Source organism: Psychrobacter sp. 1044 (assembly GCF_904846525.1).
In the GTDB taxonomy this organism is placed as follows: domain Bacteria; phylum Pseudomonadota; class Gammaproteobacteria; order Pseudomonadales; family Moraxellaceae; genus Psychrobacter.
Map to the genome: position 1 here is coordinate 57,672 of NZ_CAJHAZ010000001.1, position 57,671 is coordinate 115,342.

At 42.8% G+C, this 57,671-nt stretch carries 43 protein-coding genes, 2 tRNA genes and 1 other RNA gene (2 of these 46 cut by a window edge); 27 read left to right on the top strand and 19 right to left on the bottom strand.

The window, feature by feature from the left end; all coding sequences use genetic code 11:
• Positions 1-1,629: the 5' portion of a two-component system sensor histidine kinase CreC gene (gene creC / locus JMX82_RS00235; RefSeq protein WP_201538880.1), read on the bottom strand. The gene continues 162 nt to the left of window position 1, outside the view; the window shows 1,629 of its 1,791 coding nt (coding positions 1-1,629); its start codon is at positions 1,627-1,629; the stop codon falls past the left edge of the window.
• A 69-nt stretch (positions 1,630-1,698) separates the two neighbouring features.
• Positions 1,699-2,493, bottom strand: coding sequence for a response regulator (locus JMX82_RS00240; RefSeq protein ID WP_201538881.1), 795 nt, complete (start codon positions 2,491-2,493; stop codon positions 1,699-1,701).
• Positions 2,494-2,856: 363 nt separating this feature from the next.
• Between JMX82_RS00240 and JMX82_RS00245 the strand changes: the two genes are divergently transcribed.
• From JMX82_RS00245 to JMX82_RS00265, 5 genes are all read left to right on the top strand, one after another.
• On the top strand, positions 2,857-3,528 hold the full coding sequence (locus JMX82_RS00245; RefSeq protein WP_201538882.1) for an alpha/beta hydrolase: 672 nt from the start codon (positions 2,857-2,859) through the stop codon (positions 3,526-3,528).
• An 85-nt stretch (positions 3,529-3,613) separates the two neighbouring features.
• Positions 3,614-3,991, top strand: a transfer-messenger RNA (tmRNA) gene (gene ssrA / locus JMX82_RS00250).
• Between the two features lie 151 nt (positions 3,992-4,142).
• The gene (locus tag JMX82_RS00255; RefSeq protein ID WP_227676235.1) at positions 4,143-4,799 is read left to right on the top strand and encodes a tyrosine-type recombinase/integrase; all 657 of its coding nucleotides are present in this window, start codon (positions 4,143-4,145) and stop codon (positions 4,797-4,799) included.
• Positions 4,796-5,077: an IS3 family transposase gene (locus JMX82_RS14435; protein WP_201538883.1), complete on the top strand. Its 282-nt coding sequence runs from the start codon at positions 4,796-4,798 to the stop codon at positions 5,075-5,077. Before JMX82_RS00255 ends, JMX82_RS14435 begins: the two co-directional genes overlap by 4 nt.
• A 98-nt stretch (positions 5,078-5,175) precedes the next feature.
• Complete coding sequence (locus JMX82_RS00265; protein WP_201538884.1) at positions 5,176-5,538, top strand: integrase core domain-containing protein; 363 nt, start codon at positions 5,176-5,178, stop codon at positions 5,536-5,538.
• A gap of 7 nt (positions 5,539-5,545) precedes the next feature.
• Here JMX82_RS00265 and JMX82_RS00270 read toward each other — a convergent pair whose 3' ends face one another.
• From JMX82_RS00270 to JMX82_RS00290, 5 genes are all read right to left on the bottom strand, one after another.
• On the bottom strand, positions 5,546-6,154 hold the full coding sequence (locus tag JMX82_RS00270) for a hypothetical protein (RefSeq protein WP_201538885.1): 609 nt from the start codon (positions 6,152-6,154) through the stop codon (positions 5,546-5,548).
• 89 nt (positions 6,155-6,243) lie between these two features.
• A complete protein-coding gene (locus JMX82_RS00275) occupies positions 6,244-6,654 on the bottom strand; it encodes a hypothetical protein (protein WP_201538886.1) in 411 nt (136 codons plus the stop codon).
• Positions 6,655-6,656: 2 nt separating this feature from the next.
• Positions 6,657-8,960 carry a M23 family metallopeptidase gene (locus JMX82_RS00280; protein ID WP_201538887.1) on the bottom strand — a complete coding sequence of 768 codons (2,304 nt, stop codon included), beginning with the start codon at positions 8,958-8,960 and terminating at the stop codon, positions 6,657-6,659.
• Between the two features lies 1 nt (position 8,961).
• Positions 8,962-9,549: a hypothetical protein gene (locus JMX82_RS00285; RefSeq protein ID WP_201538888.1), complete on the bottom strand. Its 588-nt coding sequence runs from the start codon at positions 9,547-9,549 to the stop codon at positions 8,962-8,964.
• A gap of 51 nt (positions 9,550-9,600) precedes the next feature.
• On the bottom strand, positions 9,601-12,600 hold the full coding sequence (locus tag JMX82_RS00290; RefSeq protein WP_201538889.1) for a contractile injection system protein, VgrG/Pvc8 family: 3,000 nt from the start codon (positions 12,598-12,600) through the stop codon (positions 9,601-9,603).
• Between the two features lie 215 nt (positions 12,601-12,815).
• Between JMX82_RS00290 and JMX82_RS00295 the strand changes: the two genes are divergently transcribed.
• The 15 genes from JMX82_RS00295 (at position 12,816) to JMX82_RS00365 (ending at position 33,791) form a co-directional block, all read left to right on the top strand.
• Positions 12,816-13,262 (top strand): hypothetical protein, encoded by a 447-nt coding sequence (locus JMX82_RS00295; RefSeq protein WP_201538890.1) that lies wholly within the window; start codon positions 12,816-12,818, stop codon positions 13,260-13,262.
• Between the two features lie 19 nt (positions 13,263-13,281).
• Positions 13,282-14,064: a hypothetical protein gene (locus JMX82_RS00300; protein WP_201538891.1), complete on the top strand. Its 783-nt coding sequence runs from the start codon at positions 13,282-13,284 to the stop codon at positions 14,062-14,064.
• A gap of 21 nt (positions 14,065-14,085) precedes the next feature.
• Positions 14,086-14,598 carry a type VI secretion system contractile sheath small subunit gene (tssB, locus tag JMX82_RS00305; RefSeq protein WP_201538892.1) on the top strand — a complete coding sequence of 171 codons (513 nt, stop codon included), beginning with the start codon at positions 14,086-14,088 and terminating at the stop codon, positions 14,596-14,598.
• A gap of 3 nt (positions 14,599-14,601) precedes the next feature.
• Positions 14,602-16,092, top strand: coding sequence for a type VI secretion system contractile sheath large subunit (tssC, locus tag JMX82_RS00310; RefSeq protein ID WP_201538893.1), 1,491 nt, complete (start codon positions 14,602-14,604; stop codon positions 16,090-16,092).
• 50 nt (positions 16,093-16,142) lie between these two features.
• Complete coding sequence (locus JMX82_RS00315; RefSeq protein ID WP_025651832.1) at positions 16,143-16,646, top strand: Hcp family type VI secretion system effector; 504 nt, start codon at positions 16,143-16,145, stop codon at positions 16,644-16,646.
• Positions 16,647-16,746: 100 nt separating this feature from the next.
• A complete protein-coding gene (tssE, locus tag JMX82_RS00320) occupies positions 16,747-17,238 on the top strand; it encodes a type VI secretion system baseplate subunit TssE (protein ID WP_045451932.1) in 492 nt (163 codons plus the stop codon).
• 77 nt (positions 17,239-17,315) lie between these two features.
• Positions 17,316-19,139 carry a type VI secretion system baseplate subunit TssF gene (tssF, locus tag JMX82_RS00325; protein WP_201538894.1) on the top strand — a complete coding sequence of 608 codons (1,824 nt, stop codon included), beginning with the start codon at positions 17,316-17,318 and terminating at the stop codon, positions 19,137-19,139.
• Complete coding sequence (gene tssG / locus JMX82_RS00330; RefSeq protein WP_201538895.1) at positions 19,103-20,143, top strand: type VI secretion system baseplate subunit TssG; 1,041 nt, start codon at positions 19,103-19,105, stop codon at positions 20,141-20,143. The genes tssF and tssG overlap by 37 nt, the downstream gene beginning before the upstream one ends.
• Positions 20,144-20,430: 287 nt before the next feature.
• Positions 20,431-23,385, top strand: a complete 2,955-nt coding sequence (gene tssH / locus JMX82_RS00335) for a type VI secretion system ATPase TssH (RefSeq protein WP_201538896.1) — start codon at positions 20,431-20,433, stop codon at positions 23,383-23,385.
• Positions 23,385-24,542: a type VI secretion system protein TssA gene (gene tssA / locus JMX82_RS00340; protein WP_201538897.1), complete on the top strand. Its 1,158-nt coding sequence runs from the start codon at positions 23,385-23,387 to the stop codon at positions 24,540-24,542. Before tssH ends, tssA begins: the two co-directional genes overlap by 1 nt.
• 106 nt (positions 24,543-24,648) lie before the next feature.
• Positions 24,649-27,351, top strand: coding sequence for a type VI secretion system Vgr family protein (locus JMX82_RS00345; RefSeq protein ID WP_201538898.1), 2,703 nt, complete (start codon positions 24,649-24,651; stop codon positions 27,349-27,351).
• Between the two features lie 2 nt (positions 27,352-27,353).
• A complete protein-coding gene (locus JMX82_RS00350) occupies positions 27,354-28,226 on the top strand; it encodes a hypothetical protein (RefSeq protein WP_201538899.1) in 873 nt (290 codons plus the stop codon).
• Positions 28,223-31,660, top strand: a complete 3,438-nt coding sequence (locus JMX82_RS00355) for a toxin VasX (protein ID WP_201538900.1) — start codon at positions 28,223-28,225, stop codon at positions 31,658-31,660. Before JMX82_RS00350 ends, JMX82_RS00355 begins: the two co-directional genes overlap by 4 nt.
• Positions 31,661-31,941: 281 nt before the next feature.
• On the top strand, positions 31,942-32,760 hold the full coding sequence (locus tag JMX82_RS14405; RefSeq protein ID WP_320158771.1) for a DUF6708 domain-containing protein: 819 nt from the start codon (positions 31,942-31,944) through the stop codon (positions 32,758-32,760).
• A gap of 50 nt (positions 32,761-32,810) precedes the next feature.
• The gene (locus tag JMX82_RS00365; protein WP_201538902.1) at positions 32,811-33,791 is read left to right on the top strand and encodes a hypothetical protein; all 981 of its coding nucleotides are present in this window, start codon (positions 32,811-32,813) and stop codon (positions 33,789-33,791) included.
• A gap of 502 nt (positions 33,792-34,293) precedes the next feature.
• Here the strand turns inward: JMX82_RS00365 and JMX82_RS00370 are convergent.
• The 6 genes from JMX82_RS00370 to JMX82_RS00395 all read right to left on the bottom strand — a co-directional run bounded on the left by JMX82_RS00370 (position 34,294) and on the right by JMX82_RS00395 (position 41,081).
• Positions 34,294-34,380, bottom strand: a tRNA-Leu gene (locus tag JMX82_RS00370).
• Positions 34,381-34,504: 124 nt separating this feature from the next.
• Positions 34,505-34,578: transfer RNA gene (locus JMX82_RS00375), tRNA-Cys, on the bottom strand.
• A gap of 399 nt (positions 34,579-34,977) precedes the next feature.
• Complete coding sequence (locus tag JMX82_RS00380; protein ID WP_201538903.1) at positions 34,978-36,075, bottom strand: formate dehydrogenase accessory sulfurtransferase FdhD; 1,098 nt, start codon at positions 36,073-36,075, stop codon at positions 34,978-34,980.
• A gap of 85 nt (positions 36,076-36,160) precedes the next feature.
• The gene (locus tag JMX82_RS00385; RefSeq protein WP_201538904.1) at positions 36,161-38,533 is read right to left on the bottom strand and encodes an FdhF/YdeP family oxidoreductase; all 2,373 of its coding nucleotides are present in this window, start codon (positions 38,531-38,533) and stop codon (positions 36,161-36,163) included.
• 203 nt (positions 38,534-38,736) lie between these two features.
• Positions 38,737-39,705: a c-type cytochrome gene (locus JMX82_RS00390; protein WP_201538905.1), complete on the bottom strand. Its 969-nt coding sequence runs from the start codon at positions 39,703-39,705 to the stop codon at positions 38,737-38,739.
• Positions 39,705-41,081 (bottom strand): cytochrome c, encoded by a 1,377-nt coding sequence (locus tag JMX82_RS00395; protein ID WP_227676236.1) that lies wholly within the window; start codon positions 41,079-41,081, stop codon positions 39,705-39,707. Before JMX82_RS00395 ends, JMX82_RS00390 begins: the two co-directional genes overlap by 1 nt.
• Before the next feature lie 254 nt (positions 41,082-41,335).
• On the opposite strand from JMX82_RS00395, the gene JMX82_RS00400 reads away from it, so the two are divergent.
• The 3 genes from JMX82_RS00400 (at position 41,336) to JMX82_RS00410 (ending at position 44,926) form a co-directional block, all read left to right on the top strand.
• Complete coding sequence (locus tag JMX82_RS00400; protein ID WP_201538907.1) at positions 41,336-43,441, top strand: PhnD/SsuA/transferrin family substrate-binding protein; 2,106 nt, start codon at positions 41,336-41,338, stop codon at positions 43,439-43,441.
• A gap of 36 nt (positions 43,442-43,477) precedes the next feature.
• Positions 43,478-44,155, top strand: a complete 678-nt coding sequence (locus tag JMX82_RS00405; RefSeq protein WP_201538908.1) for a response regulator transcription factor — start codon at positions 43,478-43,480, stop codon at positions 44,153-44,155.
• A gap of 93 nt (positions 44,156-44,248) precedes the next feature.
• Positions 44,249-44,926, top strand: coding sequence for a hypothetical protein (locus JMX82_RS00410; protein WP_201538909.1), 678 nt, complete (start codon positions 44,249-44,251; stop codon positions 44,924-44,926).
• 120 nt (positions 44,927-45,046) lie between these two features.
• On the opposite strand, the gene JMX82_RS00415 is transcribed toward JMX82_RS00410, so the two are convergent.
• The 6 genes from JMX82_RS00415 to JMX82_RS00440 all read right to left on the bottom strand — a co-directional run bounded on the left by JMX82_RS00415 (position 45,047) and on the right by JMX82_RS00440 (position 53,681).
• Positions 45,047-45,841, bottom strand: a complete 795-nt coding sequence (locus JMX82_RS00415; RefSeq protein ID WP_045446787.1) for an ABC transporter ATP-binding protein — start codon at positions 45,839-45,841, stop codon at positions 45,047-45,049.
• Positions 45,842-45,872: 31 nt separating this feature from the next.
• Positions 45,873-46,772 (bottom strand): ABC transporter permease, encoded by a 900-nt coding sequence (locus JMX82_RS00420; RefSeq protein WP_201538910.1) that lies wholly within the window; start codon positions 46,770-46,772, stop codon positions 45,873-45,875.
• A 430-nt stretch (positions 46,773-47,202) separates the two neighbouring features.
• Positions 47,203-48,243 carry an ABC transporter substrate-binding protein gene (locus JMX82_RS00425; RefSeq protein WP_109590281.1) on the bottom strand — a complete coding sequence of 347 codons (1,041 nt, stop codon included), beginning with the start codon at positions 48,241-48,243 and terminating at the stop codon, positions 47,203-47,205.
• Positions 48,244-48,389: 146 nt separating this feature from the next.
• Positions 48,390-49,442 carry an ABC transporter substrate-binding protein gene (locus tag JMX82_RS00430; protein WP_060490786.1) on the bottom strand — a complete coding sequence of 351 codons (1,053 nt, stop codon included), beginning with the start codon at positions 49,440-49,442 and terminating at the stop codon, positions 48,390-48,392.
• A 313-nt stretch (positions 49,443-49,755) separates the two neighbouring features.
• Positions 49,756-51,867: a methionine--tRNA ligase gene (metG, locus tag JMX82_RS00435; RefSeq protein WP_201538911.1), complete on the bottom strand. Its 2,112-nt coding sequence runs from the start codon at positions 51,865-51,867 to the stop codon at positions 49,756-49,758.
• Between the two features lie 398 nt (positions 51,868-52,265).
• Positions 52,266-53,681: a GntP family permease gene (locus JMX82_RS00440; RefSeq protein WP_201538912.1), complete on the bottom strand. Its 1,416-nt coding sequence runs from the start codon at positions 53,679-53,681 to the stop codon at positions 52,266-52,268.
• 347 nt (positions 53,682-54,028) lie between these two features.
• Here JMX82_RS00440 and JMX82_RS00445 point away from each other — a divergent pair, with 347 nt between their 5' ends.
• The 4 genes from JMX82_RS00445 to mgtE all read left to right on the top strand — a co-directional run.
• Positions 54,029-54,742 (top strand): CoA transferase subunit A, encoded by a 714-nt coding sequence (locus JMX82_RS00445; RefSeq protein ID WP_055124355.1) that lies wholly within the window; start codon positions 54,029-54,031, stop codon positions 54,740-54,742.
• 176 nt (positions 54,743-54,918) lie between these two features.
• The gene (locus JMX82_RS00450) at positions 54,919-55,548 is read left to right on the top strand and encodes a CoA transferase subunit B (RefSeq protein WP_045455208.1); all 630 of its coding nucleotides are present in this window, start codon (positions 54,919-54,921) and stop codon (positions 55,546-55,548) included.
• 110 nt (positions 55,549-55,658) lie between these two features.
• Positions 55,659-56,459, top strand: a complete 801-nt coding sequence (locus JMX82_RS00455) for a 3-hydroxybutyrate dehydrogenase (RefSeq protein ID WP_087815038.1) — start codon at positions 55,659-55,661, stop codon at positions 56,457-56,459.
• Between the two features lie 171 nt (positions 56,460-56,630).
• Positions 56,631-57,671, top strand: partial view of a magnesium transporter gene (mgtE, locus tag JMX82_RS00460; protein WP_201538913.1) — the 5' portion only. 312 nt of this gene lie beyond the right edge of the window; the window shows 1,041 of its 1,353 coding nt (coding positions 1-1,041); the start codon lies at positions 56,631-56,633; the stop codon falls past the right edge of the window.

Consider the following 57,671-nt stretch of genomic DNA (forward strand, 5'->3'; position numbering starts at 1 on the left):
TAAGGTATTACTTGTGACATTGGGCTGCTGTGCTTGTTTGATTTCTAACTTGGAAGATTTATCTGGTGCATGCTCTGAGGCTTTTTCAGCAGCTTGGCTCTGATGCGATAAGCTAAAATAACGGTCAAACGCTTTATCAACGGCATACTCAGGGAGCAATTTACCATTATTAAAGATGTCAATAGTCACAGTTTGCGCTGAACCATGTTGCGCGATGCTGTGCAGATAAATGGAAACTGTGCTATCGGCAAAATGAATGGCATTGTCCAATACATTTTGCAGCACTTGTACCAACCAAAACTGGTCAGCGAAAACGCTGGTATTTGCCAAGGCATTTGGTGATAAAGTCGCTGTTTCAGTCACCCGTTTATTATCAAGATAGATGTCGATAGGCGCTAGGTGCTGCTGTTGCAATTTAGCGCTATTGTCTTTTGCAAGGGTTTGCAACAACGGTAGTAGAGGGGTCAGCTGGCGATTCAGCTTAAAAGTCGGTTGCTCAACTTTGGCAAGTAATAGCAGCCGATCAATCAATTGTTGCATTTTGATACTTTGTTCACCAATGGACTGGATGAGCATCTGTTGATCTTCTTTATCAAGCCCGTCGTCTTCTAGCAACTCACTACTGGCACGAATGGCGGTCAAAGGACTTTTGAGCTCATGGGTCAGAGTATGAACATAGTCAGTAACATAGGCGCGATTTTCCAATCGATGTTTCATAGACTCAATGGTATCTGTGAGGCTATTAAGTTCATGACCTAAGTAAAAATAGGGCTTTTTGGTGTCTTCTGCCAGCGCACTGGTATATTGGGTCACAAGGCTGATACTTTGCTTGAGCCACCATGCGACCAGTCCTGCTAATATAAGGGCAGCAATACTCATGAGCAGTGCTGTGATAAGCATGCGATTGCGCGTATCGTCCAAATAAGGCAACACGCTAGCGACAGGTTTGCCAACGCTGATGATACCAATCAAGTTGCCAGTTTCATCCTTTACCGGCTGTGCCACATACATCACCGTACCATCTCGCTGATTATGATCTAGCGTTGTACTTCTCGCGCCATACTGACCATTTAACGTTAGATAGACATCATTCCAGCGGCTGTAATCTTGTCCTTCATCATTGTCAGGTTCGGGTAGTGAGTCGTATATGACAACGCCTTTATCATCGGTGACATATATCCGAAAGCTGCTAGGGCTTTTATTTTTATATTCTGGATCTGTTGTTTTACTTATCGTGGGCGCACCGATAAATGCCGCATCGAGTTTCGTTTGATACTGCTCATCGTATAGCTGTCCTGAAGATAACGGCATCTGCAAACTTGCTGCCAGCAATTTGCTGGTATCTAACAACGTATCTTCGATGACTTGCTGCGCCGTCGGTTTGACATAACCAAACAGCTCAGTAAATGCGACCACACCGCAGATAATCAGCACTAACGCCAACGCGAGCCAAATCCTAAAAAATATACTTAAATTCAGTAGTCGTTTTGGTTTAGTTGTTTGCTGCGCGGTGCCGATAGGATGCAGTTTTGCATACCAGTTGCTTTGGCTGGCATGCGCGCTGTTATCAGCCTTATTAATATGAGTATTAGGATGGCTGTTAGCACTATCGTTGGTTTTATGATTCATATTTTTAGGTGTATTATTTGACGTTATAGAAGGTCGGTTTTAATCAAAATATGGCTATGGGTAGTGCAGCTAGGCGGGACACAAGGCGTAACCCAAGCCGCGATGGGTATGGATAACATCAATGCTCGCGTCGACGGTCGCTAGTTGCTTACGAATGGACTTGATATGACTGTCTATAGTTCTCGCCAAGCGATGATCGGGATAGTCGCTCACAGCGCCGAGCAGTTGCTCACGGCTAAAGACTTGATTGGGTGCTTTTAACAAGGTCAATAAGATTTTGCGTTCGGTGTTACTCAGCTCAAGCTTCTGCTCTTGCCACATTAACGAATAATTAAGTGGTTGGTAGTACCAGATGCCAGACTGACATTCAAACGTTAACGCTTGTCCTGACATAGTATTTGAAGAGGCAGGATTGGTTGTATCGCTGGCTTCTGTTGTATGGGAGGTGGAGGACTGAGACAATAATTGCTCACGTCGCCAAATGGCTTTTAGGCGAGCAACCAACTCGCGCGGGCTAAATGGCTTGGCACAATAGTCATCGCCGCCCATCTCTAAACCCAAAATACGATCGACCTCATCGCTACGCGCCGTCAAGAAGATGATAGGAATGTCTTTTAAGCCGTTAATATCAGGGGTGTGGCGTATCTGTTGACAGAGACTGAGACCATCGCCATCTGGCAGCCCAACATCTAAAATAATCGCCGATAGATCTTGCGCTTCAGCACTATTATGTAAATTGCGCAGAAAAGGCAACACGCTACTGGCGTTATCAAGCCAAGTGATTTGCCAGCCTTCACGCTTGCAAGTGACTTTCAGTGACATCGCGATAGCAGGATCGTCTTCTACCAGTAAAATATGGGTCATAAGCTCTATATCGCTATATAAAGAAAAACTATTTAAGATGAAGGGGTTATTAATATCTAATGAGATACGAACATTGAAAAATGAGTGTAGGGCATCATACAGTAGTAGCTAGAGTGCTATCTAAGTTGACGAATTTATCGTAGCACAAAAGTCACATTCACTTTTGCTATCAGGCCTTAAAAGATGTGAAAAGTTAATGGAAATTGGCATTGTTAGCGAAGACTTTTTTGACTAGCGGTTTTGGTGAAAGGCTGTAAAATAATCTGTATTATTATAAAAAATATTGAAATATAGTACGAATGTCAGTTTTACTAAAAATAAGTTTGATGTACCTACCATTTTTATTTAAAGGAATTTAAAAATATGAGTGACTATTTAGATGCGGTCATCGTTGAGCATAATCCAACGCAAAAAAAGATAGATAGAGCCGTTATTTGGCTACATGGTTTGGGCGCGAGTGGTCATGATTTTGAGCCAATGGTACCACAGCTCGGTTTAGCGGATAATATGGCAGTGCGTTTTATTTTCCCGCATGCACCAAAGCGCCCAGTGACGGTGAATGGTGGTATAGTAATGCCAGCATGGTACGACATCTTAGAGATGAGCCTAGAGCGTAAAGTCGATGTCGCTCAGATTGAAGAGTCTGCGCAGCAAATCCGTGATTTGATCAGCCGTGAGATAGAGCGTGGTGTTAAGCCTGAACACATTGTAATCGCAGGATTTTCGCAAGGTGGGGCAGTGGCATATCATGTGGCACTTGGCTACCCGCAGCGTTTAGCTGGCTTGATGACACTCTCTACTTATCTAGCGACTAATGATAATATTAGCTATAGCGCTGCTAATAAAGACATGCCAGTATTGATTGAGCATGGTACGCATGATCCAGTTGTTCCTGTAATTTTGGGCGAGCAGGCACAGCAGTTATTATCCGCTAAAGGCTATAATGTTGCTTATCATACTTATCCGATGGCACATCAAGTTTGCATGCCGCAGATTCAAAATATCGGTAAATGGCTAAATAAAGTACTGGCTTAGAGAGTGCAGCTGTAACGTAATGTAATATAGATATTATATATGTTGAAAGTCGACCTATAAGTCCTATATAATAGATAACCTTATTGGGGATGTTCTGGCTTCGACGCTGGTAATGAAACTCAATGATGCATGTCGAGAGTATATGTCCTCTCGTTAATCAAACATATATTGTTATAGTCGCAAACGACGAAAATTACGCTCTAGCAGCTTAAACCCTGTTTACATGGTTTAAACCTGTTTACTTAGTTGCTGATCACCTACAGTTGGTCAACTAAGTTGAAGCGTCCGCATGTAGGCTCGCCACAAGTGATTGTCTCAATTGCTTGGGTTCAAAAGTAGAGAATCGTCCAATCCATCCTGACTGCCGGATCGGTGCGGATTAAATTTAAAGACAGAAACTAAACATGTAGATTCATGAGCGTAATGCTGGCGGACGCGGGTTCAACTCCCGCCATCTCCACCAAACAACGATAATGGGCTGACCGTCATAGACGGTTAGCCCTTTATTTTGGGCGTTTTCTGGGTTTTCATTACCTCGTAGGGGTATGGCGAACCATATAGAATGTTGGTATTAGAGTTTATACATACTCTCAATACCAACAAAGGATAGCCCAATGCCCTTAACTCATACCGTCATCAATAAGCTACAGCCCAGTAGCACCTCGATTGATACAAAGCGACCTGACAAACATAGTGACGGTAACGGGCTGCAATTATGGGTGCGTTACACTGGCGTTAAGTCATGGATCAGCGCATACCGTTGGCAAGGTAAACAGCAAACCCTCACTATTGGAACTTATCCAGTAATGAGCCTTCAAAATGCACGCCAGCGCAATATTGAGATCAAACGCTTAATAGCTGATGGTGTGAACCCCAAAGATCATAAAAAAGAGCAGCAAGCCATCCAAGACGGTTCAAATATTTTCGATAACATAGCCCAGTCATGGTATGCAGAACGCAAAACCTACCTAGCAGAAAGCACCTTTACCCGTAACTATTCCGCCTACATGCGTGATGTTAAGCCCTCTATTGGTCAAAAGAACATCAATGATATAACCGCGCCTGATATATTAGCCATTGGCAAAGCAGTAGAAAGCCGTGGCGCTAATGAAATGGCAAGGCGTACTATTAGAGAAGTAGGGCAGATATTCAAACATGCGATACGCAATGGACTAGCCACACATAACCCAGCCACAGACCTAGCCGAAGCCATCAAGCCACACAAAACCGTCAATCATAGTGCTTATCTACTACAGCCCCCAAGGCCTTGATACGTCAGATATTTAATGACTCAAAGCAATCAGCTGGTGCTCGCACCATTGCCGCTATTCTATGGTATCAGCACAGCGTCAGAATGACCCGCTATCTGGCAGGTAAGCTTATGAGAAGCATGGGACTGAAAAGCTGTCAGCAAAAGATGCACAAATATAAGCATGCGGATCAGATGCATAGAACCTATGAAAATATCCTAAGGCACAATTTCAGTCCAAGCATGCCTAATCAAGTCTGGACAGGAGACGTGACTTACGTTAGAGTTAAAGGTGGCTGATGCTATTTAGCGGTAGTGTTAGATTTGTTTGCACGTCGTGTCGCGGGCTTTGCTGTCTCAGACTCACCCGAAGCATACTTACCAGTAAAGCACTACAGATGGCGTATCACACGAGACTCAAACCAAATGGTGTGCTGTTTCACTCTGATCAAGGCACGCATTACACTATCAAGGCATTTGCCGAATCCATTGCTAATTGTGATGATATGAAGCAAAGTATGAGTCGAAAAGGAAACTGCTGGGACAATGCGCCTACTGAACGCTTCTTTAGAAGCTTTAAAACCGAGTGGATACCAAAGGGTTGCTATGAGAATATCTTTGAAGCTAAAAGTGCCATCACTGACTATATTTGGGGCTATTATCAAACGGTGAGACCGCACAGCTTCAATAATTGTTTAACACCAATAGAACAAGAGAGACGCTACTTTAATCAAAACCTCTTATCAGATGTCCTAAATTAGTTGACCACTACACTCCCTGCGCTTTGTTCTTTGCTGCCTCGTTAATGTTAATAGTCTGGGTCTGTGCTCCCTTGATGCAGCGTAGTGTCGCTAATGGTTTACCACCCACTAGTCCAAACTTATAGACAAAACCAACGAGCATTTTTACATTAATCAAACCTTGACTATTGGTCTGTTTGACAATTTCTCGTCCTCTATAATAAATGATAAACCTAGTATTTTTAACAGGCTGTTTATTATGATCTTTTATTTCTATATTGAATGCTTCTACAGGCAGTAAAGCCCTTATTGTTTTACCTTGATGACTGCTATTTACTTTGAAATGTGTTACTGCTTGCAATTTGCCATTGCCAGCCACACAGACTTCTATATCTTGACCGACTTCTGCTGTGATATTAGATTCTATACCATTATTACCGGTACGATGCTCTTTGGGTTTGCTTTTGTAAATAAGGTAGTAGCGCAAATTAGTAATAGGCTTTTGGGTATCACCTTCAACGATTTTAATAGTGAAGGTGACATTTTTTAGTGCCTCAGGAGATGAGGGTTGTTGTGCTTGTTGCTGTTTGTTTTGTTTGTTACGTTGATCTTGAGAAGATTGGTCTGGTACAGGCATAGGCTTGGGTGAGCTAGGCTTACTAAGGGTATCCGTTGCCTTGATGCTGCCTGTTATATCTATAGTAGAAAATTTTTAAAGATAACTATTTAAAATTCTTCACTTTGAGCTGCATATGTTTTCAAGGAATTTATGCATATATCAGAAGTTTCGTATACAAATTTAAACCAACCCTCTGAATCTTTATAAAGGTGAATACCGGGATTTTGTATTAAATTTTCATCATATTTACAGTTCATTGTCGAGAATTCTTCAAGATTAAGTTTGTCACATTTTCGCTCTTTATCAGATAGTAATGGATCAAAGCCCCAAACTGTTAAACTATTACTAATGTTCATAGGCTTCACTTCGTCGTGTGAGCATACTGATGTAAAGTTAGAAACGGATAGTTTTGATATTACTTCGGTTTCATTTATTTTTGCACTTGATGTAGTTGTACTACTGTTGTAGCAAGAAGACAGTACAAACATAGAAAAAAGAACAAAAGAAAGGTTTTTCATAATTATTTATCCGCATTGTCTAAAAAAGAATTAGGGTTAATTAAGTCGCTTCTACGTTTGAATTTGCCACCCGCTGCTCCTTTGATTGTAAGATTAGAGGTATCGCTAGTATTTGAATACATTTCAAGATGTAACATGTTGCTTGGAACATTAATACCCTTAAGTTTTCCAACAGCTCCAATAGGCTGGCCTCTGATTACTTCATCTTCTGCTTTGACTTTTATAGAACCAGGTGCTAACTCTCCATATCTGATAATATGGTTTTGATGTTTAATGGTCACAAAATCAGTGCCTGCATAAAAGCCACCAGTACTTAACACAATACCTGATTCCATTGCTCTTACAGTCGTTCCAGTCGGCGCATATAGATCTGCTCCTGCATGTTTGCGTTTACCACTTGAACGATTGCTTCCAAAAGATCTCATACCTGATTTGTAATCTGCAGTTGCATTTATTGGCAACGGGTATAAGTAGTTTTTAGGCTTCTTAGCCTTATAAACATAAGCAGTACCGTTTTTATCACTATTAGCGACGATAGTACCTTTCTTAATTTCCTTACCATTCTCGTTAACTATCACCGCAATGCTGATACCCACATCTGAATCATGTGTACGACCTCTTGTGCCATCACTGCCAGTAGTAGATGGGTTTTTGCCATATTTAGTGGATTGAGTCCAATAGGTTAATCCTGATAAAGGCTTATTGGTAGCTTCATCTAAAAACTTAATCGTGATCTTTGCTTGATCTGTCTTAACTTCATGAGTAGGGCCTTGTTGTGTTACTTTGTCATTGCGTATGACAGTGCCTTTACTAACATCGCTTGAAGTACTAGGTTTCGTAGGGGTTGGTTTTTGAGAGGACGGCGTAGTGGAGGGTGCATTACTAGAGGTAGTAGAGCCTGCTGAACTGCTATTATTTTCAATCAGTTTATCAGTGCTGTATATCCATTCAGTTGAGCCATTAGTGACAATATTACTGGTAAATCTATTTGCTGCTACATGAATGACTTTTAGTTGCTGACCTGCTAGTGCTTTGACAGTGGCTATGCCTCTTGCATTCGCTTTTCTAATCCCAGAGGTGCGACCGCGATAGACGGTTTTAAATTGATAGTTAGGAACAGGCTTTTTGTTCTTATCAATGAATATAAGTTGTAGGGTTACCACAGGAACTTTGAGTACTTTGGTCTGTCCGTTCAAGTCGCCTGTCACTGGAAATGCCATACTGTAGATGGATTGCTTTTTACCGCCATCATCATCAAGGTAGACGCCAATAGATTGGCTAACATCAGCTTTTATACCTGATTCAAGACCTGAGCTATCCGTTTTATGGGGTTTAATGTTGTTCTTGTACTCAAGATGGTAGGTTGTATTGGATAGGGGCTTACCTGTGTCGCCTTCTACTAGTTTTATGTTGAAAGTAACTTCACTTAATATATCATCGTCTTTTTCAGAAGTTGCGACTGATACTTCATTGCTTGTAGTATCATGTTGATTTTGACTATCTCTTATATCTGTTTCATGTTTTTCTAAACTAGACTTAAAGCCATTGCCTGTATCTACTATTATTGTTGCCACAATGTCTTTGCCAGTAGGTAGAATTTTTAGATTACTACCTTTTTTATCCTTTAGATAAGTTCCATTAACTATAAATCTAACACCCATCTCTATTCGAGCAAAAAAGACGGGTAATTGTCCTTTACTGTTTGTTTTTAAGTTAGATAAGACAGGGATCTTTTTGCCAGAAGCGAATCTTATGTCAACGCTTAATCCATCCATTGACAAACCTTTATTGTCATGCAAAGTAACAAATATTTTTGAACGTTTAAATCGTAACCATTGAAAATCATCCTTTTCAGTTCCACTAATTGAAACAATTTCTTTTTTATTATCATTTACCCAAACAGGTATTTCAGTAGTATAAAGACTTGGTTGATCTCTATGGAGTTGTTTCTGAGCCTTTGGACTCCAATAAAATACAACGCCATTAGTATCATCTTTAACTTTACCTTCATAAATTGGCTGAACAGTATTAATAATATTCTTGACAATTCGACCAACTTTATCTGAGTTAAAATTGTTGGCATTAAGTTTAGTCATTGCGTTACGGTAAGGTTTGGTGTTGTGTGTGTAGGCATCAAAACCTGTTGTAGTAACGATACCATTAATAGTACTGTAATCTGTCCAATTCCCAAATCCAATTCTATTTCTTATAGAGTGGGCGATTACTTCCCAACTACGCGTGCTACTAGCACCAGCTTCACCATAAATAGTAGCTACAAAAACTTTAAACTCTTTACTATAGCTCATATTAACTCTCGCAAGCGTTTTCAATTTCGAGTGTGATTAAATTAGATTGCTTTCCGAAAGCATATAGATGTAGAGTTCCTTTATTATCAATAAATGCATCTTCTTTAAATATCTGGTGTAATGGTTCTGTATTCAGAAGTTCTTGATAATCCTCATTATCCTTATACATTGCCATATTTGAAAAATCATAGAGTAATTTATTGAAGGGTTTTTTATCACTTAAAATTCGAGAGAATACTTTATGTTCATTCCAGTCTGCATAAATGATACATTTCCTATTTTTATCGAATAAAATTTCATTGTCTTTTGTTAAGAATAAATCTTTACTTGTGATGTAATGTCCATATCCACAAGGGCTACCACAGGATATATGAAAATAATAGAGATTATCATCAATTTTTTTTATATCACTGATTTTATTAGTATCAAATTTGACTATCTCTTTACTCTTACCTTCAAGTATACGATATACAGAACATATATCTTGTGAACAAGTCTTTATAACTGAAAAATTCTCAGCATCTTGCGCTAAGCAAAATTGTGTTATCAAACAAGTTGATAATACAGCTATTTTTGCAATATTTTTCATTTTAGCTCCATTTTCTAGCTTACTAAGAATGTTTCTTGAAAATAAAAATATTTAACAGCAGAAATCGTCATCATCGTCTTCAATATCAGAATTAGATTGTTCTCCATCAAAAGGATTAAATGAACCAATGATATCTTCCTCGTTATGTGCGTTCTCACATTGTTTAGAGAAGTAAGCGCCCTGTTCAAACACAAACTCAACCTTATCAGCCTTATCCCCAAACACTCTTAAAGTCTGACCATCTTCATCAAGCTTACCCTCAAACTCTGTTCCTTTAGAGTGATTTATCAGTTTGTAGCTAATACCTTGATCTATAAAATCTTGCGGTAACAGCTTTTTAAGATCAAATGCCTTGCTAAACAATCCCGAGGTCGGTAAAGCAACCACTGGCGCATTCACTTTAGCCCCACCCACCAAACCCTTCTTCACCGCTTTGATCTTAACCACCCCCGGACACACCAGTTTAATCCCACTATCATCAATCGTAATCGATGCTCCTGCTGACGTTTGCAGCTTGATCCGCTTAGGACTCGACACATTCACCTGTCCCGACTCACTACCAATCGTCATACCTTGCTGACTGTGCAATTGCATCTCACCGCCTTGTGCCTGAATACCAAGTGGCTCTCTATTGGCACTGATATGTAGACCTGACCGATCGGCTTGACTACCAACCCCAGAGAGCGAATCAATCGTATTTGCCGTCAGCGTATAATTGCCTGCCACCACATCCGACTGGGTACTGCCTGATTGTCTGACTATTGTTTTCGCCGTCCATAGGGTATTACTTGCTGACGCTAAGATACTGTCTTTACTGACCAGCATCACATCAGCAGCGCCCAATACTTCCGTATTTAGCGTCTCATCGATGATTTGTGCGCTGGTTTTAAACGCTTTTATCGATTGATTGGCGGTCTGCATGGCTGCCGTGGATTGCAAATGTGCCTGCTTGGTCTCTTGAAAGGTCTCGCTCAGCTCAGTGCCCAGTTTTAGTTGACGTTGTCCTGCATCATTGACCCAAGCAGACTCGTGCTCGCTTTGACTATGTCTGATATCAAAGGTGGAGAGCAGTACTCCAGACTCACCTGTAATTTGCAAACCATGGTCGGTTGCTAGATTAATACCTTGTCCACTGATTGATGATTGATGATTGCTATAACGATGACGTAGCACGCCAAGCTCAAGTACGTGCTCATCAGGGGCAAAGGTGGTGCTAGAAGTGATGGTTGGTGTTTCAGCATTGGCACGTGATCCTGTATTCACCGACCACTGCATTCCTATCTGGTTGGGCGTATCATCAAAGCTTAGGGTCACTTCAGAATCAGACGTCAGCCCATATTGAGCAATACCAGAGATCCAACCACTGTGAGTATCATCTTCACTAATTTGCGAATGACCCAAACCACCACCATGCCAACGAGGAGAAGATCCGCCTTGCAAGTTGTGCCTATTCGATAAGCCTGCGTCACGAGTGGTGATGTCTTTGTCATCGATATCGCCCATACCGATACCGTCATAAAGCGACCTGCTAATCACAGGACTGTCGATATCGCCATACCAATGGTTAAGCAGCACCGACTGTCCCAGCCTTGGCGCAAACTGCCAACCATGCGTGCTACCAGATGAAAGTTGCAATGAGCGCAGGGGCGGGGTAGTGCCATCATCATGAGGGCTGATACCTGACCAGACAGGCGTAGTAATAGTTTGCTGTAGATTGTCAGTACTGACACTTGAGTCATAGCTGGGGGAGGCTGATAAACCTGTGTCACCAGTACGTGCTTGGGTGAGACCCGTGTAAGTGCTACTGGCAAAGGATAAAGAACTGGGATAAGGGCAATAAGGAATAGCTGCGTCAAGTAACGTCGCTGATACCCAAATCCCAGTATTGCGGGCGATGTCAAAGCCATGTTCAGGTATTGAAAAGTGACTGTGATTCATTGCATGACAGTGCATATGCTGAGCAGTGCGCTGTAACCACTGTTTGATAAATATTTGATGATGGTATGAAACGCTATCGTTGTCAGGCTCAATACCGATTAAGGTAACCGCGATACAATGCGTCGATAAGCTTCCAATAGAGGGTAGGTTATTGATACTCACTGGGCTACCGACACTTAGACCACGCATGGCTCCAGTCGCTTGATAAGTTTCGCGCTGACAGTGATTGGCAGATATCCATTGCTGTGCAAGATGAGCGGCGGCATCATCGCTGTGCACGCGAGACGGCGCACCAATTAATACCGTCGTGTCATCTATCGCAAGCAGTGACTCATCTACTGCTTGACCTTCATAAATAGTATCTGCCGCCAACCCATCTGCTCGTACTATTACCCTATCACTGCCAAGTTGCTGCGACCTCATTTGTAGCGTATTGACACTATCTTGACCTGATTGTACGGATGATTGGGCATAACTATAGGTCAGCGGTATGAGCTCGCCTGTGTCTAAACCATCAACCAACCACCACGTGCCAAGCTCATCAACGCAATTCCCTGACACCCATAAAGTCGATATACCAATATCAGCGAGCAGTCCAGTGATGAATTCATAGTCGCTGACATCCGACTGGGTGCGCATTGATAAAGGTGCCGATAAACGTGCGGATGATTCATCATCGGATGACAAAAGAGACTCAGATATTTGCCAATTTAAATCGTAATCACTAAGGATGAGGGTAACAATATCGAGCGTCGATTGATTGATAAAACTGCGGGTATGTATCGACTGTGCCAACTGCCAATCGGGGCTAACAACTTCTAAAGTATAAAAGTGCATCGCGCCATCAGATTGCTGATAACGGATGCCACGTATCAGCCCAGTACGACAGCTAGCGGTACGATCAGCGGAAAACGTGGTTAAGCATATCGGAGCATTGATTAATGATAAACAAGCGTTCGATTCGATAAAATTATAACTAAACACTAGTATGTCAATATTATCAGATTGATTAATGCCGCTTGCACCGCAAAATGCAACAGGGTAAAAGGTGTTTATCGTTGAATTATCAGTATGAACGGTAATATTATGTAGACGATTGGTCTTAGAAGGCATAAGAAGGGTACCGTTACTGCTTATTTTATACCAAGAAAATGGCTTGAATGGGTGACTTACTAAATTATTTATTAAGAAAAGTATAGAGTTTATTGAAATATTGTCAAGTATATGTATAATCAACCTCATTGATTTTTTATAATTAATGAACTTTAGTTGTATTTATTTCTTTTAAAAATCTATCCTTTTATATTTTTAGTGATGATACTGTTGTTATGAATCCTATTTATCGTACTAAACTTGCCACCGCAGGTCTGCTATCAGTCTTACTTAGCGCGTCTTTATTGACAGCGGGTTGTGGCACCACTGCTCAGAAAAATGTACAAACCACGGTCAGCAAACCAATAGTGAAGCAGTTGAGTGAGCCTTCGCTTGCCTATTTGTCAAACGGCAATCAACTTAGCAGTGAAGCGTGGATGACTATTGCCAAAAATAACTATGAAAAAAAACGCTATGCACGGGCATTGAGAGCAGCTAATGAAGCTCTAAGCGTTGATAGTGAAAGGCTTGATGCACGTCAGCTTGCCATGCTTTCAGCAGTTAAAGTGATGGAAAGTAATATTGATGCTTATCACGATAATAGTTTGATGAATAGTGGTGATAAGGCGACACTGAATGAAACGCTCACCAATATCACCACTTTAGTTAACGCGTCTAATTAAAATAATGTTGAGCAGGCGCATGTATTTATCTCACACCAATAATGGCGAGCACCGACTTACAATGACCAGTATCAGAAGCAATATTAGAGTCAGTTTTACGCTATCCAAAGCGTTTTTGGCAGGTCTATTCATCATGGGTTCAGCAATGACTACCGCCCATAGTGAGCTTGTCATACAAGAAAAAGACCCCGGTTCTAGCATCATAAATCAATTTTCGGCACTCAAAAATGCTGATGCAAAATCACCGCAACTGCATCAACTGGTCACGGATTTGAATCAAAGAGTATCTCGTAATCCTAATGACTCGCTAGCATGGGAGATTTTGGCGCAGATTTATTCTAACAATGGCTATCATGCTTATGCTGTTTACGCAGCCAGTGAAGCCATTGATCTGGGTCAAAGCACTGCTAAGCTAAAAAAGATACTACTCAATAGCAGCGCTATCGTCTCCCAAAGCCAACTGCAATCAGATTATCTCACTGATGAAGTGGATGCAGCGTTTTTGAAGGAGTATCAGTACGCTTTAAGTAAAATATATGGTGATATCTATGGTTTCAATTACGACGAATCTTTGCCGAAACCACCAGCGCCAGTCGTCAAGCCTAGAAGCGGTAGATCAGGTACTAAATCAAAACCTCAGCCCCAAGTGTCTGTAAAAAAAGCATCGAAGCCTATTAAGAAAAAACCAGCCGTAAAAAAACCGCCACGACCACCAAAAGTTAAGCCTGTTATTAAACCTTCACCTACCAAAAAAAGTAACGCCAAATCGACTGATCCATTCAGTATATTGCGTTCAAACTAGACATTGCTGAGGTAACTTATTATGGCAAAGCAAGACAGTGTACAAAAGAAACTCGCAAAAGTACGTGCGCCTCGGGTGCATCTGACTTATGACGTTGAAGTAGGCGATGCGATCGAAACCAAGGAAATTCCTTTTGTCGTTGGCGTTTTGGGAGAGTTTTCAGGAGATTCCACCCTTGAACAACCACGCTTTAAGGACAAAAAGTTTGTCGAAGTGGACTTGGATACCTTTGATGAGGTGATGTCAGGTCTAGCACCGCGTGCGACCTTTCGAGTAGGCAATGACTTGAGTGATAAAGGCGGCGAATTCGCGGTTGATTTGGCATTCAATAGTATCAACGATTTTCGTCCTGAAGCGGTTGCTGAGCAAATTGAGCCACTAAAGCAATTGGTACAAGCACGAGATCGCTTGGCAGATTTACGCAACAAAATATCGGCCAACGAAAAACTTGAAGACCTATTAGATGACGTGCTTAAAAATACTGAGCAAGTCAAAAAAATGGCGGAACAAAATCAAACCGACGGTGAGGATTAAACGATGAGTGCCCAAGCCCAGCAAAATCTAGCACCTGATGCGTTAAATAATGACAGTTATGACTTACTCGAAGAAATCGTCAATAAAAGTAACGTTGCCAAGTCGGATGACGAAAAAAATCGTGCCAAGTCGCAAATTGCAGAGCTTGCCAATGAAGTCATGCAAGGCACCGTAACGTTGTCAGATAATTTGGCCGCATCGATTGACGCGCGTATTGCCCAAATTGACGCGTTGATCTCCAAGCAGCTGACCACCGTCATGCACGCGCCCGAGTTTCAAAAGCTAGAGTCCAGCTGGCGTGGCTTGCATTATTTATGTAGCCAGACTCCGTCGGAATCCATGCTAAAGATTCGTATGATGAATACTACGAAGCGCGAACTGACTAAAGATTTTCAATCGTCAATTGATTTTGATCAAAGCACGCTGTTTAAGAAAATATACGAAGAAGAGTTTGGTAGCTTCGGTGGTGAACCTTATGCCGCTATCGTTGGTGACTTTGAATTTACTCGCCAAAACTCAGACATGTATCTTCTTGAGCAATTGTCTCATGTTGCGGCTGCTTCTCATGCACCTTTTGTGTCGGCGGCTTCCGCTGAAATGTTTGGTCTCGACTCCTTTACTGATATTGGTCGCCCGCGAGATTTATCAAAGATATTTGAAACCGCTGAATATATACGCTGGCGCGCGTTCAGACAGTCAGAAGATGCGCGATATGTTGCGTTAACCGTGCCTAGCTTTTTAGGTCGTCTGCCTTACGATCCTAAAGACGGCACAGTAGTCGAAGGATTTAACTTTACGGAAGAAGTTTCTGGTAATAATCATGACGATTATTTATGGGTGAACGCGGCTTATGCCTTTGCTTCACGCTTGACGGCGGCTTTCTCTGACTATCGCTGGTGTGCTGCCATTCGCGGCGTTGAGGGTGGTGGCTTGGTTGAAGGGTTACCTGTTCATACCTTTAAGACGGATGAAGGGGATTTGGCGCTTAAGTGTCCAACGGAAATCTCTATCACCGATCGCCGAGAAAAAGAGTTGAGCGACTTAGGATTTATCCCGTTAGTCCATTGCAAAAATACCAATTACGCGGCCTTTTTTGGGGCTCAATCTACACAAAAAGCAAAAACGTATCAAAACGATGATGCCAACGCCAATGCTGCGCTATCCACTCAATTGCAGTACATCATGGCGGTGTCACGTATTGCCCATTACCTAAAAGCAATGATGCGCGATAAGGTAGGTAGCTTCTTAGCACCTGGTAATGTTGAGTCGTTTTTAAATGACTGGATTTCTCGTTATGTCTTGCTAGATGACGGCGCCTCACAAGAAGCAAAAGCCCAGTACCCACTGCGCGAAGCTTCTGTACAAGTTGTAGAAGTGCCGGGTAAGCCTGGTGTCTACAAGTCCGTGGTCTTTTTGAGACCACACTTTCAACTTGACGAATTGTCTGTTTCTTTGCGTCTGGTCACTCAACTGCCGCAATCTAGCAACAGCTGATCGTTTATTAAAACTAACGTGAAATTTAAATTTTAAAAAAGGTATGTGATATGAAAGATATTTATATTCAGTTCCGCGGTAAATATAAAATTGATGGCGAGTCTCGTGATAGCGAGCATAAAGGTTGGCTTGAAGTAAATACTTGGGATCACTTGATCCGTCAGCCAAAATCAGCGACAGCAAGTAGCGTTGGTGGTCATACTTCTGAGCGTTGTGAGCATGCTGACATGACGTTTATGAAAGATTTGGACTCGACTAGCCCTAAACTATGGGAAGCGTGTTCTGCTGGTTATACTTTTGATGAGATCCAAATTGATTTTTATCGTGCTAACGGTGACAAACGCGTTAAATATCTTGAAGTAAAACTTAAGCATGCGCTGATCGCAAGTGTCGAGCCAACGGTACGTTCTGAAGGCGTACCAATCGAAAAAGTCGGTATCAAGTATGCAGCTGTTGAGTGGACTTATACTCAGCAAGATATCGATGGTACTGCTAAAGGCGCTGTGACTAAAAAATGGTCACTAGCCAACAACACTGCTACTTATACCGCCTAATTTAGGTTGTATCAGGTGTCATCTATTGTGTCCTACCGAAAAAGAAAGGTTTATATCTAGGCCTTTCTTTTTTGTTTGTTAAATAGGAATGATTATATCAATGAATTACGCCACTAACGCCTCTAACAAAGAAATTGGCTTTCGCCCAAATTTGTTCGAGCAGTTATTTGATGATCAGCCCCGTCATTTGTCGCATGAGCTCGTGGTTCGTCGTCTTAATATCGATGAGCTAAAGTCTTCGGTCGCACGAGACCTTGAAGCTTTATTAAATACGCGTTGTGTGGTGTCTAGTAGACTGCAAAAGTATCAGCATGTGCGTTCATCGATATTGAATTTTGGCATATTAGATTTTGTGGGACTCAGCAGTGCCAATCCTACTGACTGTGATTATATCTGTCGCCAAATCGCCCAAACAGTCGAGCAGCAAGATACCCGGCTAAAAAACGTTCGCGTATCGCTAGATATTGGCGCTGTTGATGTCAATCAACTGTGTTTTTCTATTGAAGCATTATTAAAGGTTTATCCAGCACAAGAGCTGGTCAGCTTCGATGCGTTCTTTGAGCCAAGCTCTCAGCGTTACTTAATAAAATAATCATTATCCCATTAATGAAATAACTACTACTACCGCTCAATTTATACAGTTAGCAGCGATCAATATATTGAGGCGTCATGGACAGTTTACTTCCTTACTTTGAGCATGAGCTTAGCCTGTTTAATAAACAGTCAAAAGAATTTGCCAAAAAATATCCCAAAATAGCCAATCGGTTGTTGATGGGGCACGATACCGTCGATGATCCGCATATAGAGCGGTTGATACAGGCTTTTTCGCTCATCAGTGCGCGCATCAATAAAAAATTGGACGATTCATACGCTGATTTTACCGAATCTCTATTAGAAGTCGTTTATCCCGATTATCTCAAACCTTTTCCATCGGTCTCTATTGCACAGTTTAATCTAGGCGTACAGGGCAATGCGATGAGCGAGGCAGTCTTAGTCCCTAAAAACAGCCCTTTCGCCAGCCAAAAAATAAATGGCACGCCTTGCCAGTTTCAGTCAACCCAAGATGTGACCTTGCTGCCGCTACAGATAGATAGCGTCGACTTTGAAACTCGTCAAGAGGTGTATGACAATCAGCATGGACTGCTGAATGGCTGTATCAGTATCAAGTTTAAGGGGCTCAATTCAAGCTTTGACTATCAAGCCTTATTAAACCACTCGTTAGATTTGTATATAGACGAGGACGCCAGTCAGGGTACTAGTCTATGGGATTTACTAGGGTGTGATGTCAAGCAAACGCATCTGCATGGTAGGCAGGTCAATAAGATTACGGGTAGTCCGTTTGAGATTATAGGCTTCGATCCTGAGCAGCAAATTCTTCCGAGTCATCGAGTGAGTAATGCTGCCTCTGCCTTATTAAAGGAATACTTCTATTTCCCTGAAAAATTCAATTTCTTGCGCCTTAATCTTGGTAAGGTTTGTCCAAATTTAAAGATCGATAGCAATGGCTTTGAGATTCGCTGTTACTTTAGATTTGATAAAAAAAATACCATCCGCCTAAAAAACTTGCAGCAGCTCAGTGCCAGCAGTATCAAGCTGTTTTGTACGCCCGTTGTCAATTTATTCAAGGCGGCTGCTAAGCCTATTCAAGTTACCCATCGTTCGATCTATTACGATTTGGTGCCTGATACTCTTGCGCTGTTTCAACATGAAATCTATGAGGTTAATAAAGTCATAGAGTCCAAGCAAAGCGATAATCGTTTGATACAACGTGAATATCATCCATTTTATGCGCTCAATCACTATGAGCAGCAAGATGATGGTCGTTATTACCATATCAAACGTGATAAGGATATGGCTGAATTCAAGCAGGGTTTTGAATATCAGATTATGTTTGTAGAAAAAAACCGCGAAGATGTAGCTGGCGCGGTGAGCATGAGTGCGTCTTTATTGTGTACCAATAGAGATTTGCCGGCTCAAGTGGTATTCGGTCAAAGCCGTGGCGATTTGTTTAGCGAAGGGATGACTGGCTTTAGCAGTTTGTCTTTATTAAAGCAGCCAACTCGGACTGCAAGGTTTGACTATACCGGTGAAGAGCGTTGGCGCTTGATATCGCTGATTAGTCTGAATTTTTTATCGCTTGCCGCCCAAGATGCGGAGCTGATGAAAGAGTATCTGTCGCTATATGACATTACCCAATCTGCTTCTAACAAACTGTTGGTCGAAGGTATTGTGTCTGTCGAAACCAGTATCGAAGCTCGACGTATTCAGCGCTTGCCACAGCCTGGTTTTGTGCGCGGTACACTGATCAATATTCAAATCAACCAAAAGAATTTTGCTGGAGTGAGTATCCGCCAGTTTGCCCACTTATTAGCGCATGTGTTTGGCTATCACGCCAGCTTAAACAGCTTTGTTGAAGTGTCCATTAGTGATGCCACTACTAAAGAGGAGATATACAGATGTCAGCCACGCAGCGGTCTCAGTCCTCTTATTTAACGGATCTAATGGCGGCGCCGCAATCCTACGAGTTATTGCAAGCACTACGTTTGGTTCGTCATGAAGTCAGTATGGGGCATGCACCTATTGAGGTACGTTATCGTGCCTCGTTGTCATTGGCCTATCCGCAAGCTGAAATTGAGTCGATGGCGCTCATTGTTCAGGACAATATGGAAGACAGTGGCAGCTCATTAAAGGATGGTCAAATAAAGGCTGGTTCATTAAAGGCCAGGCAGGTAGAGGTTTGCCCTGCAGTTATCGGATTGACTGGCCCGTTGTCAGCCTTGCCAGCGATGTATACCGACCATCTAGCCTCGCGAGTCAATCATGCAAAAGATAAGGCAGCACCAGCTTTTTTAGATTTATTTAACCATCGATTGACGGATTTGTACGTGGAAGCGAGTTGGTTTTATAACTTGCCATTACAGTATGAGATAAATAATAAAAAAGACAACTATCTACTGAGCTTGCGGGCATTGGCGCGTCAGCCGAAGAAGCTAACCGCCATCGATAGCTTGATTGCCTATGCTGGCATGATCGCCCCAGGACGCCTGACAGCCGATCAGTTGTCACATGTACTGTCGCATTTTTTAGATAGCACTGTCAGTGTCGAGCAGTTCGTGCCGGAGTGGTTTGATCTACCAGCCAGTGAACAGACAGCACTTGGTGGTCAGCATGCTGCCCTTGGGTTGTCCGCATTTTGCGGTGCGCGCGTCGTACAGTTTGATAGCAAAATTAGAATTATCTTTCATCAGTTGGATGCCAAACGCTATTTAAGACTGTTACCAGCAGGGGATATGTATCAAGTCATTATTGATTTTATCCGTAAATGGTGCGGTGTTTGCTTGGCGGTCGAGATGCAACTCGAGTTGGACAAGCAATACATCACCCCTTTGTCGTTATCTGAGAGCAGTTTTGGTAGTTTGGGTCAGGGTGGGTTTTTGATATCGCAGCCTGCGACGCAGCATCATGATGACACCCGCTATGCGCTGCCGATTCAGTAGAAAGGTATTATTAAAAAAACACGGTTAATAGTTGTATATAAGCAGTTTTAAAGTGAATCAATTATAAATTGCTTGTTTACTAATAATGCTCAATAGCTGCTCTAATTTTGTATATCAGTTTTATATCGCCGTTTAATAAAAATAATTTTATACCATTCATAGAAATTAGAGTGGCAAGGAAAACGAGTGAAAGTACTACGTCTTGTAGGCTAAGCGAGTTTGACACAGCTAATCTTGCTTTTTGAGTTTGGTATTAAGTCTAATAAGAATGCTAAAGGAAAAGATTTATGAGCCAGTTAAAAGCTGTAATTACCCGCTTGAGTCCAAGTTGCCGACAGTGTTTGCAGCAGGCAGCTAGGCTTTGTATCAATAATGGGCATCGTGAAGTCGATACCGTCCATCTGTTGCATGAACTGATTGCCACGCCGCACAATGATGTGGCTCAAATACTTAAATTTAATAAGATCAATCAGCAGGCATTACTAGCCGATATAACTGATTTGCTAAATACCTTCGGTCAGGCTAAAGGCTCAACGCCAGTATTTAGTCAAGGTCTGATGGCGTTGTTAGAAGACGCATGGGAGCTTGCAAGCAGCCAGTATAATCAAAGCGATGACAAAAATAGCCCGCTAGAAATTCGTTCTGGTCATATATTGCTCGTGCTATTGGCGTATGAGCGTTATCAGTCGCTACTCAAAACTCTTCCTGAGTCACTACAGTATATCGACCGCTTTACCCTAAAAGATGATTATGAGCGTCAATGTCTAGGTAGTACTGAGGGCAGTAGATCAAGCAGTAATAAAATTACCAATAGTAAAGGCGTCAATAAGGGTGCTGATGATGGTGCGAATAGTGCAGACAACGATACTGACGATCAAGCGTCTTTAAATGCTGAGCAAACTGAAACTAAGCCAACCCCTGCATTAGATAAATATACTTATGACTTGACTGCTAAAGCCAGTGCAGAGCAAATAGACCCTGTCATTGGCCGTGAGTTTGAAATTCATCAACTGATCGATATTTTGATTCGTCGTCGTCAAAACAACCCTATTTTGACAGGTGAGGCAGGGGTAGGTAAAACAGCAGTAGTAGAAGGATTGGCGCAAAAGATAGTCGCCGGTCAAGTACCTGATCAGCTTAAAGACGTGACGATACGTAGTCTCGATATGGGGCTATTGCAAGCAGGGGCAAGCGTCAAAGGTGAGTTCGAAAACCGTCTCAAGCAAGTCATCGAAGAAGTACAAGCCTCGCTACAGCCCATTATCTTATTCATTGATGAAGCGCATACTTTGATTGGCGCTGGTGGGCAAGCGGGTCAAAACGATGCGGCTAATTTATTAAAGCCTGCGCTGGCTCGTGGTGAGCTTAGAACCATTGCGGCGACGACGTGGTCAGAATATAAGAAATACTTCGAAAAAGATGCAGCGTTGTCACGCCGTTTCCAAGTGGTCAAAGTCGATGAGCCTGATATCGAGACAGCAGTGGCGATGATTCGTGGTCTAAGTGCCAAGATGCAGAATCATTTTGGTATATTAATCGATGACGATGCGCTACAAGCGGCGGTTGAGTTATCCGCACGTTATATCAGCGATAGGCAGCTGCCTGATAAAGCGGTCAGTGTATTAGATACGGCGGCGGCACGGGTGAGCTTATCTAAGACCGCCATACCCAATCAACTTGACAGATTAAACGCCAAAGGGTTGCAGTTAGAGCAGCATATCAATAATCTCAGTCAGCAGCTCGAGCGTATCGGCGGCGTCGATGAAAAAGAAAAGGTTAGCCAAAAAATTGCCGTGCTTGATGAGCAGCGCCAAGCCAATCAGCAAAGCATTGCTGATATGACCAACCGCTGGCACGAACAGCGTCAGCTTAATGACCAGCTTGACGCGCTCAATCAACAATTGAACGGCAAAGCAGATGGCGCTGATGCCCTTAGCGCAAAAGCACGCTTAGACAAACAAGCTGAGTATCAGAGTATTGAGCAATCGCTAAAACAGGTGCAAGAGACGCAGCGCTTGATCCATGCGGTATTAGATCGACAAGTCATTAAACAGATTATCTCAGATTGGACAGGGATTCCATTGACCGATATGGCAGGCAATGAAAAAGACCATATCTTGGGTTTGGCTGACACATTGCAATCGCGAGTCATTGGTCAAGATCACTCGGTGGCGGCTATCGTCAAACGTATCCACACGGCGAAAGCACGTTTAGACGATCCCAATCGCCCGCAAGGGGTGTTTATGCTCGTGGGGCCAAGTGGTGTGGGTAAGACAGAAACCGCATTGGCACTATCAGAGGTGTTGTACGGTGGTGAGCGCAATCTTATTACGATTAACCTGTCAGAGTATCAAGAAGCCCATAGCGTTGCTTCGTTAAAGGGCTCGCCTCCAGGTTATGTTGGCTATGGTGAAGGTGGTGTATTAACCGAAGCGATTCGCCGTCGTCCTTACAGCGTGCTGTTGCTCGACGAAGTAGAAAAAGCCCATCCAGACGTATTGGATTTATTTTATCAGGTCTTTGATAAAGGGGTGATGGAAGACAGCGAAGGGCGTTTAATTGATTTCAAAAATACGCTTATTTTATTGACCAGTAATGTTGGTTCGTCTGCGATTATGCAGGCATGTATCAATACGGATCCAGCCGTTACTGACTTTAGCTTGCCAAACAGCGACAGTCTAAAGCAGGTCATTAATCCGCATTTATATAAATCATTCAAGCCTGCCTTTTTGGGTCGTCTAACGGTCATTCCTTATTATCCGTTGACAGATGACGCACTTGCAGAAATTATTCGCCTTAAACTGGACAAAATCACTGGCCGCATCCGTGACAATTACGATGTGCCTTGTATCATTGACGATGAGGTGATTGAGCTGATTTTATCGCGTTGTCATGAGGTTGACTCTGGTGCGCGTAATGCCGACGCTATTATCAGTCATACCTTGCTACCGCAGCTGGCAGGTCAGCTACTGGCTCATGATGACAGTCAGAGTGTGTTGAAGCAAATTAACGTATTCGTCGATGCCGATGATAATTTTGCTTATCGTCTGGATACTGATGCGGTTGTGCCTTTGAATCAGATGGCGCAAAGCAGTGAAAGCCATGGTGCGGAAACAGCTACCAAAGCAGCTGCTACAAAACCACGTGCCAAGAAAGCAACGCCAGTCAAACAGGCACCTAGTAAAAAAACACCTAGCAAAAAAGCACCCAGTAAAAAATCGATTAAGGAAGAATCTCTATAATGAACACTGATAATGCCTTAGTGGCTAACATGGATGTCCTCATTGCCCCTATCGATGGCAGTCGTCACGGTGTGGGTGAAGACCTTACCTTTGACATGCGTATCGATGCCATCGTCGCTGCTCGTCAAGAAGACGATCCGTTACTGGCACAAGGCAATTGGGTCACTGAACTAAAAGTCGCCGATTGGGACTTTGTCAAAAACCAATGTGCCGATTTGCTCAGCCATACTAGTAAAGATATGAAGCTGGCACTTTGGTATGTCGATGCGTTGAGTCACACCGACCATTTAGCAGGTGTTAGTCAGGGGTTAAGTCTGCTACAGGCACTCAATGACGAGTATTGGCTCACCATGTATCCGCCGCTAGATGGCGAGGAAGACAGTATGGATATCAGGGCAGGGCTGCTGTCATGGTTCGTCAAGGCGCTCACTGATGATATTAAGCAGCTATCGCTTTCTGACACAAAGACAGAAAAATATAACTATAACTATTATCTAACCGCTCGTGATCATGACAAGCAGCGTCAGCAAAATCCCGATAACGAATCGTCTAACCAATTAACACTAAGTGATTATAACCACGCTATAAAAACCAGTACTGAGGCCTGGCAACAAGCACTGATGAGCAATCTTAGTAAAGTTACTGAGCAGTGGCAGGCGCTGACTGATCAGTTAAATGATTTGATGGGTATGGATGCGCCGGTATTCGCACCAGTCACGGATTTATTGGTTGCCCTGACCCAACATTTGCGACCGTTGATACCAGAATATTTCGATACCACTAGTAGTGTTTCCGCTCAAGAAAGCGTAGCAGATACTATGGACAGTATCACTGATAATGAAGGTACGATATCAGATAGGAGTGGGCAATCATCTAGCACAAAAAATATTAGCTCAACCAGTTTTAATCCTAGCAACCGTGATCATCAAAGCAATCGTCAGCAAGCGCTTAAATTATTAGGTCAAATTCAAGATTATTTTGCGACCAATGAGCCGCACAGCCCGGTGACGTTTTTACTCGGTCGGGCGATTGATTGGGCTGATATGCCGCTCGACCAATGGCTCACTCATATCATCAAAAACGAAGATCAGTTAGCGATACTCTCTGACATGATTGGAATTAAACCCAAACGTGATTCATCTGACGATGGCTATTAATTGAATCAACGACAAATGAATACTTAGTTAACGGGCAATCTGTGCACAAATTATAATCTTGCAATATTAAACTTTCCACCTTTGGACTGATAAAAAAGGGCTTATCATGGTATGGACTCAAACAAAGCGGCATGTGCAACTGAGTAGTGCCCATCCTGATATTGCCATCAGTCTCATTCAACAGGCTGACTTGGTTGAAAGCTTACTTGGCATGCCATTGCCCGACAGTGTTTGGGATAAGCCCGCTCTTATGCCAACGCCTGACGCTTATCCAAGCCCGTATCATCAAGACCAACGAGCGCAGTCCTATCAGCAGCGCCAGCTCGCCCTCTATTGCGGCTACCGTATTAGCATTACTCTACTGCATCCACGAGCAGGACTGGATATAAAGCAATGGCTAGGGCAAAGTCTCTCGATACATTGGCATACGGGCGATAAGCTACTGCCAAGCCAAGTTCGTCACGGTATCATCACCGAAGTCGCTGCCCTCGGTAGCAACAGTGGTATGGCCGCCTACCGCATCATCTGTGAACCTAACTTAGGTCAATTACGCCTGAACAGTCATAATCGCCGTCATCATCATCTCAGTCTCAGTGAACTCATTACCCAAATCATCAGTCCATACGATATGAACGTTGAGATTGACGAGCGCCTCAGTGATGACAGCAACTATCATATACAGCATAGCGTCCAATACAACCAAACCGATCTGGCTTATCTAACCCAATACCTTGCTCTCTATGGCATCACAGGCTATTACCGTCACGAAGCAGACAAACATACCCTAGTCTTACTACCTAGTGATGGAGAAGAATTGCGTCCTGATGTCAGTGATATCCAAAGCATCCTCAGTCAAAATCCTGCCAACCTTGCTGATAGACAAGACCGCGTTACTGCCATTCGTCCTCGTATTGCTCAGCACACCCAGCAAAGCGACCTACATCGTTATGACAGTCGCTTGATGAGTATCTATACTGGCAGTAGCAGTAGCGAGCAACCGATCGATTCATCAAACAGCACGCATCAGCGCTTTTTACACAGTCATAGCCGTTTTGATGATGACAGTCTCGATAAGCTTGCTACTCGCTACCAGCAGAACGCACAGCAGCGTGCCAATCTAGGCAGCCTAACCGGTAACATCCGTCATCTGAGTTTGCCAAGTAGCCACTATATCGATGGCAACTCTTATTTGACCGATCCGATCAGTCTGGTGTCTCTTCATCAGCATATTAATAATCATATTCCAGCAGATTGGTTGGGGGTAGTACCCTTTGATCCCATTACCTTACAGCCAAATACCAACTATGATAATGATGACGACAACGATGACAACGTCCATCATATCAATGCCTGCTACCTACCGTTTCCGCATCATCACCATATTCCTTATGGGGAACAGCTGGACAAACTAGGACAACCGCATCCGAGTCTGACAGGTCTGATGAGTGCCAGTATTATTGACACAGACAGCAGCGCCATTACTCATGATCGTAATCATCGTGCGCATATTAGATATCACTGGCAAAGCGAAGGTGACGATAGCGCACACTGGATACCCATCGCCAGTCACCTCGTCGCCGATCACATGGGACAAACCCATCCGCTACGTCATGGGCAACATGTTCTGATCGACTTCATCGGCGGTGACATTACTCATCCCATCATCATTGGCAGCACCCATAACGGCCAAGGCAATTCTGATGCTCAGCACAATAGCATCGTCAGTGACTCAGGTAGCATTGATGCCACCAGTCCCGCTTGGTTTATCAATCAAAGCCATGCTTATCCCATAGACGGTATCAAGACTCAAAGTATCGATAGCAGTCGAACAGGCGAGGCGACCAAAGACAGCTTAACCAACGGCTATAACCAGCTAATGTTTGACGCTCATACTGACAGTCCGCAGATTAACGTCTATAGCAGTAGCTATCAAAGCAGCCTAACCATTGGTCATCTGTATCAGCATACCGACCACACCCGAGGACAAGCCCGTGGACAAGGTATCAGTATCGAGACCCAAGCCGCCGCCAATGTGCAAGGCGGCACAGGCTTACATATCAGTAGCCAAGCATCAAACCCCACATCAAATCCTCACATGAGCCATAACAGCCATAGCAAACTACAAACCGCTGACCAACATCAACAAGCTTACGCTCAGCTGGCTGACACCCATCAGCCAGTGGGACTAGAGGGCAGCAGCAATAATAAGAGCAACAGTAAAGAAGATGCGCAAACCCCATTTGCCCAATTTAGCAAAGACACCAATGACGCAACATTAAACGAAGCCGGACAATGGCAACAAGCCAATCTACTGATCGACTCTCAGCGTCACCTCGCCATGCTAAGCGGAAAGCACAGCCAATATAGCAGTACTAAAAATACTCATGCGCATGCGACAGACAACACTCATTATCATAGTCAAACCCAAATGAATAAGTTGGTGTCAGGCGATATACATTATTACAGTAACAAAGCCCAAACCCATACCGCTGCTCATGGTAATGTCACCATACAAGCCCATCAAAGCAAGATGCGGCTCGATAGTGAGCAAGTACTACGCATCCATAGCCGTGACAGTATTGAGATTATCGCGCTTGATACGCTAACGCTGAAAGCCGCAGGCAGCGGTATTGAGATATCAGGTGGCAATGTGACGTTTATCACGCCAAGTCAGGTGGGCTATAAGGCAAGTAAGGTGGATTGGGAGAGTGGGGGTGAAAGTAGTCCAACGATTACTATGCCGCAAGACGAGCTTGCCGACTGTGCTGCCAAGACTGGTAGTGCTGGCAATAAAGGTGGAGCGGTTTAGGTATGCTAATACCAAAAGTAGAGTTTCTCGATGATATTCAAGCGACTGACGATTATCAAAAGCAACTTAAGGCTTTATATCTAACAGTCTCTGACAATCAATATCAAACGCTGACAGTCCTTATTGATCTAAATATTTACGGTACAGCTGTCTTTGACTTATTAGACTGCGGCATAGATTTGCCATTTGAGCGCATCAAACGCATTCATCATAGCTTTAGCGATGATTTGGCACTTATTAAGATGTCACTTGATAGTAGTACAGGTCAACGGCTACTCGAGCAGCTACTGGCATTGGCACTATATGAAAACACCAATGATATATCTGGTTATCCGCATTCGCGTAGCGTCTGTCTATGGCTATTTGATCAACCAATCACAGAAACGCTTACACATAGTATATATCTGATAGGACAGGCATATGGAATAGGGACAAATAAGCGTCGCTATTTGCGCTATTGGGATCCTAGAGTGTTAGCGCTATTAACCTATATTTGGACAGCTGAACAAAAGCTACAAATATATCAACTGCGATTACCTCGTATTCATTATATAGATTTGAATAACACCTTTACGGAGATAGCGTTGCCGACACCCAATGAAGTATATCCGTCTAATACGGAAGTGGCGTTAAAGCAGCTCCAGCCTTTACCTTTTCGGTTCAGTCAGCAGCAGTGGCAGGTGCTCATACAGACAGAGTGGATAAATATGATACTGCGGCAGTTAAAGGGTCAAGTGGTAATTACCCATCGAGTTTATGAAATAATCATAAGCCAAGCTCTACTGATTGCTCAGCGTAAAATGTCGCAGCAGCAAGCCGTTAAGAATATCATTAAAGACTTAGAGCGAATGAAAGGTAAGGGGGTAGTGGCATGAGCAACGATTTAGGTTTTATAGATGGATTGACATCAAATAGTAAAAATAAAACTGAGCCTGTAGTATTAGAGCCTGACTATGAAATTCTTATTGAACCTGATTTGCTTGAAGTGGAATTAGAAACAATTACAGTAACAGCAACAGCAACATCTTGTCGTGATTACGAATGCGGAGCTACAGGTATACCGATTTTACCTGTAGTATTTAGTCAGCGCGACTATGGATTGAATTGTAATGATAAGCGTTATTTTAGAGATAGGTTATCTTCACATTTAGCTAAACATAATGCTATTACTAGCCTACCTACACAGACCTACCTTTATTGCTTCTATGACTTTGTTGGTCCTTATGGAGATGACGAAAAGTATATTTCAGAGATATTTACTGGTAAAGATGGTGCATTACGAAGAGTTAAAACTTATGAAGAAGATGATTTTGTAATAAAGGACAAAGAAGACGTTAATAAGATAGAGGTAACAAATATAGATGAGCCTGATAATGACAGCCTCGAGGAAATGGCACAGCCAGCTCTCTGCGATAGAAACTATCATAGTACGTTAGATAGTAAGTATCTCACCTTAGATCCAGGTGGAATAGTATGGCTTATGGGCAGTCATGCCAAGCTAAGTAAAGAAACATTAAAAAAATACTTTTATGATGAAGCACTGCGCGATAAGCGTATGCAAAAGTTCGTCGTTGATGACTTGACTGATAATAAAAATACTAGATATATGTCTAAATTTTTACCAGAACTGGATTATATGAATAGTTTTCATCAACGAAAGCGGTTAGAACAGGGCGGTGATATCGATGATAAAATTGCAATATATGAAAAAGATCGAAAAGAAGACATTCAAGGTGCTATACGTTCTGCTTTTCAGCTATACAAAAGTATGGAAAGAAGTATTTCGGAAAGAGTAGAGACGCTTCAAAAAAGTATTGACGATGGATATAGTGACGAATTGGGTAGAACTGAATTGAAGTTTTTAAAAAAAGCAAAACCCATGATGGTCGCCCTGCCTGATCCCGTAGGAGAGGTGGTAGCAGCAGCAGAAAAATGTAATTACCTAATTAGCCAGCTATCGGAAAATAGCAATCTGCGCAAAGTAGCAAACGCGCTGATTATAAAAAATCTTGAAGAATCGAGTATAAAAACAACCAAATACGAGGGTAAAGAGTGGTTTAATTGGGGTGATGATGACTATCTTGGTACTTTTTTAAACGATATATTTAAAGATACGGATCGCGATACACTTATATTCAAACATATCAATGAAAGTAATTACCGTTCTTATCTACGAACCTCTCAGCAAGTTATTGGAATAAAAAAGCAACTTCTTGAGGCACGGAAAAACTATATTTCTATCATTACGGATACGGAAAAACCGTTAAATTTTCAGTACATTTTAGAAAATGATTTTGATATCAATCTTATCCATGACGAAGAAACGGCTAGAGGTTTTGAGGCTATAGTTGCTGGTTGTATTACTAGTTGTGGAATTGATGATAGTAACCTTGGACTACCGCAAAGTATTCTTGATTCCTTTGCAAAGTCTGCATCAAAAGGTAATGATATCGCTGATGAAGAATTTCAGAAAGTATTATTACCTCAGCTTAGTCAAAGCACTGAAATAAATCAAAACTGGTTACTTAAAGCGCTTGGTGGATTAGATAAAGACTTAGTCCAAAAACTTTATGATTTTAGTAAACAAGATAGAGGGACGGAAGCTGCGGGTGCAGGTATTGACTATCTTGGCGAGAAGATTAGCGTTAGTGAACTTGAGAGCATAAAAGTCAACAGTGAACGCAGCGCTGCTGCTAATAAGAATGCTCTAGTTAAAACTCTAAGCCAAAACTTAATTAAACTGTATCATCATGATCCAAAAGCTTTTAAAAATTTACATCTTACCCTACAAGCAAGTATTTATGGTCATACTGGCATCAAGATTGTACCGAGGCGAGTTATCGCTAGTATGGATACGATGTCAGCCTTTGCCAATTATGCTATGGATATGACTGTACCAAAAACACTAAAAGACGCTATCAATGCTAGAGCACGTAAAATCAAATCAGGAGCGATCAATAAGTATGAAGGTATGTCAGGCAATACAGTCACGCGGTTACCTAACATTGATACTCCTGCTCAAGCGCAGATTTATATACTCAATCATATTGATGAAGCGAAGCGAAGCAATAAGAGTGTTAGCTCTCTTGAACCTCTTAACAATGGAAAACCTATCAACCTTGATGCTTTAGATGCAGAGCAGCTAGCAGCTGAGGCAAGGCAGTGGCGTGGTAAAAGCGCAAATGTCGCTGCTGGTGGCTTCTCTATCTTTATAACCTTCTTTCAATTAAAGTCAGTCGTTGCAATCCTACCATTTCTCTCAAAACTCAGATATGCAGGTGATAAATTATTATTAACTCAAACACAACTAGGCACAGTAAGTACCAGTCTAGCCATTGTGACAGCTAGTATGGATACCACAGCAGCAGGGGCAAGTATAATAGGCAGAACCAGCTTTGCCAGCAAATTAATATATGGGGCAGGATGGGTTGGTGTAGTTGGGGCGGTATTGGAAGTAGGAAGCTTGACTATTTATGGTTATCGTAAGTTTAATGATGGTAACATTCCATCTGGTTTATTAACCATTGGATCAGGCGTATCTGTATCTGCTTCGGCCGCAGCGGGATTAATTTATGGTTATGCAGCAGTTAGTACGTCATCAGCTGGAACAGCTGCTATTCCCGGTGCCGTATTATTATCTATTATGATGATAGGATTATCTCTAAGCTATAGCTTTCAGCGTCTAGCTTACAAGTATGATGATAAACAAAACGTACTTATTGAATATTGGCTAGACAACAGCGTGTTCGGTAATCAAGCTATGCGAGGACAAGACTATTATCTAATAAATCCGTTCCAGTCAAAGCCCGCTTTTAATAGCTTAGCAGAGGATATTAGCGGTTTTATTACCGCTTGTTCAGGCTTTTTTGCAAGAAGTGCGTTAAGTAAAAACCACGGTAGAACAAATGGGATATTAGGAGGTGCTGTTGCTGGCATACATGGTATCAAATTTAACAGCCAAGTCGTGATGGGTCAGTTTATTGACAGTAGTGAGTTGCATATTTCTATTGAGCTAGTTACGAAAGATGGCAAGGTTTTGAGCAATTTATTCAATATGTCATTATCATCTGCTAATGGCTCACTACAACCTACTGGAAATGGCGCATATTTTGATCACAGTAAAGTTGTTATAGAAAGCAAAGATAGCGGTACTGTGGTCACTGTCAAAGATATCTATATCAAAGACAGCGTCTATAGTGCAGATAGCATTCAAAAGGGCAGAGTAATCATTAAGTATATCGCTGATGCCACTCAAAACCCTATCTATCCACTCTATGACTTTGCTTACATGGATAATAACAAATACTGAGCCAGTGACTACACAATATATTTAAGTTGAGTTCTATTATGTTCCTACCACTTCCACCTAAGCCCCCAGTGTTCAAAATAATCAGTCGCCCCTATGAAGGTAAGATATCCAGCTTTAAAGAAAAAAATGACAGTATTGATAGACTAAGTAATCTTATTCATGAGGTCAACCCAGATTATTTACTGTTTCATCCAGTGATTAATTCTATTCAAAATGTATGGCTTTTAGCTTCTTATGGGTCATTATGGTTGTTTGGTCAGTTCTTCTTTTTAATATATGCTATGTTCAATGCAATAATAAAAGAAGGAGTACCAATTTATTATTTCTACGCAACTATATGTCTTATTTTCATTTTCATTACTTTTTTTACTGCCCCTTTCCTAACACTTAAGCAGCTGGTTATTAAAAAATCTCGATACAATAAAGTCTTATTACTAAAAAAAACCCAACAAATTGCTTACTACGAACACAATCGAAAGCAAGAACCTATCTTTCATCTGATTAATTATAAAGATATTACAGCCTCTGTCAGACGTAATGAAGGCTTAATATTTGAAGTTCTCAATCTTCATGTTATTGATGAGTCAACAGGGGAGTTGATACATTCTATTAGCTTTGAAGATATGCGACTCAACTCCTACGATCAATGGGCATTCATCCGCACCTACATGGAGCGTCCAGCAGAAGAGCTGCCTTTAAACACAGAATACGCTCAAGCGTGCCCAACGGACATGAGTCAGTCATTATTTGCCTGTGCTGATATCGCTCAAACCTCCAAAGAGTTTTATGATAAGAATCCTACTCATGAGTTTCGTCTCGCTGATTGGATTATTAGGTGCTGCACTATCAGCTACTTAGACCTTGCCGAGGGTAATATCTATCAATCAAGCGCCAATCCTGCTTTGCATCCTGAAGTGCAGCGACGGCTCATGTGGGATGGCATAAACAATCCGTATAACATCTTGCCTGTCACCGCAGAGCGCCAAGCCGCCTTTGCAAACCAAAATCAAGCCGTTAAGCGGAAATGGTATTCAGGCATTGCTGTGAATGCAACGTGGTTTATCGGTTCGATACTGTATGTGATGCTGGTGATTGCTTAGATAAAAACTTATCAGCTAACATCAATTAAACAGTATGAGTACCGCTAAAAATGAACAACTACATTATAAGACCGCAAGAGATTTACTTATTAGAACGCTATAGTTCACCCGCTTACTTTAAAGAGATGCGCGATGCCTTTGCGAATATGCTAGAAGCTGCTGAATATGCATTGGAGCTATTTGTCAATGATTTACCCTTTGATTACCGTACGCGTCCTATCAATAGACAACCTGATATCGTTTGGGGCGAGCGGGTATTGCCAAACCTACGTAGCACTTTAGACAACCTTAACGTCGGTTATCAAGAGCTGTTAAAAGGGGATCTAGCAGCAATAGGCTATGGCGGTAATGTAAAAAGTGATTTTCGGGCTATCAGCATGGATTACGATATCGACTGGATGCCAGAGCAGCAACAGCTGAATTATGAGAAATGGGAAAGAGAGGCAAGCTTACGCGCTTTTAACATGGGAATAACCAGTTATTTTGGTTGGTGTTTATACGACTTAATAGAAAATTATAGCATTGAATCAAGAGGAGCGCTTAATGCGCCTGAATCATGGCCTATCTATAGTCTCAATCAAAAATATAGCGTTAAGGTAGATGAGGTCGTCCCTGTCGCTGGCATTTATGTACCAAATCGAGCAGATGCCAGTGCTCAAGTGCTATTAGATGGCATGTTAGCGAATGAAGCTAATGTCGGTTATGACCCTGATACGACACATGCTGTCGGTAGAGCTCCTGTTACTTGGATGCTCGTTGAGCGTATCGCGGATAGTGGTGGTGGCAGTAGTAGTGTAGTATCGGAATCTTCACGTTGTGAGGCAGATCATCCTTGTCCGCAGACAGGATATTGGTGGTCACCTGCCAGTCAGGAGTTGCAGCATTTTCAAGCAGAAGACATCATGCCAGACATGACTAAAGGAAGGTGGGAAACCATTTGGTATTTTAACGCAACCAACCCGATGACTATTCAACCTACCACGAGTTATATAAAAAGGAAAAGAGCCAGGCGACCTAAAGCTTATAAATGACACAATGGAAATGCGTATTCAAATAACTATGTTAAATATACTTTTTTTACTACAGTCATCGTCGATATATCGATTCTGCTGTTTGTTAAACAAAACTGTGGAGCCACTATCTATGAGCAATTATTAAAGGCTATCTTTATGCAGGCACTGCGTTTATTTATGCTCACGGATTCCAAATTAATGCTTGCGCTGGCTAGTGTCACCAATAGGCCGTTAAGTACTATGAAAGTGGCTGCTTTTTTTATCATGTTAGGGTCGTTCTATCTATTTTTTATTACGACACAAGGTTTGCCTTTTCAGAATGGGATAATAGGATGTGGCTAACTATTGATTATATACAATTGATATAGCTTATTACCCTAAACGTGAGAAGGACGTTTAACAGTAAAGCTAGCAGTTCATTACTAGTAAATTGTCTAAATAGTGGAAAAAATTTAGTTTAATAAGAGAAAGTGCACAATAAGAAAAAGGCTTCCAATTGCTTGGAAGCCTTTTAATATAATGGTACCCGGAGCCGGACTTGAACCGGCACGCTATTACTAGCGAGGGATTTTAAATCCCTTGTGTCTACCAATTTCACCACCCGGGCAAAACTTGTATTATCTAAAAGTAAGCTTTCTACTTATTAGATAGTGGTCGCTATTATAAGCATTTATATTAATAAAGCAAGCTAAAATTAATATAAATCCTAATAAAATTTTAACCTAAATAATTGGAGGCTGAGGTCGGAATCGAACCGGCGTTAACGGAGTTGCAGTCCGCTGCATGACCACTCTGCCACCCAGCCAATCAAGGACGCCTATATTAGCAAATATAATTTAAATTACAAGTTATTTTTTCGCTAAATGCGAATTATCTACTCAATTCTCCTTATTTGACTATAAATTAATGGCTATTCAAAGTATTAACAGGTCAAATTAAGCCATTATCAAGCATAAAAATCAGGGATGGTTCGTCAAAAAACATCATAATTATCGAATATAATGTGCGAAATAATATCTTCATTATTTCGTTGTGTGTTTGATAAAACGAGATAGGGAATAGATAGTGTTTTAGAAAAGCTTCGATTGAGCTAAAAAGGAGACAATTTATTATCGAAAAATCAGGGTTGTATGTCTGTCATTAAAACGCTGCAAATGAGAGTTTATGAATGAGTGCGCTTCATGAGAGAGTCGAGCATAAAACTTTATAGGTCTGAATAATTCGAATAGTAAGTGACTCTGTTATCACGCAAAAAACCCGCTAATCCTAAGCCATAACGCTCAGCGACACGCACTGCCGTACTGGTAGGTGCAGACATACCGACTAGCCAAGGGATGCGCCCACGAATGGATTTTTGTATCAGTTCAATCGATAGGCGCGAGGTCATAAGGACGCAGCTAATCTCTATTTTATTGCGCAGTTGCCAACCGATCAGCTTATCAAGCGCATTATGGCGCCCTACATCTTCGAATAGGTATAGCTGCTGATTATACATCGTAGCAGCGGCGTGTACGGCACCGGTCAATTGGTGCGTATGCTGCATCGCATCGACCTGCTGGCGTATTGCTAATAGACAGTCAAGACTTGGTGTATCTGCCTTTTGTCTGTTTTGACGATAGATACTCAAGTCAGGCAGTGCTTGTGTTAGCCCTGTGATGCCGCACATACCACAACCTGTACGCCCTGCTAGCTGACGTTTTTGCGCTTGGATACGCTGATGGCAACGCTGGTTTAGTACTAGCTCCACCACATAAATGTCATAATCTTGCAGTGACGATAAGCTTTGTTCAAATGCTGCAGATTCTAAACTTTCATCCGGAGCATCTCTTATAAATCGTTCCTTTATAAATGAGTCTTGCGTGAATTGTTGATAATTTCCAATATCATTCAGTTGGGTAACTTCCCAATCAAGCAGCTCATGGCTATGTTGAATTAAGCCTTCGCTAAACAAAAATCCGACGGCTAAATACTCTAGCTCCTGAGGGCTTGCCATCAATACCGCATAGTGAATACCATTGATAACGATAGCAACCGCAGCTTCCACTGCCAAGCTCGCTGATTGGCAGTCGATACTGATTTGCTGCATATGGGTCTGTGCAATATTAATCTTAGCAACACGGGTCTCAATAATGTTGTTAGGGTTATATTTATCTGTCGGATAATGATGCTTTTGCGCCCAATGATTACGTGCAAGCGGCGTTGCAGATGACTTTAGAGTTTCTGATGTCTTATTTGTTAGGGTTTTTACCGAAAAATTATCGCTATATTTTGCGTCAGTTTCAGTATCACTTTGGGCAATCATAATACCTCGTTATATCGTATGGTCATTACCAAAGTTATCATCTCCTTTAAATATATGCATCATTCAGTGATTCGCCCGTTGCTGACTATGCATGATCGGTCGTACCAGTATTTGCCTCAACGCGTTGCAAAACAACGGTCGTCGATTTATACGCTGGTATGTGAGAGTCTGGTGCATGCGTGTCTAAATCAAATAAATCATTACATTCAGGATAATAAGTTGCGACAGCGTTAGCGGCGATATCCATCTCAGTCAATACTAACGGCCCTAGCGCGCGTGGCTGAACGGTACCGTCTGTGTTATTTGAACCATTTGAGATGGCATGACGGGATATGATTACTCGGTCACCTGCTTGCCAACCCAAACGAGTCATCTCATCTGGGTGCATAAACAACACATCACGGCGATTGGTTTGGCGATAGCGATCTTCAAATCCGAAAATCATGGTATTAAATTGGTCATGGCTACGGACACTGGTCAATTGCCAAATTTTTTGTTCATTGTTTGGCGCATTATTAGTCTTATCATTGGGTTTTTTGTCATGATGAAAGGCTAAGGAGGTCTCTGCCATTTGTGCTGCGACGTAGGTGATAGGGTATTGTGGTACTTCAAATTGCGCTTTGCCACTATCAGTATTCCATACACGATGACGCGCAGAATGGTACAAATGAAAGCCACGCTCTGTTGCGCGAATACGCTGATTAAAGTCTTCAAAACCGTCAATCGCTTGGGCGATATAATCACGAACGATGTCAAAGTCTTCACTCATTGCTTGCCAAGGAATGGACGAATCAGCACCAAGCACGTGAGTGGCGATATCTGCCACAATTTGTGCTTCAGACTTTAACGTACCGCTGACAGGTTTCAGGTTGCCTCGAGTGGGTACAATCTGACACATGGAATCTTCGATAGTGGCAAATTGCTCACCTTTGGCAGTAATAATACGTTCGGTACGACCTAAGCAAGGCAAAATAAGATTGTTCGCGCCCGGATACAGCATAGTTTCATTAAGTTTAGTACCGACAAAAATATTGAGCTGAGTGGTGGTTAAAGCGTGTTGAATCGCACTGGTATCAGGTGCTGCCACGGCATAATTACCGCCCATACTCATAAATACTTTTAGCTTACCGGCAATCAATGCTTTCGCACCAGAGACCACATCAAAGCCATTTTCTTGTGGCATCGGACGTTCAAACACACGCTCAAGGCTGTCGAGTAGCTTTTGTGCAGGGCGCTCATGGATGCCCATGGTGCGGTCGCCCTGTACGTTAGAGTGACCACGAACGGGAGACGCGCCTGCGCCATCAATACCAATCATCCCCATCAATAATAATAGGTTGGTAATCATCGCTACATTGTCATCGCCTTGGACGTGCTGAGTGATGCCCATGCCCCAGGTGCAAATGGTCGCAGGACTCGCCGCTACCAGTTTTGCTATATTAATGATTTCCTCTTTACTGATACCAGACCCGCATTCTACATCCGGCCATGATTGTTGGCGCAGCCATGCGTCGAGTGCCTCATATCCTGAGGTATGCTCATCCATAAAGCTTTGATTGATTTTATTGTTTTTAGTCAGCCACTTAGCGATACCTGTTAATAGTGCTGCATCGCCGCCGATCTGAATTTGAATGACCTCATCGACCATCTCATCACTTTGACCAGCTGCCATATGCGTGGGCTTTTGCGGATTTCTAAATTTACGTAAGCCTTGTTCGCGCATAGGGTTGATTGAGAAGATCCGACAGCCTTGCTCGTGAGCATGGGCAAGCATTTCAAGCATGCGTGGATGATTGGTCGCAGGATTTTGTCCAAACATCAATATCAGCTTGGCTTGCTCAAAGTCTTCTAGTTTCACAGTCGCTTTGCCAATACCCAACTGTCTACCGAGCATTACCGACGTTGGTTCGTGACACATATTGGAGCAATCGGGTAAATTATTGGTGCCAAAACAGCGCACAAACAGCTGATACATAAAGGCGGGCTCGTTGGTCACACGGCCTGAGGTATAAAATAGCGCCTCATCTGGCGAATCAAGCTGTCCTAATTGCTCAGCGATACATGTATAAGCGGCTTCCCAAGAGATTGGTAAGTAGCGGTCTTGCGCGGCATCATAATATACAGGCTCTGATAAACGACCACTATGCTCAAGCTCATAGCCCGACCAGCCTTGTAGTTCGGTGACGCTATGTCGCGCAAAAAACTGCGCATCGGCTTTTTTAGTCATGGTCTCACTAGCGATGACTTTGATGCCGTTTTCACAGACATCAATGGCTTTATGTGACTTATGATCTGGCCAAGCGCAGCCCGGACAGTCGAATCCGCCTTTAGGTTGATTGCTTTTTAGCACACTTACGCTACCCCGTAAAAAAGTCTGATAATCCATCAGCTTACGAGTAGAGGAAATCAGCGCAGGCCAACCGGCAGCAGGGTGGGAGTAGACAGGAATTTTGCGCATGACAGACCTCATAGTAAATGGCGGTAGCGGACTTTGATATACAGCAACTATATAGTGACGAGCGAGAAGTTTGTAGAAGCATTAACTATAGGTAACAAAAAAACCTTTAAGAAAAATGTATTTCCTTAAAGGTTTATCGTGTCTATGCTCACTCACAAGCGAGCATAGAATGATGTCTTCATAAATGCCATCTTCTTAATATATCAGTAACGCGCGTCTTTAGGTTTCTTACCATTTGGCCAATCATTGACTTTACCAGCAAAGTCAGGGCGCGGCTGATGAGTAAAGAAGTGCGCCACATCGACGGCATCTTGATCGCTCAGCACATTTCCGTGACCCCATAAGCCTTTGGTCTGAATACCCATCGGCATGTTGTATTTTACAAAGGCCGCCGCCTTGTAAGTACGTGCCATACCAGCACCGATGTTAAAGGATTCATCGCCCCATAGTGGCGGGAACACGATATCGCCGCGACTGTCTTTGATGCCTTCGCCATTATCACCATGACAAGTTGCACATTGAGCTTTATAAATTTGTTCGCCGCGGACAGGATCTGGGATTAGTGATTCATCCACTTTACCTGCATTTTGGATATCGACTTTTTGCTCTTTTGGGGTATTTTGCGATAGCCACTTCATATAAGCCAACATTGCCAGCATTTCAGGGGATTCAGGTTTCAACGGTTTGCCATTCATTGAGCGCTGGAAGCAGCCATTAATACGTTTGGTTAAATCGACTTCCTTACCAGATCGTGGCATCACGCGCGGATAGAAGTTATAACTATTGATGTACGGGTCGCCAAGTGGAATTTTACCTTGTGAGATATGGCAGCTGTTACAGTTCATTTGCGCGCCCACATGCTCTGGCAGTAAGCGCTTGGTTTCGTTTAATAAGCGCTTACCATAAAATATCTCATCAGCATTTGGTTCATCCAAGATAGCCGTATCTTGCGGCAGCACATAAGTGCCGATATCTTCGTTGGCATCATTAGCAGTGACTAAGCCGTACTCAGGCGCATTCTGCTCGATAGGCTCGGGCTGAGAGCAACCACTACTGATAGCGGCGATACTAAGCGCTGAAGCAGTAAGGATAGCAGTGGTTAAGTTGCTTATATTAATTTTTTGAGAGATAACGCTAGCAATAGTAGGCAAGTTGAGTGGAGATCTTTTCATTATTCTGCTCCTTTTGTTTGCGCATCAATACTTAAGTCTGGGGCAATATCCGTACTGGTTTTTGGTTTTTTGGCGAGGAAAGCCCGCATTTTTACCACATCATCGACATCGATTTCAGGCGCTTGGTTGGTCCAGCTATTACGGACATAATTGACCACTTCTGCCACATCTGCATCGCTAAGATTGCTGAATTCAGGCATAGTAAACGCCATACGGTCATGTGGAGTTTCAGGCATACGACCACCGCTTAAGGTAATCTGTAGTACCGAATCGGCATTGTTAGAATAAACCGCACTATTGCCATCAAGCGCTGGGAAAATACGCGCGACTCCTTTACCATCGACACGGTGACAAATTTGGCAATATTCGGCGTACAAAATCGAACCGCGTGAATCATAGTCGCCATCTAGTAATTTTTGCGTAGTGATGTCTTTTTTCGCAGGCAGTGTGGCTTCTTTGTTTGGTGCTGGCGTTAACGTTTTAAGATAGGATGACATGGCGTTGATGTCGTAGTCGGTCATATACTGGGTGCTATGCTCAACCACTTCGGCCATGGCACCAAAGGCAGCAGTGGTATCAGTACGACCAGTTTTGAAGAAGTCATTTAATTCTGAGACCGTCCAAGTACCAAGTCCGCGATGCTCACCGCGGATACTTTTAGCGCGCCAACCATCGATGATGGCACCGCTCAAATACTTGTTAGAATCTGCATTACTTAGAGCGATTTCTTGAAAGCCGATACCGCGTCCAGTATGACAAGAGCCGCAGTGCCCAGGACCTTCGACTAAGTATTGACCACGAGTCAATAGGGCATCGTCTGTTTCAGGGACAAAGTCACGCTTGCGATCAAATAAGACCTGCCAGTATGCCAAGGGCCAGCGCCAGTTTGCTATCGGAGGTAGCTCGCTTTTTAGATTGGCTTGCTTGACGGCTTTGACATCGGACATAAAAAAGGCGTACATCGCGGCTAAGTCTTCGTCTGGCATGAGCTGGTAAGAGGGGTACGGCATAGCAGGGTATAAGGCTTTATTATCACTGCGTACCCCATGCTTAACGGCGTTCTTAAAGTCGTCGAAACTATAGTTGCCGATGCCAGTTTCTTGATCGGGTGTGATATTGGTCGAATAAATTGCCCCAAGTGGCGTTAGCATAGGCAGACCGCCTGCATAAGTCTCGCCATCGAGCGTGGTATGACACGCGACACAGTCAGCAGTGTGCGCGATATATTCGCCCTGCTTGATGAGAGCAGGATCAGTGATATTGACCTCGATATCGCTACTGCTGGTGCGCATATTTGGCAGTAATTGCCCAATAATAAAGGCAACCACCAGCCCGATGACGGCTGCTATTATTATAATCAGTGGCCATTTTTTCATAAGCCCGCCCTCCATAAGATATTTTTACTAAGCTTATAATTCATCACCCATATTTCATGAGGTGTATTAATCATTCTTATTGAAATCAAAATTGAAATCGAATATTTGTGATTTAAGCTCAGCGAATTAAAAGTTACACGACTGTCATATAGTATAGGGTAGCGGGTAATATTGTGATATTGTGGAAAACCACATTATAATTAAGGTTTTTACTTATAATGTACGTTTGGTAGGTCAAATATAAGGCTAGGTGTATGCATAAAAAGTCTAAAATTTGGACTATCTTAAAGGCTTGTTTTATTACCGTTGTTGCATCGGCTGCTTGGTTGATGCTATCTAATGCCACCGCCCAGACCTACTATTTGGGTGTGCTGGCACCGCAAGGCGAAACAGCCGCACAAAATCGCTGGCAGCCGTGGCTTGACGAGCTTAATGATCAGTTATCAGATGACACCGTGATATTGGTACCTTTGGCGCTGGAGAATTGGCAACAGCAAATAGAAGCACAGCAGTTTGCGCTAGTGCTTGGCCCGCAAGTACAGTTTATAAAAATGAATACCATCAGGTGGCGCTGGCTGGCTACCTTACAAACAGAGACGGCTCAATTAAATAGCAATGCGCAAAACGCTCGTGATAAAAGTTCTCGTGATAAAATTTTTAGCAATCAAGGATTTGATGCTGAGGGTGTTAATGGGCAACAATCGCAAAATCAGCTATCGACGACAGTCACCCTCGTCAATGAATTTAATAAGCTAAATGAATATACGCCATTAAAACAGCCGAGTGCGATGGAAGAGGTCGCCAGTGCTTTATGGGTCGCTGCCGACAGTGATATTTATCGTTTGCAGGATTTAGAGCAACGTCATATTGCTGCCGTCGACACTGACGCATTTGGCGGTTATTTATTGGGCGCGCATTTATTACAGCAAAATGGCATCACGCCAAATCACTATCAAACACAGTTTGTCGGTTATCCGATAGAGCGCACTTTGCATGCCTTGGCTCGCGGCAAGGTAGACGCTGCCATTACACCGCTTTGTTTGATGGAAGAGATGGCAAGGCGCGGTCAAATCAATGACAAGCAATACCGTCTCATTCATCCAGTCGCCACTGTATCCAGCTGCCACTCTTCAACGAAAATATACCCAAATTGGACATTGGCAGCGACCGAGCAAGCGCCAGATGCTTTGGTGCGCCAGATCAATCAAAATCTATTTGGCAAGAGTCAATTAGAGCAGCGCTGGTTGCCAGCAGAATCAAGTAGCGATGCTGAGCGCATTCTTTATGAGATGAATCGTCATCCCGCCCAAAAGCAGCTGAGCGCGCATATGATCGACTGGATAAAGGCGCATCGATTATGGATGGCTGTGATTATTTTGGTTATCCTGATATCGACAGTAAATTATGCTTGGATGAGCTGGCTGGCATGGCGGCGGCAAAAAAAGATAGTGCGGCAAAATAGGCTAATCCGTGATTATGATCAGCAGTTACACCAATCAGAGCGCTTTGCGGTCATCGGTGAGATGAGCGGTGCTATCGCTCATGAAATAAATCAGCCGCTGGCAACCATTCAAAATTATGCGCAAGGGTTATTGATACGCAGTCAACATACAAGTTTGTCTAAAAATGCTATCGACATAGCGCCACTTGATAATGCGGCAACAGAGAATGCTCTACAGCAGATTGTCAATGAAACAGAACGTGTCGCTGCTGTAGTGACTAATATTCGCCGCTGGGCTGGACGGTCGCAAGCGAAGGAAACTCGTGTCGATATCGCAGCTATCTATCAACAGTGCATTTTATTATTGGGTGAGCAAGCAGTAGGTGTCAATTTTTGGCTGGCAAGTGATTATCAGCATTTAACCTTGCCAAATTTGCTATTAGATCAATTACTGATAAATAGCATGACCAATGCTGCGCAGCAAGGGGCGACCAATATCATGCTCCGCTGTCAGGCAGAGGAACATGATGGCAAGCAATGGCTGGTATTGCATCTAAGCGATGATGCTGGCGGCTTTGATCAAGCCCAGCTTAAAGCACAGCACCTACCAGAGAACCTACCCAGTCAGTATGCTACTCAATCAACGAAAGCAGGCGGTCTAGGATTAGGACTGATGATATGTCAGCGCTTATGCAAGTCGCTGGGCGGTATGATGCAGCTAAATAATATTGATGCCGCACGTGAAATTGAGCAATTTTACCAAGTAATGAGCAGCGAGCAGCACCGCTTTAAACGTAGCTTAAATGGTAAGATTCAGCTGCTACAAATCAATGTTAACTATCAGCTGTCAAACATGGTGGGCGCACAAATATCTTTTTATCTGCCATTATCTTTAGCGAATAACGACGAAAAACTCTAATGAATATCAATAATGTATTTAGCCATAAGGTCACATATGACGTCTAATCAACTCTCAAATGAGCCTACGTGCTGGCAAGATGAAAACAGTCATCTGTCTGACGATTTATCAGGCATTACGCCAGAATCGCTTATTATTCATATCATTGATGACGAAGAAAGTGTGCGCATGTCCTGTGATTTTTTGATTAGCAGCTTAGGGCTATCGACCAAAGTGTGGGCAAGTGCGCTGACGTTTTTGCAACAAGTTAATATTTGTCGTCCAGCAGTGATTGTGAGTGATTTGATGATGCCAGAGATGAGTGGTCAAGCGCTACAAGTGCATCTTAGTCAACAGGACAGCCCTATGGCATTGATAGCGCTAACGGGAAATGGCGAGATTGCTGATGCTGTCAATATGCTGAAGCAAGGTGCGGCTGATTATCTGGAAAAACCGATTAATAGCCGCCGGCTACAAGAAGCGCTTGCATGTGCGCAAAACCTCACTCTAAAACGCGCCACGCTTTATGATATTAAAAAGCTCTATGCGCAGCTGACCGATAAAGAAAAGCAGGTTGCCAATGAATTGTTAGAAGGTAATTTGAATAAAAATATCGCTGATCATTTAGACGTTTCCGTCCGTACGGTAGAGGTGCATCGTTCACAAGTGATGAAAAAAATGCAGTCACAACATGTCAGTGAGTTGATTCAAAAGTTGGTTATGCTTGGGATTTAGTTGTATGCACGTGAGTAGACATAGATAGTTTACCTACACAAGCTATATTATCGGTTCACTAAATATACTTTAAAAAGATAAAAGGAATAATTTGTGTCATATTTTCAAAGCGATGTTGCTGAAACTGTTCACCAGTTCTCAGTTAAACACTGTCCTGATGATAGATATGCTTCATTTGATTATTGTTATGGATACTTCAAAAAAACCTCTTCACAGCAATTACGAGAAGATATGGAAAAAAGCTGTCTAGTTTTAGGTTTTTACCTAGCAAGCTGGGGCATGATGAGAGGTTCAAGCTTCCTATTAGGTCATAGCATTAAATACTTTGAACCTTTGATCGAATATATAGCCGAACAAGATAAATCTATTTGGGATATTGATGTCGATAATTACAATGAACAGAATATGGATATCATTTTAGAGATATATAAACAATGCAAAGAGCGACTGATTCATGGTAACAATGCCCACTTAACACTGATTACCAAAATTTTACTGGGTGTTTTTGGTTTTGTACCTGCTTTTGATAGGTATTTTAAAGATGCTTTTAGCTCTATCTCTACCAGTAAATGTGGGTATTCAGTGTGCAATAAAAATGCTTTAAGAAATATCCATCAGTTTTATTTAGATAACCAATATGAAGTTGATAGCCTAGCGGATAAATTGAAAATACTGGATTTTACAACTGGTGAGTCATCAGGGTTGAGATACCCTAAGGCAAAAGTAATAGATATGTATGGTTTTACCAAAGGTCTTAATATGAGCAAATAACTCAAAAATAATATTTTATGATTTTGGCTATAGAGATTAGCTAGAAAACATATCTTATCGAAAAAATGCCCATGCTTACATTAAGCGTGGGCGTTTTTTGACTCATTCTACCTTTGTAAACTAGCTCAATATCAAGCTATCATCTTCGACTTTTTCACCGCGAGTTTGCTCAAACATATCAAGTAAGTCATGTACAGTCATGCCTTGACGTTTATCGCCAGCCACATCTAATACCACTTGTCCTTGATGTAACATCACCGTTCTGGTGCCATGCGCTAATGCCTGCTGCATTGAGTGCGTGACCATCATCGTTGTAAGCTGATTGTCCGTTACAATTTTATCGGTCAATTCTAAAACGAAAGCAGCAGTCTTAGGGTCGAGGGCAGCAGTGTGCTCATCAAGCAATAAAATTTTGGAGGGCTGTAATGACGCCATCAATAGGCTAACAGCTTGACGTTGACCACCGGATAACAGGCCCATACGGTCGGTTAAACGATTTTCTAGACCCAGTTTTAATACTGACAGTTTCTCGCGAAATAAGTCACGGTTATTTTGATTGAGCGCAAAGCTTAAACCACGTTTGCCGCCGCGCTTATAGGCAAGCGCCATGTTTTCTTCGATGGTTAGCGCCTCACAAGTTCCCGCCATCGGGTCTTGGAAGACACGAGCCACCCAATGAGCGCGTTGGTGCGCGGTTTTTTTGGTGACATCGATGCCATTTAATAAGATTGAACCGCTATCGACGCGCGTGGTGCCACTGACCGCATTTAAAAAGGTCGATTTACCCGCGCCATTGGTACCGATAACAGTCACAAACTCGCCATCAGCGATATTCAGATTGATACCGCGTAGGGCAGGGTTTTCAATGGGCGTTCCAGGATTAAAGGTCAACCGCAAATCTGTAGCTTGCATCATAATAATTATTCCTTATGGTTGCACATTGACATTAAGCCCGAACTTTACGACTTAAAAATTTATTTTTAGCTTTGGGCAATACCAAGGCCAATACCACGAGCAGCGCTGTAATCAAGTTTAAATCCTGCGGACCAAAACCAATACTACGTAGCGTATCGCTCGATAGGGCAACCTGAATAAACAGCTTGTACAATACCGCACCGACAACCACAGCAAAGGTAATCAGCCAAATACGCTTGGCAGGAATGATGGTTTCACCAATGATGACCGCTGCTAAACCGATGACAATGGTACCAATACCAATCGAGATATCTGCGCCACCTTGAGTCTGCACAAACAATGCACCTGCTAGAGCAATCAAACCGTTAGAAATCGCCATACCAATGATGGTCATCCATGAGGTGTTAATGCCTTGCGCCTGTGCCATTCGGAGGTTGGAACCCGTCGCCCGCATCGAAAGACCCGTTTCGGTACTATAGAACCAGTTTAAAAATAACATGGCAGCTATCACCACGACACCAATAATTAGACAGCGCATCCAATAACCGTTGCCATCCGTGACCAAGGTGCTAAAGACCGTGGTTTCACCCAATAATGGCAAGTTCGGTGCACCCATAATCCGTAAATTGATAGAATATAGTGCGACCATTACCAAGATACTGGCAAGTAGTTGCAGGATGCCAAGTTTGACGTGTAGCCATGCCGTAACAATACCAGCAACGGAACCTGCCAACATACCGAAAGCACAGGCAAGCCATGGGTTGACACCAGCTATGATAGAAATACCAGCGACAGCGCCACCTAGTGGAAAACTACCGTCAGCGGTCAAGTCGGGGAAGTCGAGGGTGCGAAATGAGATCAGCACACCAAGTGCTACTAGGCCATAAATCAGACCGCTTTCAAGTGCACCAAAAAAAGCAATTAAAGACATAAGAGATCAGTAAGTCATAACCAAGCGTTTAGCCACTAACGTTCTAATATCGATTCATAGAATGAGTGCGTGAGATAGATCAGCGCTGTCTCATCTATACGTCAATTTTAGCTAAACGACTAAGCGGTGAATTTAACAGATTAAACAATCTGCGGTTAGGGTAAACCAAAACATGTCACGATCAACAGCTATCATAAGCTACCTAGGTTCAAAGCTTTGATTAAAAAAAGGGCAAATTTAGAAATGACGCAAATACTTTATATTTAATCAATGTGGTTTAAATAAGAAGCCCAGCCTACTGATTCATAGCTGGGTTTCTGATGTTAAACATTTAGCCTCATCGCATAACGGTAGATGAAGGCTGACACCAAATCCATCAAACTCGGTATCTACCTTATGATAGCTGTAATGAGCTAGCTATAAAAGTGCGTTATTCTACCACTTCTTTTGCTTTATCGATAACCGCTTGTGACAAAGTAATGCCTTCTTCTTTGGCATGCTTTGGACTAACGTATAGATCCAACATTTGCGGGGTGTAGACAGGAATAGCGCCTGCTTTTTCACCATTTAAAATACGTACCACGATTTTGCCTGTTTCGCGACCGAGCTCGTAGTAATTCACGCCCAATGCAGCAACGGCACCACGCTCAACTGAGCTAGTGTCAGACGCAATCAGTGGAATTTTGCTCTCTTTGGCGACTTGATATAGTGATTCGTAAGCCGATACGACGTTATTATCGGTTGAGGTATAGATCATATCGACCTTACCTTCGAGGCTACGTGCTGCCATCGCAATATCAGTACTACGCTGGGCAGGCGCTTCGAGTACATTGATACCTAGTGGTGTCAGTTTTTCTTTTAAGTTTTTCAATATAATCGTTGAGTTGACTTCGCCTGGGCTATAAACGTAGCCGACATTTTTTAGACTAGGAATGATTTGACGCATCAGCTCAATTTGTGGCTCATAAGGCAGGGCATCAGAGCCGCCAGTGACATTGGTGCCAGAGCCATCTAGTTTTGTCACTAGTTTGGCGGCAACTGGGTCAGTAACTGCTGAGAATACTAAAGGGATACTGCTCGTAGCAGCAGCTACTGACTGCGCTGATGGAGTACCAATCGCAACGATAACGTCTGAATTATCTGCGACGAATTGCTTAGCAATCTGTCCAGCAGTGGCAGTGTTACCCTGTGCGCTTTGGAAATTAACCGTTAAGTTTTCACCATCCTTAAAGCCTGCTTCATTAAGCTCGTCGATAACGCCCTTACGGACGTCATCAAGCGCTGGATGTTCGACGATAGCCGTAATAGCGACGGTCTTCATCGCTGTGGCTGCATCGCCAGTAGCAGCTGTATCAGTGGTGCTGGTATCTTGTGCTGATTGATTACAGCCAGTTAAGATGGCCGTACAAACACCACCTAATAATAGTGCTTTACTAAAGTTAAAATGACCAAAACGATTTTGATACAACATGGGTCTCACTCCTGAAAATAATAATGTGTCCGTACATTATTTAATTTATAGATAAAAGGTATAGATGGATAAAGGGTAAAGCAGTTATCTGTATAGAAGGCTAAATGTTATTTTTCAGTGCTACTTGTCAAAACTATTTATCCGTATTATTTATCCGCACTCTGCGCTTGTTTGTCGACATTAATGGCATTTTTTAGCAGCTCATCAGTCAGACTGACGCCTTGCTCAGCCGCATGTTTCGGGCTTGCATATAAGGTTAAAGTATTCATCACTTCAGGCTTAATACTGCTAACTGCTTCGCCATTTAACACACGATACACCATTTTGCCTGTGGTACGACCAAAGTCATAATCATTGACACCAAGCGCCGCAGTCGCACCACGTCGCACACTGAACTCGTCCGAGGCAATGACAGGAATATCAAGCTCGTTGGCAGCACCTGCCATCGCTTCAAAGGCGGATACCACATTGTTATCTAGTGAGGTATAAATCACATCAACACGACCAGCAAGGCTACGAGTCGCCATCGCCACATCCGTTGGGCGATTGGCGGTGACGTCTAATATCTTAAGCCCACGCGCAGGCGCAGCTTTTTTAAGTTGATTGAGTACCACCACCGAATTGACTTCACCTGGACTATAAACATAGCCAATGGTTTTTGCATTAGGCGCAATTTTTTGAATATTGTCTAGTTGCGGCTCGATAGGTAGCTCACTAGACAGTCCTGTCACATTAGATTGGATAGGCGTATTGTTCTCGTTAATGAGCTTTGCCGCGACAGGGTCTGAGATAGCCGTATAAATAACTGGAACCGTCTTAGTTGACGCAACGATAGACTGAGCTGATGGCGTCGAGATTGCCACGATGGCATCTGGATTGTCTCCTGCAAACTGCTTAGCAATCTGACCTGCTGTCGCTGTATTGCCCTGAGCACTTTGAAAATTAATGGTTAGATTTTGGCCTTCAACATAGCCATTATCTGCCAACTCATCAATAATGCCGCGGCGCATCGCATCTAATGAAGGATGTTCGACGATTTGAGTGATGGCTAATGTCTTGGCAGGCTTATCAGAATCTGCGGCGGCACTTGTATCTGTCGTTGCAGCAGTGTCGGTCGTGTTTGAGCAGCCAATTAATCCAAGCGCGGCGCTCATAGCAGCACCGAATAGGCTGAAGCGTAAAGTAGTAGCAAAGGTCATTTTATTGGGGCTCATAGGTTAGAGAGTGCAGGTTACCCGAGTCAATGTTATGTGCATGCTGAGATAACGGGCTAACATCAAAGTAATCAATCCATTGATCATTACGTCCATATTATGACAGTAATGTAACTTATGGCAATAAGAAATTAAAACGCGTTTGTCATTACTTCTATAAAGAACGTGCTGAGTTAATATTCATCGATATTATCTTCTATATAAGCACTGATTTTGGCGATTGACCAGCGATAGTTTTGGGACAATAAAAAAGATGCCCAGCTGGACATCTTTTTTGTTTGTTGAGTAAGCCTAACTATTAAGCAAGCACATCGCCAACGACACAGCCATCAGGTAATGTCACGACCGTTAAGCCTGTCTTTGGATTGCCAGTCGATAGCACCATACCTTCTGATACACCAAACTTCATCTTACGTGGGGCAAGATTGGTCACGCAAATAACCTTTTTACCTTGTAGTTGCTCAGGCTCATAAAACTTACGAATGCCGCTAAACACATTGCGGGGTTTGTCTTCGCCAACGTCCAAGGTGAATTGTAAAAGCTTATCTGCGCCTTCGACATGATTGCAGGCTAAAACGTGAGCGACTTTCATCTCAACTTTGGCAAAGTCTTCGATACCGATATGGTCAGTTTGCTCAGTATTTGTCTCAGTATTTATATCAGTACCAGCTTCTTTTGCTGGCTTATTATCTTTTTTAGCAACGGCTTTGCTAGCCACTGGAGCAGCAGCTTGAGCCAAAGACTCTTTTGATGCCTCAACCATCGCGGCAACGTCTTTTTCTTCGATACGCTGCATTAAAGGCTTGAACTTATTGATTTTATGACCCAATAGCCACTCATTACGGCTGGCAAAGCTTAAGTCGTCAATGTTCAAAAACTCTTTGGCATTGGCGGTTAGCTCAGGCAATACTGGTGCAAGATAAACCATTAATTGACGGAAGATATTAATCGCGACCGAGCAAACATCTTGAACTTCTTGCTCTGCGCCTTCTACCTTAGCAAGCGCCCATGGTTTTTTCTCATCGATATATTCATTGGCTTTATCAGCACATTGCATAATCAAACGCATGGCGCGAGAAAACTCACGGTTCTCATAAGCGGCAGCAATCTCATCACCCGTTTTGGTAATATCTTCTAATAAACTTGGCTCAGCGCAGACTTCTGTGAGCATGCCATCGTACTTTTTGACCAAGAATCCAGCGCTGCGGCTAGCGATATTGACCACTTTACCAACCAAGTCAGAGTTAACCTTTTGCATGAAATCTTCTAAATCAAGGTTGATATCCTCGACTTTATCAGACAGTTTACTAGCAAAATAATAACGCAAGTATTCAGGATGTAAGTGATCAGCATACGTTTCGGCTTTAATAAAAGTACCGCGTGACTTACTCATTTTTTCGCCATTGACCATCAAGAAGCCATGAGCAAAAACACCCGTTGGTGTACGGAACTCACTACCAGCAAGCATAGCAGGCCAAAATAGCGCATGGAAATAAACGATGTCTTTACCGATGAAGTGATACACCTCGGTTTTATGCTCGTTTTCTTGCATCCAATAACGGTCGAAATCAAGCGCCTCGTCTGTACCTGCGCGCTTATCGCAGAGGTTTTTGAAGCTCGCCATGTAACCCACTGGCGCATCTAGCCAAACATAAAAATATTTGTCTGGCTCATCGCTTGGGGTATCTGGAATCTGAAAACCAAAGTAGGGTGCATCACGGGAAATGTCCCACGTTGCCAGACCTGCTTCAAACCATTCTTGTAGCTTATTGGCGACCGATGTTTGCAATCGATTGTCACTACGCGTCCAATCTTTTAAGAATTGCTCAAATTCAGGCAAATTGAAGAAGTAATGCTTGGACGTTTTCAGAATAGGCGTGGCATCTGATAATGTTGAATGCGGGTCTTTAAGATCCGTTGCATCATAGGTGGTACCGCAAACTTCACAGTTATCGCCGTATTGGTCTGCCGCTGCGCATTCAGGGCAAGTACCCTTGACAAAACGATCGGCTAAAAACAACTGTTTTTCAGGGTCAAATAGTTGTTCGACATCTTTTGTACTAATATGCCCAGCATCATTCAAGCGACGATAAATCAGCTCAGAGAAATGCTTGTTTTCTTCTGAGTGCGTGGAGTGATAATTGTCAAAGTTAATCAAAAATTTAGCAAAATCTGCTTCATGCGACGCTTTCACCGAGGCAATTTGTTCCTCTGGCGTGACGCCATTGGCTTCTGCTTTGAGCATGATTGCCGTACCGTGTGCATCGTCTGCGCAGACATAAGTGACCTGATGGCCTTGCGCTTTCATGGCACGTGCCCAAATGTCGGTCTGAATATATTCTACAAGATGCCCCAAATGGATATAGCCATTGGCGTAGGGCAGCGCACTGGTTACTAGAATCTCACGCACTTTTATCACCTATATTTTTATATAAACGGGTTGGTTATCAAACGTCTTAAGCGGTTTTGAGCTATTAGACGCGATACTATTAATATCAAACTATCAATGCTAAAACGTATTAAGCAAATAAAAATTTAAAAAAGTGTGCCTATGATACCGTAATTCAGCCAAATTTGTGACATTACCTGAGTAATTAATATAGTCGCTAATAAAGCGATTAACTCTATACGGTATATAGAGTGTCAATCAATTATGAGAGATAAATAGTCGGTTGTATTTAGAGGTAGTAATGAGAAAGCGTCCATAAAAAACCCACCAAGCAATCGCTTAGTGGGCTCTTCGGTATCAAGCAATAATCATTAAATTTAATTATCTTTAAGGTTTAATAAATGCCTCATTTCAGGACGTTAGAACGAGCCAAACATCGTCCCTAAAATGATAACGGCGACCACAGCAATAAGTGGAATCACCATCGTTACCATGGCGACGTTTAGATAGGACTGCTTATGGGTCAAATCACAAATCGCAAGTAAGGTGATGACAGCGCCACTATGCGGTAGCGTATCCAAACCACCCGCTGCCATCACGGCAACACGGTGCATGAGCTCTGGGTCAATACCTGCTGCGACCGCCATTCTTAAATAGTCTTCACCCAACGTCGAGAGGGCAATACTCAAACCGCCAGACGACGAGCCAGTAATACCAGCCAGCGTGGTCATCGCCACCGCTTCTGAGATTAAAGGATTGTCAGGTGTTAGATTTAAGATACTATCACGAATGATGAGGAAACCTGCTAACGAGGCGATAACCGCGCCGTAACCGACTTCTGAGGCGGTATTAAAAATCGGCAACATCGAATCATAAGTACCACGGTTGATGGTTTTTTGCAGATTATTCCAATGACCGATACGTAGCAAAATTAACACAGCACAAGCCACGACTAACGAGATGATAATTGACCATAAACCCAGTGAGCCTGCGATATTTAGATCAGGAAACTGAGCTTGTAAGCCGCTAAAATCCACTGATGGAAAGATAGCGTAAGTTAATAAAGCATTCAAGCCAATGACCAACACCAGTGGAATCATAGCAATAGTAAATGAGGTGTGGTGCGTATTTAATACTTCAGCTTCTTTTTTGGCTGCTCCAACGCCGCCCACATCCTCTTCGTCATGCTGACCATAGCCTTCGCCTGCTGCATTGGCTTTTCTGGCGCGTGATTGTAGCCATAACCAACCACAAATAAACATGATAGTACCGCCGATAATACCCAAGATAGGCGCGGCAAAAACGTTGGTATTATAGTAAGGAATCGGAATGGCGTTTTGAATGGCAGGCGTACCTGGCAATGCCGTCATCGTAAAGGTGAATGAGCCTAAGGCAATCGCTGCCGGAATCAAGCGCTTAGGAATATCAGCGGCTTTAAACAAGTCTTTGGCGATGGGGTAAATAGCAAATGCCACCACAAATAACGAGACGCCACCATAGGTTAAAATGGCACAAACTAAGATAACCGCTAAGATGGCTTTGCTAGCACCAAGCTTTTCGACCACGGTTTTGGCAATCGCGGTCGCCGCACCAGAGTCTGCCATCAAACGCCCAAATAGTGCACCCAGCAAGAATATAGGGAAAAACTTAAGTAAAAATCCACTCAATGCGCCCATAAACACATCGGTATAGGCCGGAATCGTGCTTAAAAAATCACCTGATAATAGTACGGCTAATGTCGCCATAATCGGTGCTAATATCAGCACGGAATAACCGCGATAAGCAAAAAACATCAATAATAATAAAGTAATGACAATAGCAAAGGTACTAAACATGATCGCCATCCTTGGCAAAGTTCAGTCAGCGAGTATGCAGAGCATAGTGATATTGGTCAATAAAATTACTTAAAATAGGCAATATTTGATATTTTATTAAACATAAATCTTGTCTTAATAAGATATTGACCCATCATATATACCGCTACTGCGCTGGCTTGTATATTCCTATGGTTATTCTCTTCTCGCTACGAGAATAATATGGTAAGTTAGCACAAGATTTTTAATTATGATATATCGATAGAAATTGTATTAATATAAATATGGAAATATTGAGTGATGTCACCCACTCATAATCATTGATGATAGAAGTTAATAACAAAAAATAGACTTGCAAGGAGATAAGCATGAGTCAATCAAAAGTATATAGCAGTGCCGAAGAAGCGCTAAAAGGCATCGTCAGCGATGGACAAACCCTCGCTATCGGTGGTTTTGGTCTGTGCGGTATTCCGGAAGCGTTAATCGCCGCATTGCGTGATAGTGGTGTTAAAGGGTTAACTTGCATCAGTAATAACGCTGGGGTCGATGACTTTGGCTTAGGATTACTATTACAAACGCGCCAGATTAAAAAAATGATTTCATCCTATGTCGGTGAAAATAAAGAATTTGAGCGTCAATACTTGGCAGGCGAGTTAGAAGTTGAGTTAACGCCGCAAGGTACTTTAGCGGAAAAACTACGTTCGGGCGGCGCTGGTATTCCTGCTTTCTACACCGCAACTGGCGTTGGCACACTAGTCGCTGAAGGCAAAGAAACCCGTGATTTTGATGGTCGTACTTATATACTTGAGCACTCATTACGCGCTGATGTGTCATTAATCAAAGCGCAAAAAGCGGACAAAGCGGGCAATTTAATCTTTAACAAGACGGCGCGTAACTTCAATCCAGATTGCGCCATGGCAGGAAAAATTACTATTGTTGAAGTCGAAGAAATCGTAGAGACAGGCACCTTTGATCCTGATGACGTGCACCTGCCGGGTATCTTTGTGCAGCGTATCGTCTTGAATAGTAATCCTGAAAAGCGTATTGAAAAAACCACGACCAAAGCAGTCGAAAGCGCTTAGTTACAGGCTTTATAGAATTTTTTAAAGTGTTAAATTAATAATAGAATATTGTCATACTATTCCTAAAAATTTGAGTGGCAAGGAAAACGAGTGAAAGTGCTACATTTAGTAGACTAAGCGAGTTTGACACCGCTCATCATATTTTTTGGGGTCGTTATAAAAATAAGGAAGTTATCATGGCATGGACAAGAGAGCAGATGGCACAGCGTGCCGCACAAGAGCTACAAGACGGCTATTATGTCAACTTAGGCATTGGACTACCAACCTTAGTCGCCAATTATATCCCTAAAGATGTCGATGTTTGGCTACAGTCTGAAAATGGTCTATTAGGTATCGGCGAGTTTCCAACGGCAGAAAATGTCGATGCAGATTTGATTAATGCGGGTAAACAAACCGTCACTGCCGAAGCGGGCGCCAGTTATTTTAGTAGCTCAGAGTCGTTTGCGATGATTCGCGGCGGTCATGTTAATCTTGCGATATTGGGTGCGATGGAAGTGTCAGAAAAAGGTGATTTGGCCAACTGGATGATTCCCAAAAAAATGGTCAAAGGCATGGGCGGTGCGATGGATTTGGTCGCTGGTGTACAGCGCGTGATTGTCTTAATGGAACAAGTCAACAAACACGGCGAGCCAAAAATCCTTGCCAATTGCGAGCTACCATTGACGGGCAAAGGGGTGGTTGATCGAATTATTACCGAACTTGCTGTACTAGACGTTACTGACAACGGTCTAAAGCTAGTTGAGCTGGCAGAAGGTGTTAGCTTTGATGAGCTACAAGAAAAAACGCCAGTGAGCATTGCTCAATAGTTTTGATACATTAACTAATAGTGTAAATTTATTTAATAGCCACTATCTTTTAGCGGCTTATTTACTGGTTTACTTCACTAAGCATTATTACCCATTATTAAGGACGATATATGGCGACCCAATTACAACAGGATTTGTCGGGCAAAGTGGCATTGGTCACAGGCGCTGCCAGCGGTATCGGACGTGATATCGCTGAAACTTATGCGAAGGCAGGCGCAGCGGTTGGTATTGCAGATATTAATCTTGAAGCGGCTCAGAAAACCGTTGATGCTATTGAAGCGGCAGGCGGACGCGCATTTGCCATTGCCATGGATGTGACTTCAGAGGAGGCGGTAAACGCTGGTGTGCAGCAGCTTGTCGATACCTTTGGTGGTATTGATATTCTTGTCTCCAATGCTGGTATTCAGATCATCGACCCGATCCATAAAATGGCGTTTGAGGATTGGAAAAAAATGCTTGCTATCCATTTAGATGGGGCATTTTTGACCACCAAAGCGGCGATACAGCATATGTATAAAGATGACAAAGGCGGTACGGTCATCTATATGGGCTCAGTCCATTCGCATGAAGCATCCATGTTTAAGGCGCCTTATGTCACGGCAAAGCATGGTTTACTTGGGCTGTGCCGTGTATTGGCCAAAGAAGGCGCTGAGCATAATGTACGCGCGCATGTGATTTGTCCAGGGTTTGTCAAAACGCCATTGGTCGAAAAGCAAATCCCCCAGCAAGCGGCTGAAAAAGGCATCAGTGAAGAATCTGTAGTCAATGATATTATGTTGGTCAATACGGTAGATAAAGAATTCACGACGGTTGACGATATTGCCCAATTGGCATTGTTTTTAGCAGCATTTCCGAGCAATGTCTTTACAGGTCAGTCTATCGTTGCCAGTCATGGGTGGTTTATGAATTAACTGAGTGGTGAATTAATGGGTTTGCGGGCTGTTTGATTGGTTTAAGGATCATTGGCTTGCTAATAAAAGACCAATCCATTAGCATCTAGTTTTATATTAATTTGAGCCAATTAGATTGGCTCTTTTTTATGAGCGCTTGAATAGCGTTTCGGGTCGCAGGGAGTAAGTATAATGAATGATAAGGATTTTGCAAAAACGCTTGCAGTAACAGTAAGCCGTGCTATCGAGCAACAGCAGTTTGAGCAATCAATCAATCAACTTCAAAATTTGCGCCCGATTGATATTGCCGATGTTCTGGCACTCATGGAGCCAAATCTTGCATGGCAGCTACTTGAGCATCTGCCCAATCGTTCTACCGTGTTCTCCTATTTAGAAACGGATATTCAGGTTGCGCTTGCCTATGTATTTCCTCGGGCTGTATTAGCAAAGATAGTAGGCGAGATGCCCGCAGATGAGCGTACCGACTTATATAAGCACCTAAATCAGGAGCAGCGGGATGCTTTGTTACCCGCCTTGGCACAGGCACAACGTGAAGATATTCGTAAGTTATCTGCCTATGAGGAGCGCACTGCTGGTGCGTTGATGACATCTGATTATGCGACTTTAGCTGCTCATATGACTGTCTCTGAGGCATTGGCAGCACTGCGCCTAGAAGCACCTGATGCCGAGACTATTTATCATGCTTATGTGATTGATGACGAGCGTAAATTATTAGGCGTTGTCTCTTTACGAGTACTTATTTTAGCGGCTCCTGAACAGCTGATTAATGACATTATGATGAGTACAGTAGTGTCTTGTAATGTCAATGATGATCAAGAAGACGTTGCGAAAGTCGTGGCTCGCTATGACTTAATTGCGCTGCCTATTACCGATGATAGTGGTGCTTTGGTCGGTATTGTTACCCACGACGATGCGATGGATGTGGCGAGTGATGAGGCAACCGATGATTTCCATAAGTCGGGCGGTGTCTCGACCATGGTTGGCAAATTAAAAGACGTCAGCGTTCGAGTGTTATACCGTAAGCGGGTCTTTTGGTTGGTGTTCTTAGTATTTGGTAACTTGCTCTCAGGGTTGAGTATTTCCAATTTTGAAGATGTGATTGCCGCCAATTTGGTATTGGTGTTCTTTTTACCTTTATTGGTCGACAGTGGTGGTAACGCTGGCTCGCAGTCAGCGACCTTGATGGTGCGAGCTTTGGCGACTGGCGATGTG

What these genes read in the sequence shown, in the direction of transcription:
- JMX82_RS00400 (WP_201538907.1), top strand. Translation starts at nt 41,336, where the DNA reads ATGCATAAAAAGTCTAAAATTTGGACTATCTTAAAGGCTTGTTTTATT.
- JMX82_RS00295 (WP_201538890.1), top strand. Translation starts at nt 12,816, where the DNA reads ATGAATCCTATTTATCGTACTAAACTTGCCACCGCAGGTCTGCTATCA.
- JMX82_RS00405 (WP_201538908.1), top strand. Translation starts at nt 43,478, where the DNA reads ATGACGTCTAATCAACTCTCAAATGAGCCTACGTGCTGGCAAGATGAA.
- JMX82_RS00285 (WP_201538888.1), bottom strand. Translation starts at nt 9,549, where the DNA reads ATGAAAAATATTGCAAAAATAGCTGTATTATCAACTTGTTTGATAACA.
- JMX82_RS00275 (WP_201538886.1), bottom strand. Translation starts at nt 6,654, where the DNA reads ATGAAAAACCTTTCTTTTGTTCTTTTTTCTATGTTTGTACTGTCTTCT.
- tssH (WP_201538896.1), top strand. Translation starts at nt 20,431, where the DNA reads ATGAGCCAGTTAAAAGCTGTAATTACCCGCTTGAGTCCAAGTTGCCGA.
- tssE (WP_045451932.1), top strand. Translation starts at nt 16,747, where the DNA reads ATGAATTACGCCACTAACGCCTCTAACAAAGAAATTGGCTTTCGCCCA.
- JMX82_RS00440 (WP_201538912.1), bottom strand. Translation starts at nt 53,681, where the DNA reads ATGTTTAGTACCTTTGCTATTGTCATTACTTTATTATTATTGATGTTT.
- tssA (WP_201538897.1), top strand. Translation starts at nt 23,385, where the DNA reads ATGAACACTGATAATGCCTTAGTGGCTAACATGGATGTCCTCATTGCC.
- JMX82_RS00455 (WP_087815038.1), top strand. Translation starts at nt 55,659, where the DNA reads ATGGCGACCCAATTACAACAGGATTTGTCGGGCAAAGTGGCATTGGTC.
- JMX82_RS00355 (WP_201538900.1), top strand. Translation starts at nt 28,223, where the DNA reads ATGAGCAACGATTTAGGTTTTATAGATGGATTGACATCAAATAGTAAA.
- JMX82_RS00425 (WP_109590281.1), bottom strand. Translation starts at nt 48,243, where the DNA reads ATGTTGTATCAAAATCGTTTTGGTCATTTTAACTTTAGTAAAGCACTA.
- JMX82_RS00345 (WP_201538898.1), top strand. Translation starts at nt 24,649, where the DNA reads ATGGTATGGACTCAAACAAAGCGGCATGTGCAACTGAGTAGTGCCCAT.
- tssF (WP_201538894.1), top strand. Translation starts at nt 17,316, where the DNA reads ATGGACAGTTTACTTCCTTACTTTGAGCATGAGCTTAGCCTGTTTAAT.
- JMX82_RS00390 (WP_201538905.1), bottom strand. Translation starts at nt 39,705, where the DNA reads ATGAAAAGATCTCCACTCAACTTGCCTACTATTGCTAGCGTTATCTCT.
- JMX82_RS00395 (WP_227676236.1), bottom strand. Translation starts at nt 41,081, where the DNA reads ATGAAAAAATGGCCACTGATTATAATAATAGCAGCCGTCATCGGGCTG.
- JMX82_RS00365 (WP_201538902.1), top strand. Translation starts at nt 32,811, where the DNA reads ATGAACAACTACATTATAAGACCGCAAGAGATTTACTTATTAGAACGC.
- JMX82_RS00430 (WP_060490786.1), bottom strand. Translation starts at nt 49,442, where the DNA reads ATGACCTTTGCTACTACTTTACGCTTCAGCCTATTCGGTGCTGCTATG.
- JMX82_RS00290 (WP_201538889.1), bottom strand. Translation starts at nt 12,600, where the DNA reads ATGCCTTCTAAGACCAATCGTCTACATAATATTACCGTTCATACTGAT.
- tssC (WP_201538893.1), top strand. Translation starts at nt 14,602, where the DNA reads ATGAGTGCCCAAGCCCAGCAAAATCTAGCACCTGATGCGTTAAATAAT.
- JMX82_RS00315 (WP_025651832.1), top strand. Translation starts at nt 16,143, where the DNA reads ATGAAAGATATTTATATTCAGTTCCGCGGTAAATATAAAATTGATGGC.
- JMX82_RS00380 (WP_201538903.1), bottom strand. Translation starts at nt 36,075, where the DNA reads ATGATTGCCCAAAGTGATACTGAAACTGACGCAAAATATAGCGATAAT.
- JMX82_RS00245 (WP_201538882.1), top strand. Translation starts at nt 2,857, where the DNA reads ATGAGTGACTATTTAGATGCGGTCATCGTTGAGCATAATCCAACGCAA.
- JMX82_RS00385 (WP_201538904.1), bottom strand. Translation starts at nt 38,533, where the DNA reads ATGCGCAAAATTCCTGTCTACTCCCACCCTGCTGCCGGTTGGCCTGCG.
- JMX82_RS00450 (WP_045455208.1), top strand. Translation starts at nt 54,919, where the DNA reads ATGGCATGGACAAGAGAGCAGATGGCACAGCGTGCCGCACAAGAGCTA.
- JMX82_RS14405 (WP_320158771.1), top strand. Translation starts at nt 31,942, where the DNA reads ATGTTCAATGCAATAATAAAAGAAGGAGTACCAATTTATTATTTCTAC.
- tssB (WP_201538892.1), top strand. Translation starts at nt 14,086, where the DNA reads ATGGCAAAGCAAGACAGTGTACAAAAGAAACTCGCAAAAGTACGTGCG.
- JMX82_RS00420 (WP_201538910.1), bottom strand. Translation starts at nt 46,772, where the DNA reads ATGTCTTTAATTGCTTTTTTTGGTGCACTTGAAAGCGGTCTGATTTAT.
- JMX82_RS00415 (WP_045446787.1), bottom strand. Translation starts at nt 45,841, where the DNA reads ATGATGCAAGCTACAGATTTGCGGTTGACCTTTAATCCTGGAACGCCC.
- JMX82_RS00445 (WP_055124355.1), top strand. Translation starts at nt 54,029, where the DNA reads ATGAGTCAATCAAAAGTATATAGCAGTGCCGAAGAAGCGCTAAAAGGC.
- tssG (WP_201538895.1), top strand. Translation starts at nt 19,103, where the DNA reads ATGTCAGCCACGCAGCGGTCTCAGTCCTCTTATTTAACGGATCTAATG.
- JMX82_RS00255 (WP_227676235.1), top strand. Translation starts at nt 4,143, where the DNA reads ATGCCCTTAACTCATACCGTCATCAATAAGCTACAGCCCAGTAGCACC.
- JMX82_RS00300 (WP_201538891.1), top strand. Translation starts at nt 13,282, where the DNA reads ATGTATTTATCTCACACCAATAATGGCGAGCACCGACTTACAATGACC.
- JMX82_RS00350 (WP_201538899.1), top strand. Translation starts at nt 27,354, where the DNA reads ATGCTAATACCAAAAGTAGAGTTTCTCGATGATATTCAAGCGACTGAC.
- JMX82_RS00240 (WP_201538881.1), bottom strand. Translation starts at nt 2,493, where the DNA reads ATGACCCATATTTTACTGGTAGAAGACGATCCTGCTATCGCGATGTCA.
- JMX82_RS00270 (WP_201538885.1), bottom strand. Translation starts at nt 6,154, where the DNA reads ATGCCTGTACCAGACCAATCTTCTCAAGATCAACGTAACAAACAAAAC.
- JMX82_RS00280 (WP_201538887.1), bottom strand. Translation starts at nt 8,960, where the DNA reads ATGAGCTATAGTAAAGAGTTTAAAGTTTTTGTAGCTACTATTTATGGT.
- JMX82_RS00265 (WP_201538884.1), top strand. Translation starts at nt 5,176, where the DNA reads ATGGCGTATCACACGAGACTCAAACCAAATGGTGTGCTGTTTCACTCT.